We start from the raw sequence: 57671 nt of genomic DNA on the forward strand, positions 1-57671 counted from the left end.
TTACAACTTGGAGGGGCTAGAGAAACATCTGAGCTTCACGAGCAAAGACGGCGAGGAAATGAACAAAGGTCAGCGTTTGATGGATCGAATTCGTCCATTTGTAGATGTTGTATCAGTTCGTGGGGAGAATCAACGGGGTAAACGTTGATTCGGATCTGCTTGAACTAAGAATAAAAGTGTTCAGCAAAAAGCCCGGTTTTCGCAATGCGAAAGCCAGGCTTTTTTGGATCTTGCGTGTGACTGTCGTGTTCTATTCGGTTAGGAATTTGAAGATGACCATACCGAAAAAGATCACTGTCATTAGGCCACCCATGCCAGCTACACCCGCAATCAGATCAAATAGATCGTTACGGGGTTCTTCGTTGACATGTTCACGCGGGTCACTGATCCGCACATTTGCATCCATGTGATTGCCTCCTTTGGGGATAAACAGCTAAGGCTGAAACCCGGAGTAATTTTAGTATACTTGGAAAAGAAAGCGTTTGTAAAGATTTTGCATTTACACCTTAAATCAATAATTATGAAGATTTGATGTTCGATAGATGAACATTGTTCCGTTCATTTCACAAGTCAAGAGTACATGTGTTATACTGGAAGTGTCGTTCACGACGTTACAGGTTATAATAACCGTAAGCATATATAAGGAGGACAATTATCATGGCTATTGTTAACGTATCCGATCAATCCTTTAACACTGAAGTCGAAGGAGAAGGAACGGTTCTTGTTGATTTCTGGGCGCCTTGGTGCGGTCCTTGTAAAATGCTCGCTCCAATCCTGGAAGAGCTGTCCACTGAAGTTGGCGATGCAGTGAAAATTGCAAAAGTCAATGTGGATGAAAATCCGGAATCTGCTTCTCGCTTTGGCGTAATGAGCATTCCAACATTGATCTTCTTCAAAGACGGTCAACCGGTTGATAAAGTGGTTGGTCTGAACTCCAAAGATGCACTCAAAGGAATTATTGAGAAACACCAATAAGACATTAGGCTTAACGTTCGCCTCCGGTTTATATGCCGGGGGCGTTTTGCGTCGAATGCTATCATATAGGACAATATAAAGTATACTATTCATTATGAGTGCGTGTTCAAAAAGGGTGGTTTTCAGTACCAAGAAGATGGGATGAAGATAGAAATGGAGTAGCGGAGCGTAGGCAAGACTACGTGAGCAACCACATGTTTCCGAAGGAAACAAGCTGCGTAAGCATCCACTTATTTCGGCTGAATTCCATATTCGACGCTGATCATGCCGTTAGGCATGCTTCGTAATCAAAAGCGGACTTTTTAAACAACCTCTATAAAAGGTACTTTTCGGGGAAGGAGGATTCACAGAGTAATGGACGGATTTATGACGGATTTACAAGAGCAAGAAAAAGCACTAGAGCAGATACGTCACAAGCTGGCGTTGTTGCCGGATATGTCTGGCTGTTATCTGATGAAGAACAGAGAAGGTACGATTATTTATGTAGGTAAAGCGAAGGTTCTGAAGAACCGGGTTAAGTCTTATTTTATGGGTAGTCATAATGGTAAAACGCAGCGCCTTGTATCTGAAATTCGCGATTTTGAATACATCGTAACTGGCAGTAATATGGAAGCACTTATTCTAGAGTGTAATCTCATCAAGAAGCATATGCCGCGATATAACGTATTGCTTAAAGATGATAAGACCTTTCCTTACCTCAAAATTACGAATGAAAAGCATCCACGGCTTGAAGTAACACGACGGGTGCTCAAAGATAAAGCCAAATATTTTGGGCCGTATCCCAACTCGTACGCGGCACATCAAACGAAAAAACTATTGGATCGGATGTATCCATTACGTAAATGCGGAGTGATGCCGAAGGAGGTCTGTCTCTATTTTCACATGGGTCAATGTCTTGCACCTTGTGTGGAGGAAGTTGGCAAAGAGCAGTATGATCAGATCTCGCAGGAGATTGGTTCCTTCCTAAGCGGTGGGCATGAAGAGATTAAGAAGGATCTACAGCGCAAAATGCAGGAGGCAGCTGAGGATCTGTATTTTGAACGGGCTAAAGAGTTGCGTGATCAGGTTATTGCCATTGATGCAATTATGGAAAAACAGAAGATCACCATGGCGGACGCCAGAGACCGTGATGTATTTGGTTTTGCTATTGATAAAGGCTGGATGTGTGTCCAGATTTTATATATGCGTCAGGGTAAGATGATCGAACGTCACGTATCCACTTTTCCGTTTTATGGTGAAGCGTACGGTGATTTCATGTCCTACGTGACTCAGTATTACAGCGATAACCCGGCATTACCGCAAGAGATTTTATTGCCTGACATGCCTAAAGACCTGGAAGTGGCTGACAATGTTCAGAGCGAGGCTGACTCCGAAGCGGTGAGCTCTGCGGCAGTAACCACGGAGATGACAGAGGAGAGCACACAGTGGCAGGTGAACACCGATGAACCTCTTGTGGCAGAAACGTCAGCAACCTATGAAACTAATCTGGAGCCAGCACAGAATCAGTCAGTGCTAGAAGAGTCAACGGATTCTACGGAAGGTTCCGAGCATAACGAATTGGAGTCAAATTCCGCAACGCGAGAATTGCAGCCCGCAGGTTTGGAAGAGCCAGCTCAGGCAGCTGCTGCGTTACAAGAATGGCTCGAGATTAAGGTTCACATTCCGCAACGCGGATTGAAACGGCAGATGATTACGATGGCTGTGGACAATGCACGCGTGGCGTTAGAAGAGAAATTCAGATTAATCGAACGTAACGAAGAGCGGACATCCAAAGCTTCAGAAGGTCTAGGTCGCTGGATCGGGCTGGATCAGTTACGCCGAATCGAAGCGTTTGATAACTCGAACATTCAAGGAACCAATCCGGTTTCCGCTATGATTGTGTTTACAGATGGCAAACCGGATAAGAAGGAATACCGTAAGTACAAGGTTCGTTCGGTTGAAGGTCCCGATGATTATGAGACGATGAGAGAGGTTATTCGTCGTAGATACGAACGGGTATTGAAAGAGAACCTGACTCAGCCTGATCTAATCGTAGTGGACGGAGGTAAAGGACAGATCTCTGCTGCAGTGGATGTGCTGGAGAACGAATTAGGGTTATTCATTCCTGTATGCGGTCTGGTGAAGGATGCCAAACACAAAACATCACAACTGATGATTGGCAATCCACCGGAGGTTATTTCATTACCGCGAGATAGCCAAGAATTTTATTTGCTGCAACGTATTCAAGAAGAGGTTCACCGATTCGCCATCTCGTTCCACCGAGAGCAACGTGGCAAATCAATGGTAACTTCACGTCTGGATTCCATTCCGGGCATTGGAGAGAAAAGACGTAAGCTTTTACTCAAGCACTTCGGCTCTTTACGTAAAATAAAAGAGGCCAGCGTCGAAGACTTCCGGCCTCTATCTATTGGTGATAAGCTGGCACAACAGATTATTGCAGCACTTCGTGATGAGGAGTCGTGACATACGGCTTCTCTTTTTTGTTTGGATTACATTTATAGATGATATAACCCACGATTGCAGGAAGTACAATCCAGAAGATACCTGCCGAAACATTGAATGCATCGCCCATGAAGACAAGGCTTAGACCCATCAAGAGGCTGTTGAATATCACATGGCTGAAGACAACCGCGATAAAGCCATGACGTAGCATAATGAAACTGAACAGGAGTCCGATAACAGTTAATTCAATTGGACGTGTAATAACCGGATAGATCGGATACAAGGTATGTCCCAACGCCCAGATAATGGTCGGAATGAGACAAGCGATAAAGGTGTTGCGCACGATCTTCTGCATCATGCGGATACCGAATAAACGATAGACGGTCTCTTCTCCGATCCCTGCCATCCAAGCCATGATTGGGAAGAGCCATGCATAGCTCATATTGTATGTGGATTGATCAGCAGATGTGGTTGACCAGGTTCCAATACTCCGCTCTAAGATAAAGAAGAGAATGGACTGCACGCCAAGCAAGATCAGGGCCCAGAGATAACCTGTATACATACTGTGAAGTACATATTTACCATATCCCGGTTCTTTGGCACGAGGCCAAGGGTTCAGCCCGATTTTTCTCCACATTCCATCACCCGCAACGAGCGATAGATAGATCGTGGCACTCATGACGAGTGTGATTCCAATCTGAAAGAACATGAGGAAGCTGAGCATGAAGCTGTTTAATCCTTGAGATTTTAAGAGTGGCAGCATGTTCAACGTACCAATGACGGAAGCTGCAAAGTAAATCAAGGATAAGATAATGCCTCTCTTAAATGAAGTGTGTGCTCTTGTTAGAATACTGTAGATGATCGCCAGTACGCCGAGTATAAACGTCAAAAATGCATAACCACCATACGTCATGTAGTTAGCCTGACGCGTCTGATCTTTTACATACTCGGTATGGGACTCAGGAACAGAGAACACAGCTTCAAAGGAACGAACCGCGCCACTTTCAAACGTAAAGTTTAACTCTAGATTGGAATCCCCGATTTGTTTATCTAAGTCCGTATATTTAAGTCCACCATCTCCGTCCTGTGTGTCTAACTGGAGCTTGGGAATTTCATATCCGAATTCGGTGAGTATACCTGATGCAAGACGTTCTTTCTGTTCTAAAGATATATTTCCTTCAGCCACACGAATGGTCGCATTGCGTTTCTGTTGATCTTCTTCAACATTAGCCGAAGCGTAGAGGGAAGAAGGAAGCTCGCGGGTAAATCCGACCACTTTGCCAGTCTTCATATGTACGTCGACATTTAAGTAACCGCCTCGATCGTTATCTACCAAACGTACGCGGTATACATCATAAGGGTAGGTAGTCTCCCATTGCTTATTGTAAGCATCTAATTGCTTCGTTTTGGTCATATAACCGTATATATCCGAATGGGTCTGGTACGTTACCAGAGGCTCTTCCTCACTGCTAGGAAGGGTATAATCGGCTACGGAAGCTGCAAATGACCTTGCTGACTGAGTTGCTTGTTCCTTGCTTATAACGGGTGTGGACGTGATGTCTGTCGTTTGAGATGAGGTAGCTGGAAAAATCTGAAAAACGAAAAACAGAATCAGGCCGATCGCCGCAAGCAACCCTAAACGCTTAAAGTTCGCTTTGAGTTCTAAAGGCTGCCCTAAGGGATTCATTTCGTATATTTCCTCCTTTGTTAATATGGATATTAAAGTAAAGATATCACAGCCGAAGCCTTGAACGCCAATAAGGAAACAAGAAGCTGTGTAAATCATTGAAAATGAATGAAAATGATCGAAATAATCAGATCAATCCATCCCGATATCTGAGTTTTTCCCTTTTTGGCGAAATTCGATGCTATTTACTCAAAAATCGTTTTGTTTGCAAACGTCCGAGCGATTATAATTTTTGAAGCAAATGTGTAACAATCCGCATGTCTGCAACGTATTAAGGGAACGAATACAATATAGTTCAACATCTATGTATACGTTAAATCCATACGAATCATACCGTTTAGGTTGAAACTCCACATGGTGGAGTTGTTTTCATTTTAGTAGAGGTGGATGATCCATAAGTGAAATTAAATGTTCAATGGTTGCACCTATCCCCGCCTCGAATTCTGGTGCTCGGCTTCGCCGGGATCATTCTGCTAGGAACATTACTGTTGATGCTTCCAGTATCGAGTCAGAGCGGGGAAAGCCTTCCTTTTATTGATGCACTATTCACCGCAACATCAGCCGTATGTGTGACTGGGCTGGTAGTTGTAGACACAGGCACTCATTTCTCCGTGCTTGGGCAAGTCATTATAGCTTTGTTGATCCAGATCGGTGGACTCGGCTTCATGACGATGGCTACACTCGTGGCAATTGCATTTAAACGTAGAATTTCTTTGCGAGAACGGCTCATTTTACAAGAAGCAATGAACCAGAACACGATGGAAGGTATTGTACGGCTTATTCGCAAAGTCGTGGCGTATTCCCTCATTATTGAAGTGGTATGTGGCACATTATTCGCGATTCGTTGGTCATTTGATATGCCGCTGGGTCAAGCCATGTATTACGGATACTGGCATGCGATATCGATGTTTAATAACGCAGGCTTTGATATGTTTGGTGATTTTCGCAGTTTGACGAGTTATGTCTATGATCCGTTGGTGAACTTTACGGCAATGTTCCTGATTATTTCAGGGGGAATTGGCTTTGTGGTATTGTCCGACCTGATTGATTACCACAAAACACGTAAGATCTCGTTGCACTCCAAGGTTGTACTGTTAACGACGGGTCTACTTATTATATTGGGAGCTTTAGTGATCTTTGTCTTCGAATTCAACAATCCGCGAACACTTGGTGGGCTGAATTGGGGTGGCAAAATTCTCGGTTCGTTCTTTCAATCGGTCACACCTCGAACAGCTGGTGCTAATACGGTGGATATTGCCGGCTTGAGGCAGGCTACGCAATTTTTCATGATTATATTAATGTTTATTGGGGCATCCCCTGGTTCAACAGGGGGCGGAATTAAGACAACTACGTTCATGATTATGATCGGTGCGGTGATTGCCATGATGCGTGGTCGGGAGGATATCGTCTTCTTTAGATACAGGCTAGTGCAGGAGCGGATCTTCAAAGCACTTACGATCACACTGCTTGCGCTGCTGCTCATTATAACGGTAACGATGATACTGAGCACCACAGAGGATAGTAGTTTCTTAATGATTTTATTTGAGACGACATCGGCCTTTGGCACCGTAGGTTTATCCATGGGACTTACACTGAAGCTGACCACATTTGGCAAGTTATTAATTTGTTTTACCATGTTTGCAGGTCGACTCGGGCCGATTACGCTAGCGTATGCACTTGGACAGAAAAAGGGTAAGGAGTTATACAGGTACCCGGAAGGCAAAATGATTATTGGATAAGGGGTTCGTGAAGAACGATGAAAAAACAGCAGTTTGCAGTGATTGGGCTTGGACGGTTTGGCTCCAGCTTGGCACAGGAATTAATGGAACTTGGTTATGAGGTTCTCGGTATTGACAAAAACGAAGAGGTTGTCGAAGATATCAGTGAATTGGTCACGCATGCCGTTGTAGCTGATGCAACAGATGAGGAAGTGCTGCGCTCCCTCGGAATCCGGAATTTCGACTGTGGTATCGTAGCCATTGGGGACGATATTCAGACAAGTATCCTGACTGCGATTTTGTTAAAAGAACTGGGTGTAAAAACGGTGGTGGCAAAAGCTATTTCTGTTCTTCATGGCCGTGCGCTGGATAAACTCGGCATCGACCGTGTCGTGTATCCTGAACGGGATATGGGAGTGCGGGTTGCCCATCAGCTGGTTACACCGAATCTGCTGGATTACATCGAGCTATCCAATAACTACAGCATTGTTGAAATGAAAGTTCCTGACTGCCTGCATAATAAGACGCTGTCCTCACTGAATGCGCGTGTGCGCTTTGGATGCAGCATTGTAGCGTTGCAGAAGGAGGCAGGCGTTATCATCGCTCCTACGGCGCTAGACTCCCTCCACACTGGGGACATTATGGTTATTATCGGTACCAACGACAATATCGAGCGCTTTGAAGAAGAGGTAATTAGCCAGGAGGATTAGGATTACCCCATGGCTGTGACTAACACATTGATGTGACGAAGGATACAAATGATTGAAATGTAACTATAGCGATTGCCTTGGTCGTTGGAGATGTTAAAAGAATGATTCGGTTTGGTAAATGGCTTTCGTGATTAGGTGAAATAGGATACATGGAAACTAAGGCGTCGTTGTTCTCTTAGAGGATAGCGGCGTCTTTGCTGTAAACAGCGCAGCCGTTTCTTTTACCCACTGTCTGGATGTCTTGCTGAGATCTTCCTTGTGTCCATAGATCATGCTCGTGGTTCGCCTAGTCTGCTGCAACTCAGGTAGATAAACAGATACCAGGTCGTTGTCCGCAAGCAGTTGGGGACGAAGATATGATTTGGGTAGAAGAGCAGCCGCTTTGCATGTAGGTAATAGACGCACGATCGCTTCGAAGGAATCGATCTCCATGCGAATATCAGGCATAACAGCACAGCGATGGAACAGATCGTCTGTTAGTTTACGATACCATGTACCTTTAGAGAAGGTGATCATCGGTAGCTCGTGTAAGTTCTCCATCTCTGCTTCACGCCCAGACAACGGATGAGTTAGCGGCACAACAAGCTCTAGATGGTCGTCAAAGAGCGGAATGCAGTTTAATCCTGTTTCATTAATGGAAGAAGCAACAATACCAACATCGGCTTTTTTATCACGGACAAAAGAGACAATCTCATGGGTTTTACCTGTTAACAGCTTAAGCTCTGCGTTTGGATGTTTCTCCATAAATGCATTGACCAGAGGGGGTAACGTCGTTTGAAGTGTAGTTAGGCTGGCTCCTAGAGTGATGGTGCTCTGTTCCTCGTCTTTGTACTGGGCAAGCATGTTTAGAAACTTCTGTTGTTGCTGTTTCTGCTCAACGGCAAAAGTATAGGCGAGCTGCCCCACGCTAGTTAATTCAAGCCGTTTACCCCGACGATGAAAGAGAGCTACTCCGAGTTCGTCCTCTAATTTAGCAATTTTACGAGATAAGGCAGGCTGTGATAGGTTCAACAGCTTGGATGCACGGTTTAGACTCGATTGTTCCACGACCGCTGCAAAGGCGTTTAAGTCCTCAAACATAGACGCTAACCTCGCTTCCATTTCAGATGTCTTTACGTCTGATTTCTTGTGCTTATTGAAGGTAAGATCTGTCTTTGCGATTAAGCGTGATGCGTATCCTTGAAAAAAGATTTTCGATGATGTATATGATACTCGTCCAATGTTTCAATGCTTATACCTATAGGTTATAACAATTAATAATTATATTGCAATTCCCTTATAAGAAAAAAAAGAGTAACATGAATTGTGACACAAGTTGTTCACACCTGACGAAAACGGAACAATTTGTCGAACCTTTCCCACAGGAAAGGTTTGTGTGTGATAGTGAACTAATTTATGAAAACGTTGTATTTAGCGAAAGGGGATCGACATTTTATGAAAGGGTTTTACTCCAGAAAGCTGCACTCCTTGCTCGGCGTCATTCCGCTCAGTTTGTTTTTTCTTGAGCATTTGGTGACAAACTTCACAGCAGTTGAAGGCGGCACAGAAGGGTTTTACAAAGCTGTTGCATTTCTGAATGGCTTGCCTCTTGTTATTGTTATTGAGGCTACACTCATTTGGCTGCCGTTGTTCTTTCACGGTGTTTACGGTCTTTATATTGCCTATCAGGCCAAACCTAACGTGGGTAGGTACGGCAATGAACGTAACTGGCGCTACACGTTGCAGCGGATCAGTGGTGTCATTACGTTTGTATTCGTTATCTGGCACGTATGGGAGACGCGTGTACAAATTGCGCTGGGTAACGTAACACATGAAGAGATCGGCGGCGTCATTCATGATGCTGTGACGAACCCGATAACCTTTGCTATATATATGATCAGCGTGGTTGCGGCGTCATATCACTTTGCCAATGGCCTGTGGTCTTTCCTCGTTAGTTGGGGGATTACAGTTGGTCCGCGTGCGCAGCGTGTATCCTCTTACGTATGCATGAGCTTGTTCGGTATTGTTTCTATCATGTTTATTGCTTCATTATTTGCTTTCCGTAGCATTGATTTCCAAGTTGCAACTTCAATGATTGACGCAGTTAAATCAGTTCTGATTTAAGCATTTAGCTATAAATGCTGACTTATAAAGGAGTGAACAACAATGGCATCATCTAATGTAATTATTGTGGGCGGCGGTCTCGCAGGTTTGATGGCGGCGATCAAATCGGCTGAAGCCGGAGTTCATGTTCATTTATTTTCACTAGTACCCGTTAAAAGATCTCACTCCGTGTGTGCCCAGGGCGGCATCAACGGTGCGGTAAATACCAAAGGTGAGGGAGATTCTCCTTGGGTACACTTTGACGATACGGTATACGGCGGTGACTTCCTGGCGAACCAGCCTCCAGTTAAGGCGATGTGTGAAGCAGCGCCAGGCATTATCCACTTGATGGACAGAATGGGCGTTATGTTTAACCGGACACCGGAAGGTTTGCTAGATTTCCGTCGTTTCGGAGGTACGAAGCATCACCGTACAGCATTCGCAGGAGCAACAACAGGACAACAGTTGCTGTATGCTCTAGACGAGCAGGTGCGTCGCTGGGAAGCAGCGGGGCTAGTTACGAAGTATGAAAACTGGGAATTCCTACAGGCTGTTATCGATGATGAAGGTGTGTGCCGAGGCATTGTAGCACAAGACCTGAAAACGATGAAGGTTCAGACCTTCCCGGCCGAAGCAGTTATTCTTGCGAGCGGTGGCCCAGGCATCATTTTCGGAAAAACAACCAACTCCGTAATTAACACAGGTACAGCGGCAAGTGCCGTGTATCAACAAGGCGTAAATTACGCAAACGGTGAGTTCATTCAGATTCACCCAACGGCTATTCCGGGTGATGACAAGCTCCGTCTTATGTCAGAATCTGCACGTGGTGAAGGTGGGCGGATCTGGACATACAAAGACGGTAAGCCATGGTACTTCCTTGAAGAGAAGTATCCATCCTATGGTAACCTTGTACCGCGTGACATCGCGACTCGTGAGATCTTCAGCGTCTGCGTAGATATGGGTCTGGGAGTCAACGGCGAGAACATGGTATACCTCGATCTGTCTCATAAAGATCCCAAAGAGCTGGATGTGAAGCTCGGCGGAATTATCGAGATCTATGAGAAGTTCATGGGTGACGATCCACGTAAAATCCCAATGAAAATCTTCCCGGCAGTCCACTATTCCATGGGCGGTATGTGGGTAGATTACAACCAAATGACTAATATTCCGGGACTGTTTGCAGCCGGTGAGTGTGAGTATCAATACCACGGAGCGAACCGACTTGGTGCGAACTCTCTGGTATCGGCCATTTACGGTGGTATGGTTGCTGGGCCAAAAGCGGCAGAATATATCAAAGGACTTAAAAAATCGTCTGCCGATATTTCTTCCTCCGTCTTCGATAACTATACGAAACAACAAACGGATAAATACGAAGGCATCATGAAGATGCAAGGTAATGAGAATGCTTACGTTATTCATAAAGAGCTTGGCGAGTGGATGACAGCCAACATGACGGTTGTGCGTTACAATGACAAGCTTGAAGCAACCATTGGCAAGATCAAGGAATTGAAACAGCGTTATAGCAAAATCAATATGTATGACACTTCAGGTTGGAACAACCCTGGTGCGGCATTTACCCGCCAATTGTGGAACATGCTTGAATTGGCTGAAGCCATGACGCTGGGCGCATTGCTGCGTAACGAAAGCCGCGGCGCGCATTACAAACCTGAGTTCACGGAACGTAACGATGAGGAATTCCTCAAAACGACCATCGCAAGCTGGTCGAAGGAAGGTCCACAAATCTCGTACGAGCCGGTAGACGTGTCCCTGATCCCACCACGGATCCGTGACTACTCCAAAGATTAATAAGTAAAGTTAACACCTTAACGGAGAAGACAGAAGAATACTGAAGAAGCGAAGCGCTCGCCTTTATCCCCGGATTTTAACCCTGTTAAGGTGAATCAAGAAATCTGGGGATAACAGCGATCGGAAGGATCTTCTGTTGGCGGAGTGGCTACGTGTAACATGTTGGTCTTATAACGATAGCAATACAATCATCGTCACCAAGGAGGGGACTACGATATGGCGGAACCAGCAACAGCGAACAAAACCGTCAAGTTTATCATCACACGTCAGGATAGCCCAGAATCAGCTTCGTATAACGAAGAGTTCGAACTTCCGTACCGTCCCAATATGAATGTGATCAGCGCCCTGATGGAGATTCAGCGGAACCCTGTCAATACAGAGGGCAAGTCGATTGCTCCAGTATGTTGGGAATCGAACTGTCTGGAAGAGGTTTGTGGAGCATGCTCCATGGTGATCAACGGTAAACCGCGTCAAGCGTGTGCTGCATTGATCGATAAGTTGGAGCAACCGGTTCGTATCGAACCAATGAAAACATTCCCGGTGGTGCGTGACCTCGTCATTGACCGTAACCGGATGTTTAACGCCCTGAAACGGGTAAAAGCATGGATTCCAATTGACGGTACCTATGACCTTGGTCCAGGTCCGCGTATGCCAGAGAAGAAGCGTCAATGGGCATATGAATTATCCAAATGTATGACATGCGGTGTTTGTTTGGAAGCTTGTCCTAACGTGAATGAAAAGACAGACTTTATCGGACCAGCAGCACTTTCACAAGTGCGTCTGTTCAATGCTCACCCAACAGGTGAGATGAACGCCGAGGATCGTCTGGAAGCGTTGATGGAGGATGGAGGAATCGAGGGCTGCGGTAACTCGCAGAACTGTGTGCAATCCTGTCCTAAGGGCATTCCATTGACAACTTCTATTGCGGAAATGAACAAACAAACAACGAAGCATATGTTCAAACGTTGGTTGGGTGTATAATCGCAACTAATTCAGCTTTCAACCGAATATGAATAGATAAGAAGTCGTGTTCTCCGATCTTGGTTGTTTGGGGACATGGCTTCTTTTTGTAATGGGGCGAAGGAACCGAGCTTATGATGCAGAATATGCTATAATGAGGGGATGGATTGCGTGCGGAAGGAGGAGAGGGAACATGGCAAGGGTGCCGTATAAGAGCAATAAGGAAACGCCAATGAGGCGTGGAGTCGATAAGAATGAGACAGAGCAGCCCCTTTTTCCTGGTCAGGAAAAGGATCATGATCCCTCCCGGCGAAGTACAAAGTTACGGACAATTCTAATGACAGCTATCGCAACTGTGTTTACAGGTGGGTATGCGCTATGGGAGCCGCGACGTGTGGAAGTAAAGCAGGTGCAATTGAATCTCCCTAAACTTCCCAGTGCCTTTGATGGGTTGCGACTAATCCAGTTTAGTGATGCTCATATCGGGTTCCATACTGGCGTGAAGCAGATCGAGAAGCTGGCGGTTATGATTCAAGAACAGCAGCCGGATCTGATATGTTTTACGGGAGATATTGTGGAGCGAGATGCAGAACCTATGCGGGAGTGTATTCCGGCTCTGTCTTCCATGCATGCTAAGTTTGGGAAGTTTGCAATATTCGGTAATCATGATTACCGGGGAAAGCAGCAAGAAGAAGTGGAGAAGATGTTTGAGCAGGCTGGCTTCACCTTACTTCGGAATGCTCATGTAGTTATCCAACATCATGGGGATCAAATAGCTATCGTAGGATTAGATGATGCATTAACGGGCAAGCCTAATTTGGCTACAGCTACGGAAGGTCTGGATAAAGACATCTGGAAAGTGTTACTCATGCATGAACCCGACTATGCGGATAGAGCAGCTTCAAATGGTTTTGGGTTGCAGTTGTCTGGGCACAGCCACGGCGGTCAGGTTCGTTTTCCGTGGATTGGGGCATTATCTGCTCCTCGTGGTGCACAAAAATTTGTGCAGGGATTGTATTATGTCGGTTGGACAAAAATGCCGGTGTATGTGAATCGAGGGTTCGGAATGACCCATCTCCCCATTCGATTTTTGTGCAGACCCGAAGTCACTGTATTTCATTTGCAGAGTCATCAAACATAATAGACTACATGAATATGCAAGTTATGAATGGAGGTTAGCCAGGATGGAACGAATTGCGATTGTATCCGATATTCACGGCAATATGACGGCATGGGAAGCAGTATTGAACGATATTCGGAGTCGCGGGCTGAAGCGAATCTTTTGTCTTGGCGACCTCGTAGGCAAAGGGCCTGATCCAGTTCAGGTGGTTGATCAGGTGAGAGAAACATGTGAACAAGTCGTTCGGGGTAACTGGGATGAGCTGGTTGCCGTGAATCGGGATAATGAGAACTTTACTTGGCAAGCAGACAAGCTTGGGCAGGAACGACTGGACTATTTAGCGAATCTTCCATTTAGCCATCAATTCGAGTTAAGTGGTCGTACGATTCGATTGGTACACGCTTCACCACAAAGCGTATATCACCGCGTACAACCATGGGATGAAATGGACAAACGTATAGCGATGTTTGATGCCCCGGCGAATGAGCCTGAACTCGGACAGGCGGATATCGTAGGTTATGGCGACGTACACAATGCGTATCTACAGCACTTGAATGGAAAAGTTCTGTTTAATGTAGGGAGTGTGGGCAACCCACTGGATATTCCTCAGGCATCGTATTGTATTCTTGAGGGAGCGAGCAACGGAGATATAAACCAAGCCATTAATATTCAATTTGTCCGTGTTCCCTATGATATTGAGCAGGAAGTTCAAGTTGCACAACAAGCAGGGGTGCCAGCACTTGAGTTATACATTCGAGAGATTCGAACAGGTGTTTATCGTGGTTTACAGGAGAAAAGCATGACAGAGGAATAACAGCTTATCGCGTGTTGGCATAATAACGTAAGACGTGTAGGATCAACACGATATGTAGTCGTCCTTTTTGAATTGGATAATGCAAATATTATACTTCCGGATCATCTCCAGAGCATGCTTGTCTTACCGGACTCAAACCCGATAGGCAAAAGGAGCGATTGTCATGCTGACCCGAAAAATGCTAAGTCAGGGATTGCCTGTACTATGGACAGAACGCCTTGTGCTTCGATCGTTACGTCAGAATGATTTTGGCACATTGTCGGAATTGTTCTCCGATCCACAGATTATCCGCTATGTGAACAGGGGGAACCAGCCAACACCGGTTCGTGCCCGGCGATTATTGAATCAGATTCGTAGTAGTAGTGCGAAGCTTGAATCGCTACATTACGGGATATGTTGGAAAGGCAGAGAACCGCTCATTGGTATCATTTCGTTTCAGCATTGGAATGAACAGCAGGGTACAGCGCAGATTGGGTACATCGTGAGCAGATCTTGTTGGGGCTTAGGGATAGCTACGGAGGCGCTGCGACGGATGATTGAATTTGGTTTTAAGGAGCTAGACTTGTCGAAAGTGGAAGCGCGTTGTTACGAAGCTAATGTATCATCCGAGCGTGTATTACACAAAAGTGGTATGTCTTATGAACGGACGTTGCCTTCTTTTGGTTCAGTGGAGAATGGCGCCACCAGTGAAAGTGATACGTTGATGGACGTTAAAGTATACAGCATGTACAGAGAGCAACAGGTTCAAGTCATTATGGAGGATAACTTCCAGACCGTGGTCTTCGACAAGCCTCAGGTGACATAGAATAAGATAATTGAAACATCTCATTTGTACTTCAAATAATTTGTTACACAAATGAAATATAGCTGCAATTGAACTCTAACAGACAGCGGGTAAACTTATCTCATGACCCCCTTTTTGATAAATATATTATGCTGTTGGAACCCGTGCGAACGGGTTCATTTTTTTTGCTCTCATATAAAATCGATCACGACAAAATATAGAACCCCACTATGGAATGAGCTTCCATGTGGGGTTCTTGGCATGCTGTAAGCGGACTGTGTCATTATAAAGGAACAATTTGCATCTGTTTTTGTTTGAAATATACCCATTCTGTAAATCCAATCTCCAGCAAGCGAGTACGCACTTCTTCCAGCTCGTCCCCTACACGCTGAGGTTTGTGAGCATCTGATCCAAACGTTACTTTCACACCGTAGTGCTGGGCACGTTCGAGAATGGCATCTGAAGGGTACCAGCCTCCGCTAAGCTTTGTTTTGCCTGACGTATTAATCTCAATCGCTACGTTCGAAGCAGCAATCACCTGTAATGTCTCATCAATCGCCTCATCCGCGATAATATCGGAGAAGGAAGGGTAGTTGCCCTTCATTGCATCGATGTGACCTAAGATCTGAAACATTCCACTTTGAGCAGACTCCCGAATCAAGGAATAATAACTCTTTTTCACTTCCACTTTGCGAGCGTCGCTAAGTCCCTTCCACCGCGTCTTATTGAAGATGCTGACATCCTCGGTATGATGAACAGATCCAATAATATAGTCAAAAGGGTACTGCCCAAGCGTGTCGCGATACAGCTCCGCATGGATAGGGAAATAATCGGATTCAATGCCGAGTAATACGTCGATCTTTCCCGCATATTCTTGTTTCAGTGACAGGACTTCTTCGACATAGTTACGTAATTCCGATTTTGCCATTGCAATGCGCGGAAACGCCTGCTCCTCTTCACTGCCAAAGTACGGCGTATGGTCGGAGATACCGATAGCTTGAAGTCCTGCCTCAATACCTGCATCAATATAATCACGAATGTTACCGTCTGCATGTCCACAACGAAAATGATGTGTATGAAGATCAAATTTCATTAGAAATCCTTCCTTTCTCATAGCTCATTTGTCATTCAGAACTGATGAACTGCGTCTCAGGCATACCTTTTAGATCACTTAGAAATTGCTGCATGGCAGAGTTGAGATACCGGCTGGATTTGTAAATGACGCCGACGGGATGACTGACCTCTAGTTCACTTAGTGGGATCATTCGCAGCGTACCTTGCCGTAGCTCATGTGCGACAGATTGCTTAGATATCACAGCCGCTCCCAGATTGATCTCAACCATACGTTTAACTTCTTCACTACTGGATAACTCCATGACGATATTGGGTTGAATATCATACTTTTTGAACACAGCTTCTGTAAAACGTCGCCCCACAGTATCTGGGGACAATAGAATCAGCGGGGTGTTACGCAATACGTCCACGGCAGCGTGCTTTTGCTTTGCCAGGGGATGGGCAGGAGAAACGACGAGTTCAAACGTATCGTAATACAACACGGCGGTATTCAGATTCGGATTACGTTCCGTAAGATAACCGATACCAATGTCGACCAAACCATTTTCGACCTGAGTATAAATTTGTGAGGACGGTAGGGACTGAATGCTCGTTTTGATTAGAGGGAACTGATCCTGAAAGTAGGACAATACCCTTGGTAAAATTTGAATGGCGATGGATGTCGTTGTAGCGAGTACAATCCTTCCCTGCGGTGTTTCATCCAGATCGGATAGCTTCTGTTTCAATTCATCCACAATATCCAGCATGCGCTCAGCATGCTCCAGAAATACTTGGCCACGGTCAGTGAGTGTGACAGGTTGATTACGATCTACAAGAACGGTGTTGAATTCATCCTCCAGACTTTTGATCTGGGCAGAGACGGCAGGCTGAGTGAGATTCAGTAATTCTCCCGCTTTGCGGAAACTCATCGTTTTGGATATCGTAATCAGCGTCTCCAGTTGGCTGATATTCATGTATTTCCTCCTAGCGGGCAAAGTATCGACTACATATCAAGCTTGTGAGTGGAATCCGTAACGTTTCATAGTTCCGTTATCTTAAATTATAGGTGATTCAAGGGAACAGGGCAATAAATCTAACATCACGAAGTTTTCAGAACATAGGAATTTATAAAATGAGTTGTTCAAATAAGAAAAGCGACTGACTAAGCGTCAGCCGCCTGAAGATCATTCCGATATCAAGGTCACGATCTGTTAAGTGGTAAACCTATGTTACTTGCGTTCCATAACGGCAAAATAATTGTCTTCATCATCGGCAAAGTTAAATACTCTTCCAAAAGGCAAATCCACTAATTCGCCAACGGTAATCTCTTTATCTTTGAAATCCTGATAGAGCTGATCGATGTTCGGGGTGAAAAACATAAGAGAAGGTGTGCCTAGATTAACGCCGGGCGACATTTTGGCAACGACCTGCTTGTCTTGAAGAACAAGGCTCGTTTCAGCATCCGGGGTTGCGGCAATTTCATACCATTTCATTTCCGGGCTGAGGCTCTCTTCTGCGATGACATGGAAACCTGCCTTTTCTGTCCAAAACTGTAGAGCCTGTTCCTGGTTGTTGACATACAGCATGATTTGACCGACTTGGTTAATCATTCAATGATTCACTCCCTAGTAAATGATGGCATGGCTCATGAGGTACTTATTTATAAGAACCTCGCTATAGACCGACGATCTGGAGAACAAAAAACAACCTGAGAAAGGGTTAAAATCTCTCCTATTCTTCTATACCATAGCAGGCGGTAGAAGTCATGTTTTTTTCATGATGAAAGGCTTCTGATCTGATCTTCCCGAAAATAATGCTTAAGCACTTATTTTCGATTTATAACATTTTATTTTTTAGTCTTTTCAATAAAACAGTAAAATAGTCCTAAATCCCTTTGCATGGGCTTAGTAAGCAAAAAATTACCTGAATAATATCCAAAAAACCCTGTTGTTTCGCTAAAATTAGCTATAAACATTTGCCACATAGATGACGATAAATTATAGTACACATTCATTGATGAATTCATGATGTATTCTTGTACGTGATAAAGTATAATAAATTTATAGAATATGGGACTTTTGGTGTGTGACCAATAACCCAGTGCGAGGGGGACATAAACAGTGAAAGCGGAAGTGATTAATCCTTTCCTGGAATCAGCACGCAACGTATTTGAACAGCTCATCCAGGTTTCGCCTTCCACCGGAAGTCTTGGCGTGAAAAATGTAGAGTACATTGCTGACCATGTCTGGATCGTCATTGGAATGACCGGACAAATGAGCGGAAATATTGTATTTGGCATTCAAGAGTCGGTTGCTTTGAAAATTGTTTCAGCCATGATGGGCGGTTTTGTTATCACGGAAATGGACGATATGAGTAAAAGTGCAATCTCCGAGCTTGGTAATATGATCAGTGGTAACGCAAGTACCATTTTGTCCAATCAAGGTGTGGTTGTGGATATTACACCTCCACAGGTCATGAAATCGGAACATTTGACTGCATTTAGTGCAACGAAAGCATTGAGCATTCCATTGTTGATGGATGGCATTGGTGAGATGGATATTCAGGTGATGATCTCGTAGAATAGAATCATAGGCCTCAAGGGGCAATATGTGTTCACTACGGGAGGACATCAGATATGCTGAAAGATCAGGTTGTATTCATTACTGGCGCGTCGAGTGGGATTGGCGCACTCTGTGCTCAGATGCTGATAGAAGAAGGAGCCATTCCTATCTTGGCTGCCCGTTCGCGGGACAAGCTTGAAGAGATTGGTGCTTCGCTGAATGGGCAACATGAACTACTTACGCTGGATGTCACCAATGACGAGCAGGTACAGGCAGCGATAAGTAACATGTTAGAGAAGTATGGACGAATCGATATATTGTTGAACAATGCTGGATATGGAAAGTTTGCTGCAATGACGGATATGACCGTGCAGGAATTCGATGAAATGATGGACGTGAATTACATGGGCATTGTTCGTTGCACGAAGGCTGTGTTGCCGCACATGCTGAAGCGTGGCACAGGACAGATTGTGAATGTAGCCTCCATGGCTGGCAAAATCGGAACGGCAAAGTCAGCTTCCTATACAGCAACCAAACATGCTGTACTCGGGTTCAGTAATGCTCTACGTCAGGAGTTGCGTAAAACGGGAGTAAAGGTGACCACCATTAATCCTGGGCCGATTGATACACCGTTCTTCCATCGTGCAGATCCATCTGGCAATTATGTCAACAATGTACGCTGGATGATGTTGAAACCTGAGGATGTTGCAAGACATATGGTTCAGGCGATGAAAAAGCGTAAAGAAGAAGTGAATTTGCCTCGAATGGCATCTGCCGGGATATGGCTGTATCAGTTGTTCCCACGTCTTGCGGATCGCTTGTCGCATGGTTTCATGAATCAGAAGTGAGCGACGGATACGATACATCGAGTGACAGCGTGTTCAAGTATAATATAGTAATGGACATCACGGTTGAATTATGGGAAGCTCCGCCGAGGAGCTTTTCTTTTTTTTTGGTTAAGATTTGGTTCATAGCTGCTTTTCGCATATAATGAAAGTTAATGTGATGAGAGGCTTATCCCACGGAAAAATAAAAGAATAAAATTAAAGGATGGACATACATGACGAATACATTTGCTTCAATTGGCGTAGCAGAGGATCTTGAGAAAGTACTTGCCGGACATGGCATTAATGAACCTTCTCCTGTGCAGGCGCAGACCATACCAGTGATCTTGGAAGGGCGAGATGTCGTAGCTAAATCCCAGACGGGAACAGGCAAAACACTTGCTTATTTGTTGCCTCTTCTGCAAACGATCAAAAGTGATGTAAAGGGCACACAGAAACTTATTATCGCCCCTACACAAGAATTGGCTATGCAGATTGTACGTGAAGCACAGCGTTATGGAGAAGAACGTAAAATTGGTGTTCTAGGCTTAATTGGAGGCGCAGCGGTGAAACGTCAGATTGAGAAGCTGCGTGAGCATCCAGCACTTGTTGTGGGAACACCGGGACGGCTGAAAGAATTGATTACATTGAAAAAATTGAAAATGCATAACGTCTCCACAATTGTCATTGATGAGGCAGACCAAGTATTCCAGCTTGGTGGTGTGAGTGACGTTGATTTTGTTCTACGCAGTGCACTCCGCGATCGTCAGCTTATATTCTTATCAGCAACGATTGATGAACATACGGCTGGTCTTGCCAAGCGAGAGATGAAGGAGCCTGTTCATATCGGAATTGAACCAGAGCGTGCAACCGCAGCAGGGCTTGAGCATTTTTATTTTGTCGAGGAAACACGGAACAAAATTGATATGCTGCGTCGTCTCGTAAGACAGTACAATCCGGATCGTGCTATTGTCTTCGTGAATGCTACGGAAGATATCGGTGAAGTTGAAGCCAAAATGAATCATTTGGGTCTATCCGCAGCCGCGCTGTATGGGGATGCTGATAAGGTTACACGGAGCAATGTCTTGTCCGCGTTCCGTAACGGTAAAATCCAATTGTTGATTGCGAGTGAGGTTGCCGCGAGAGGATTGGATATCGAAGGATTGCCAATGGTTATCAATTATGATCCTGCGTTTGATTCAGAATATTATGTTCACCGCGCAGGTCGTACTGGACGCATGGGACGAAGTGGTATTGTGCTGTCCATTGTAGATGAAACACAGATCTTTATTATGCGTAAATTTGCACGTGAGCTGGGGATTGAGCTTACAGAGCGTGTGTTGTTCGGTGGTAAAGTGTTAGAAGCAGATCCACGTCCTGACACGCGACCAGAAGGGCATTCCTTCAGTCGGAAGCCAGGCTCCGCAAAAGGTCGCAAACCGGGACAGGCAACACGTAATGGTGGTGCAAGAGCAGTGATATCGAATCAACGTGATGCTGGTAACAAACCAGCCGGTAATACAGGAAGAACGGATCGCAACCAGGATCGCAAGAACAAGGGAGCGCCAAAATGGAGCAAGGGGAACACACCGCGTTCCGAAGAATAAAACCTGACGAAAGAGGTGCAGGGATTCATGAGTAATGTTCAATCCCCGGTATTGGAAATCAGCGGGTTAAGTGGAGGATATAGTGCCAAGCGGCCTGTCCTCCACGGCATTGATCTGAAAGTTGGACGCGGAGAAATGGTCGGACTGATCGGATTAAATGGCGCTGGTAAAAGTACAACGATGAAACATATCTTAGGTTTGATGACCCCACAACAGGGTGAAGTCCGCGTAATGGGTAAGACGAGGGAAGAGGATGCTCAGATCTACCAATCCGCGATGGCTTTTGTTCCAGAGTCACCTGAATTGTACGACGAGATGACAGTCATGGAGCACTTGGAATTCACAGCAAGAGCGTATGGCGTCTCGGAAGCCGATTTCAAGCAACGTACGGAAAAACTGCTAGATTTATTCCGTATGCGGGAGAAAAGTACAAGTCTGTCCACTCACTTGTCCAAAGGAATGCGGCAGAAGGTTATGATTATGTGTGCATTTGTAGCAGGGCCACCATTGTATATCATTGATGAACCTTTCTTGGGGCTCGATCCACTTGGCATTCGTTCATTGCTGGATTTCATGCTGGAGATGAAAGCATCCGGATCATCCATCCTGCTCAGCTCGCATATTCTCTCGACCATAGAGAACTATTGTGATCGGTTCATTGTTCTGCATCGTGGACAGGTCATCGCTCATGGAACTCTGGAGGAGCTGCGTTCTCAATACGGAGAGTCGAATACAACGCTTGAGCATATGTTCTATTCCCTCGTACAAGGCAGGGATTGAGTATGGATCTGAGGCTGTTATGGAAGCAAAGACGCACGGGCTTTTGGAATAAAATTCTGCCTTATCTGGGATATGTCATTCAGAGCGGGGTAGCAATGGTATTTCTATTTCTTATCATTGCCTTCTCCGCTTGGTACACCTCATTTGTACAGAACATACCTACGGGCTTTCCGATTCGCTGGATTACATTGCTTCTGCTTACCCCTTTGGTGTTATATAGCGGATATCGTACATATCTTCATCCAGCAGATATCGTATTTTTACGTCCCCAGGAACATCGGATGCATGAATATTTGAAGAACAGCTTTGCCCGTGGCATAATCTACAAAACGTTGGGTATGCTGCTCATCTTCTTTACGCTGTGGCCACTCTATGTAAGGGCAGATCAGGACGCTAAACCTTTCACCTGGTTTCTCCTGCTCTTACTCGTGTGGAAGGGACTATCAAGCTACGGTGCATGGCAAGAGCTACGTATGGTTCAGGTGGGGGCATCCAGGGCATTTCGTTTGCTTCGCTGGGCAACCGCCATTCTTGCTGTGGCCGCTTGGGTATGGCAGCCACCTGCGCGTAGTATTTGGTTTTTGCTGTTGCTGGCGGCGGTCTATCTAGTAGCTCTGCGCATACCTGTGAAGCATCGGGTGGCTTGGGAACGTCTGATTCAGGTTGAGCAAGGTCAAGCTGGTCGAGTGATGCGGACGTTGGGGTGGTTCGTAGACGTACCTTCCTCAGGACAAAAGGTCAGCTCGAGACGCTGGCTTAGCAAATGGGGAAGTGGACTTGCGTGGAGTGCAGGCAAAGCGTACCGCTACCTTATTACGAAGACGTTCATTCGCACAGAAGTATTCTCCATTGTTGTACGTTTAATTGTGCTCGGCATGCTGTTGTCTTGGTGGACGGCAGGTACTTATTTTGGTATCGGCGCATACCTAGTGTTCCTATTGCTGGTTGGTGTGCAGTTGGGGGCACTTCGTCGTAGTCACGCTGAATCATTCTGGATTATGATCTATCCGATCTCGGGTGAGAGCCGGCGTTCACAAGTGCTGGGCTTCATCTCGAATCTGCATGCGTTGTCTGCTCTGCTGATGTGGTTGCCGATGCTATCGAGTGGGATCGGTGGAATCACGATAGCGGGAGCAGGGTTGATTTTGGGCGTGCTGGTCATTGTGTTGATGCGACGTTCGCAAAGTAAGAAGTGGTTGAAGGAAGAAGAAGAGGAGTAGACTGCTCTCTTATGCAATCCTGACTTTGACGAGCGATAATGATGTGTAAGGTTCAATGTCAGTAGTTAGAATGCGTAGTCGTATTGCCTACGGCATTTACTAGGTGATTTGCTTGCAACGTATAGTATGTATTAAAGTAAGCCTCTTGCGGTGGTTGCCGTAAGGGGCTTTTTTGCATGCTTACGATACCTATCGTGTATACCTACCTTATTTTTTGAATACCGCGATGTCTTAAATGGATGTATGTCCAGTACGGTTACGAAGAAAAAGCCCGTAAAGGTAGGGGGTTCTGACATCCCTACGCAGTGCGGGCGGCTACAATTACAGATCAACATGGACAATGTCGCATATTGATCGTACATAAACTGTGGTGTGAGAGGTCGGCTACCCACGAATGGATAGCCGCCTACTGACGACGTGTTGTCTGACATATCCCTATGCCTCTAACAACACGGACAGATCGTGTGTAAGGTTGAATTCATCGTGCAGAATGAATACAACGGATCGGGACTAGTAGAGGAACGACTTAGTGATGATTACAAGCAGGATGAACAATACAAGAATCGCACCTGTGTTTGTAAATCCTCCGAATCCGTATCCATAACCGCCTCTTGTTTCTTCAACTCCAGACATGGTCATTCCCCTTTCAGTTCGTTGTTGGCACGCCCTTGCGTACACCGTATATTATGTGCCTTGGGTGTTGGCTGATTGGGCCTTTGCCCTGTATTCCTGAGGAAATAACCATTTTGGGCGGTGTATGCTAAGAAGATAACCGATAATATTGAGTAAAAGCGGTAGGGACGGTAGGGGATCTAAAGGTTCGATCTGCTATCAATCTTTACACAGATAACATGCCAAATAACCCTCTAAATGATGAATACATCACCAAGAGGGGTGGCTTGTAGGAAGGTTAGGTTCATCATGAACCTAACCTATTTATATTAGTCACATCACAATAACATACTAAGTTAAGTGGCTTGTAATTCCTGAACTCCACGGTAAATGGTATCGAAGAGATCTTCCAAGTTGGATTCTTCAATACAGGAGAACGCGATTCGCAGATCAGTCTCACCCAGCGCAATTGTTCCGACGCCGTATTGTTGTAACAAATGGGTACGGAGTGCCTCAGCGCTGACTTCTTTCAGCTTCAGACACATGAAGTAACCGGAGTTGAACGGATAATACTCCCATACATCTCCATACTTGCCGCTATCAAGAAGAGCCTTCACCTTGTTGGCACGGCCTTTCATAATCTCAAACTTCTCCTGCTTCTGAGCTTCGAACTCTGGTGCTTTCAATGCATCGAGTACAAATGTCTGAGAAGGGTGCGGCCCACTGGAGATGGTCGCTCGGATAATACCGAGAGTCTTTTGTTCCATGGCATGCAGCACAGCAGCATCTTCGTGGGCATACGTGATGAAGCCTACGCGGAAGCCCCATACGAATTCCTCTTTTGTTGCGCCATCGATTTTGATAGTCAGCACGCGAGGGTGGATGCCTGCCAGTTTGCCAAACAAGGACTCGTGAATCGAATTTTCAAAGAAAAGTCCGAAATAAGCATCATCTGTTACAACGACTACATTGACACCTGCTTCAGCTGCTTGATGAATCGTATTCACAATCGCATCTGCTTCTTCTGGACCTGGCGTGTAACCTGTTGGATTGTTCGGGAAGTTGAGTAATACGATTGCTTTGCCCTTGTCTTTCTGAGCAAGCAACGCTTCGAGCAACCCCGCACTGTTGAAGTTTAACTGATCATCAAACAGTGGATAATGAACCAACTGAGCATGACGGCGAATTCCGAAAGTCAGCTCATAATTTTCCCAGTTTTTATCTGGATATATAACAGCGTCGCCTTCATCTGCGAACAAATCGGCTACAATACTGAGTCCATGAGTTAATGCATTCGTTACAATTGGGTTGCCGAAAGACTTACCTGCCAATGAAGGGGTCTCTTTCAACATCTTTTCTTTCCAAACACTCCGCAATTCAGGCTTGCCTGCAGGAGGAGCATATGGGTATAGGTCCTTTGGTTGGAATGCGGACAGCTTCTCCTGAATCACCGGTAGATGCATAGGCACTCCGCCTTCTAGGGCGATACCAATCGTGGCATTATAGGTTTTGGCCAGACTTGCTGCTTCAGCAGACTGACTCAAGATACCTTCTTTCGGGAAATAAATTTCTTTGCCGAGCTGCGACAGCATCGAGTAGACGTGACTGCTGCCTGCCTGAATACTTTCGTTCAACTGTTCAGCCAGTGGATTCATTCTTTTCATCCTTCCAAGTCTTTGGGATTCAACTGCCTAACATTATAACACCTTGACATCCCCCCGTCACGGAAATTACGCATAATGACAGTTATAACACTTTACCGCGTTGTTGTGGTTTGAAAATAGGGGTTTATTACTGATGAAAAGGGCAGTATTTTCGCATCATTTCAGCGGTCTCTGTATCCCTTCCTTCGTTTCGAGCTTTCAGTTTACTACTGAGATCCTCGAACTCTTCAGACGAGAGATTTTGACCGAATTTGAACTTGGCGGTTAGTCGCTCTGGCGTAATTTGCACAACGGCTACAGCTTTCAGCTGCCCAGTGTAACGTGAGTCCGCTGCATCGATAGGGACATAGCCACCTTGTGGTTGGAGCTTCTCCATAAATCGTTGTAGAACCCTACCTTTTATCTCTAAGTCTTTTACCGGCTCTGCTTGACCAAACGCCATGACGCTCTTGAAAAAGGAGGTTGCCGGACAAGCCAGCTCTGGATCAGTAAAATAGGAAGGAATCAGCGAAAACTCCTCGGCAACTGTAAAACTAACCGAAGTATTCTGCTTAATCTGTTTCATTTTCTCTCCAGCAAGGCTGCCATGAAAATAAAAACAGCCGTCCATATAAACAAAATTCAGTGGCGTCACTCGAGGCTGTCCATCCGGGCTGATTGTTCCCAGAAAACCAAAGGAGCATTGGTCTAGAAAGGTAATGATCTCTTGTTCTTCTTCTACTGTAAATTCTTTTCGTCTCATCGTTGTTCCCCCTGAATTGGTTTTTTAATCGAAAAGGTTGCTTTATCCTAACAATAGAGCGTACATTGACATATAAATAGATCCAATTTACATTCGAATTTATAGTCCAATTTTAGTAAAGCTTAGAGATACAAAGGAGACGTATAATGGAACTCTGGTTACCGATGGATACATATGAGCAGCAGCACCGATACAAATATGTCGCACTATACCATGCATTGCGGGATGCTATACATGCAGGCACGTTGACCGGAGGAACAAGACTGCCCTCCACGCGTGAACTCGCGGTTCAGTACAGTATGTCACGCGGTTCTGTAGCACAGGTGTATGATATGTTGCTTGCAGATGGTTACGTTGAGGCTTATCGGGGGAAAGGCACATTTGTGACAGACACATTAACGACAGCGACAAAAAAGGGTACGGAAGCCAAAATTGTCCTGTCTGCATGGGGAGAGCGAGTGGCAGCATTGGATACTCAAAAGGGAGATACGCCTGCCCTGGCACACGGGAAATCCATCATTAACTTTCAGGTGCAGCGCATGCCAGCAGAGCATTTCCCGGAGTCAGAGTGGAAGAGTGCGTTGGCGGCTGTTCATCGCAGCGATTGGCGTGAACATAGCAGTGCCGCAGGAGACCTAGAGCTGCGAGAAGCGATTGCCTCTCATCTTAGATGGACACGGGGCATAGATGCGGATGCCTCTCAGATCGTATTATTCAGCGGTTCCATGCAGGGGATTGTACTGCTAGCGCAGTTACTGATCTCGGAGGGGGAAGCAGCCGTATTAGAAAACCCAGGATACCAAGGCATAGCTCACGCTGTGAAATCATGCGGTGGCGTGATTATTCCAGCGGACATTGATGCTCAAGGTATTATTCCTCAGGATTGGCGAGCACAGGTGTTATTCGTGACACCTACCAGACAATTTCCAACAGGCGCTGTTCTTGGCCTGGAACGGCGAAAGGCATTACTGACGTGGGCAAGTGAACGAAATGCCGTCATTATTGAGGATGATTACGATAGTGAGTTTCGATGGGGTGGAAGACCGATCGAACCACTCAAAGTGCTTGATCGGGAACAACGTGTGGTCTACGTAGGCTCCTTCTCACAAACGATGGTGGCTTCGTTCCGGCTTGGTTATGCAGTGCTGCCTCCAGCGCTCGTAGATCCCCTTCTTGCGGCTAAAGCGTTGTATGAACCTGTGCCACCTGGGCTGCTCGAACAGCGTGCACTTGCGAAATTGATGATGCGAGGAGGATATTTGCGCCATTTACGACGCTTGACCCGGTTGTATGGGGAGCGACATGCCTTTTTTGTTCGTGAGATGCAGCAGCAATTGCCCCAAGCATTTACCATGCAGCCAGGAGATGCAGGACTGCATATCTATGCTTCTTGGAATGATGATCGGGAGCGTTATATTCGGTTCAAAACGTTAGCTCAGGAGGATGGGGTATTATTCCGTGATACGGCACGTTATCAGCTCACACCAGGTCATCCTGCAGTCTGTTTTGGCTTCGCACATTTGGAGGAGGATGAGATTACGGAGGGTATTAACCGAATGCGGGTCGCTTGGGAGAAGAGTACATTTTCGTTTCGATGAATTCCGCTGTATAATAGAATAAGACATTTTGCTCCCATAGGGGCAGAGAATATATATATGAGCATATTGCATCATTTCAACGAGGATTTGCGTACACGGATCGGGTAACCTGAGATGAACAATTCGTAAGCCTATGCTCCAAACGATAGGAATGGGTACGATGCAATAGCTAGAGATTAACATTCAAGGGGGAGTGGCGACATGCTGCAGGCATCGCCGTCATCATTTGTTATTTTGCCCGCTGTCGCCAAAATAGTCTGCGAACCGGGATGGAAGTGGCAGAAGCGGGAAAAACCGATGCAGAATTATGATTTATTTTATGTGTGGAGCGGTGAGGGGACTGTTGTGCTGAATGACCAGCCTTACGAGGTGGGTAAAGGCAGTTGTTTCCTATTTAGACCAGGAGACCATACAAGTGCTACACATAATAGACAGAAACCGCTTGTACTGACGTATATCCATTTTGATGTGGATGTGGATGTGACGGATGTGCCTCAGTCCTATCGTGAAGTCCAGGAGACGGTGGAGTTTGAACATTTGTTGGCACGGTATGTAAGACTGTTCCTGTCTGACGTATACGGTCGCACCGAAGAGAGTCGGTTGATCTTGAAGCAGTTGATGATTCATCTATTGCGTGCGGATACGGAAGCACCTGTCGAGAAAAAGGTGAGTAACCAGCTATCGGATGTGATTCAGGAAGTGGCGAATTATGTTCGTCAGCATCCGGGGATCACGCATCGAGTGGAGGATTTGGCTGCACGTGCGGGGCTGTCTCCACGTTATTTCTCGATTAAGTTTAAAGAGTTAGTTGGCTCTTCCGTACAATCGTATATCATTCGTATGCGTATTGAACGTGCAGAGCACCTGCTCGTGCATACTGGCATGAATGTCACCGAAGTGGCGGATGCTTTAGGTTATCGGGATATCTTCTTTTTCAGTCGTCAGTTCAAGCAGTATACAGGCAAAAGTCCTTCCGAGATTCGTTAGGGCGTGTTTGAAACTCCGAAGAACGCAAATTTTGCCGGATTTTTGTTCCAAGCAAGGAAGTTTTTCGTAGGCGTGCCGGGGCACGTCAAGGGAAGGTGACGCAGCAGGGGGCGAAAGGGTAAAAGATGCACTTCAGTGAGTTTTCAGATACGTCCTAGGTCTTCATGCCAGGATGCAGCATAACGTTTCAAGTCTGGGAGTCAGGGGTAAGTAAAAAGCATTCCAGATGAACAAACGAAGGGGGGACTTAGGATGAACGGAAAACGGCGGATCCGCAACCGGGGATGCTCTACAAAAGGATGCCTTATTTTCCGGAACCGTCTGCGTCGATTTAAACCCGCAGATGAGTTGCAGGATGTATGGTTTTGAGGCGATATCAGTCGATCAATGAATTACGGAGTGAGGCTTCGTAATGCTTGTATACATGCAGTGAAATGGCTGTATCATGCTAGCATGATACATAGACTAATCTAAAAAGGATGGCGGAGACCCTGATTACAGGTGTTCCGCCATCCTTTTTAATTGTGCATGAGAGTTGCCGCCTGTCTTATGAGTATCAGTGAATTGGTTTCAAACGGCCGAGCAATGTTCCCATTTTGACGGAATCTCCTGGCTGTAAGCCAGGAGTAGGTTTGAATGTACCACTTTGCGTTAGGAGAACCACCGTAGAGCCGAATTCAAAATAGGCTAAATCATCACCCTGTGCCCATGTGCTGGTGTCTGCATCAGCATACTGAATGCTGCTCACATTCATCGCACCGACCTTAACTACAGCGACTTCTCCATAATCATGGGCGATGTACGTAATTAGCCGTTCGTTGCGACTCAGCACGGCTCTCATATGTGTCAGACCAAAATCATTCACGGGGTAAACTTTCCCCTTGATATGTTCGCTCTCAATCCTGCGTCCGCTAACAGGTGCATGAATGCGGTGATAGTCGCGAGGGCTGAGGTACAGGACGAAGGCATAACCATGTTTGTATTTCTCCAGATGTGGTGAGTGATTCAACAATTCAGCAAGTGTATAGTTTTGTCCCTTAACATTCAGGAGTGTTCCTGCGGATATTGGACCCGCTGCCGTAATTTTGGCATCTACTGGACTAATTAGCGCATGTTCCGAAAGGTCTAATGGGCGCATGCCTGGTTTTAATTTGCGAGTAAAAAAATCATTCAGTGAACGGTATTCCTTCCAGTCTTTCTCTGCTTCCTGAACAGGGATGTCGTAGGTCCGGACAAAATAAGGAATAAATGCCTTGCTTCCTCTGCTCTTGGAGAAGGCTCCCACAGTTCGCGAGATCCATTTGCGAGAAGAAAGCTCAGTCATTAACCGTAACAGCGTTTTTGCCATGAATATCCCCCTTAGGGTTAGTGCGAACATCAAGGCCGGTAGGACCCGGCCGTTCTGCATAATATTGACACAGAATGCCTCCGAAATCAATACGGGTACTTACGGTACGTCTGTGGTTGTCTAGGGATACGCGAATTCTGCTCCAGTAGAAGACGCCCATATGCCATCGGTTCGTGGTAACTTGCCCTCCATTGTTCCACCAGACCGGCTTTACGGAAACCGTAACGCTGATCCCGTCCATTACATTCAATAAAATAAATCTGTCCGTCGCGGGCGATGCCTAAATCAAGACCTAGATCCGCAAGATGAGGTAGGCTTGCCGCCAGCGTTTTGGCGATACGCAGCGAGACTAAGCGGATTCTGGATTCCAGTTGTGCGAGCTCGTAGCTATTCACATCAGAGCCTAACACCTCACCCAGCGTCATGACCTTACCGCCTTGAGCGATATTAGTGACAAAGGTATGTGTCGGAGCGGCTTTGGCGAATAGTCCAGTTACTCCCCATAAACCATCCATTCCACGTTGTACGGAAACACGCAGATCCACCGGTCTTCCCTCATATCGGATGAGAGGAATACGTTCTTCAATAAGGTGTGCATAGCGGAAAATTCGGCGCAGGATCGCTGAGGGTAGCTGCCCCTTCGTTAGTCGAAAGGTAGCCCAGCCTTTGCGAGAAGCTCTCGTTTCACGGGTTAATTTCCAATGCCCTTCTTGCTTGAATATTCGGATAATGCCATGCCCAATACTTCCGCTACATGGCTTAATGATCAGATCATTATACTGCTCCATCATATCCGTTAACGACTCAGGTGTGGCTCTCACAGCATGAGGCAGATGCTCTCTCAGTAAAGGTTCCTGACGGAGCATGTCGTGAATGTGATCCTTACGGTAACGATTACGAACGTTATATACCTGAATACCTTGCAAAAGTAAGGTAGTAACTTGATGCTGTTCCGCTCGGCGGAGCTGAAGCGCACGGTTGTGAATGACTGTGGGTAAGGGCATTTTTTGGCGGACGTATCCGTCTTCTTTTTTCACATAGGCTATACAGGTTTTTGTGTTGAAATCGATATCCTCGAGCCGCAAAAAACAAAGGATCAATCCGTGGCTGGCTGCTGCCTGCTCATAATTCGTGAGTGATTCCTGACCGGTTCTTCCGGCGGGTATCCCTCGGTACATGCGTGAATCGAACATAATGCCGATCGTCTCTTGTGGCATGACCGCTCCTCCTTCAAAGTTATCAAGGCACTGGTTCGTCCGTTCATGGCATACCCGTACTTATACGATATCGTATGACAGTTTTGCTCGGAGGGCATGGACAGCCGCCTTTTTCGATGTAACCGTACGCAGCCTATTTCACTTCATGGGGTTCATCTGATCCGTTCTTACTTGTACATGATGGCTCGGTATGGATAAAAGTCCGGATTAGAAGTGGCAGATGCCTAGATTGAAGCATATGATGCCGGAGACGAACGTGAGAGGAAGGAGCAAGCTGCATGAGTAAAAGAGGCAAAAAGAAGGTTCTTACGCCGAAACTGCGGCATGTGAGCCCGAAGTTTAAGGAATTGGAACTGACGGATCGCCGTATCGGCTCGATAAAATCGGATCCGTTCTTGCACAAGGAAGAACGGCTGGAGACATCTGTACCGGCTCCTAGAGCCATTCAAAATCAGACACCTGTAGAAACCTCGCCAGTATCAGCGGATCAAGCTGCAGATGGAACAAACGCGAAAGAAGTTAAGCCAGGAGTGGAAGCAAAAGCAGAAGCAGAAGCGAAATCAGAAGTAAAAGCAGAAGCAGTACAACCTGAGCCACAAGCAGTACAACCTGAACCCAAAGTGGCAAAGGAACCGGAGATACCAGCACCCGTAGAAGAAACCAAGCAAATTCAAGTTAGCAGTGTAGCGCCTAGTGTTCTAGAAGAATCGAAGGAAACGACAAGTCAGGATCGCCGATATATTTTGAATCAGAATCAGATGCCAGGCTCAACGGGGGCATACATCTATACGGATGACCTAAGTGAGTATGCGGTAACAGAGAGTAGACTTGCACCGTTCTCGGTAGATGCATCCAAATTGAAACCTGGAGCTGTTGGCAGCGAGGCGTTACAAGATTATGCAGTGACCAGTATTCATATCGCAGATGGTGCGATTGTATCTGCTAAACTTGCCGAGGCATCCGTATCAGAGGAACATTTAATTGATGGCTCGGTATCTGGTTACAAAATACGTAATGCTTCTGTTGGCGGAGAGAAAATAAGAGATGGCAGTATCACATCGCAAAAGCTGGGCAACCAGGTCATTGATGCGGCCAAAATTGCGGATGGTTCGATTGGCACTAGGCATCTTAGTCGTATGCTCGTCACGGAGGAGTTAATCAAAAACCAAGCCGTTACTGGAGATAAAATTGCCATCAGCGGTGTAGATACTCGCCACCTGACAGGCGGAGCGGTGCATACATCCAAGTTAGCGGACGAAGCAGTGACAACAGCTAAAATTCGTGAGGGAGCGGTCACTAGCAGCAAGATCGAAGAACAATCGGTGGAATCTCGTCATATTCAGTCAGGTGCAATCAAGCAGACTCATCTGGCTGAAGGGGCAATCAATCGTTCCCAGCTCGCGGCAGGTAGTATTGGAAGTGAGCAGATTGAAGACGGTGCAATTGAAGCAAGACATCTGGCTGAAGGCTCGCTGAGCGGAAGACATCTGGTGGATGGCGCCATTGGATCCAATCAGCTTCGGACTGCTGCTGTAGGTAGGGAACAGATCGGTACGGGCGAAGTGACCAATGAACATCTGGTGGATGGTGCCGTGACCAGCAGTAAATTGGCAGATCAATCTGTAGGGACAGCCAAACTGCTGGAACAGTCCATTACAGCTTCTAAGATTGCGGATCAGAGTATCGTTGCTTCCAAAATTGCCGATGAGGCAGTGCATGGGAAGCATATCGCCAAAGGCTCTATTCGTGCAGAGCATATTGCCAACCGGGGGATCTCACCTGTGCATGTGGATAATGCAGCGATCCATTCCATCCATATTGCGAGTGGAAGTATTGAGGCTACGCATTTAGCCACAGACAGTGTGTCTGCGGATGCGATTGCACCCGGGGCTGTCTCCACATCGCATCTGACGGAGTCTGCGGTAGGTACGTATGAGCTGCAGGATGGAGCGGTAACCGACGCAAAGCTTGCGGATGAAAGTATAACGGAAGAAAAATTAGGCTCGGCATCGATCAGCAGCAGAGCCATTGCTCCAGGAAGTGTGTCATCATCTCATCTTGCTCACGGCGGAGTGACGGGTGCTCATCTTGCGCCAGGTAGCGTGGGTTCCGATGCTCTTCGACCATATGCAGTGAAAGCGGAGCATTTAACCGAGCACGCCGTAGGTGTACCTCATCTACAGCCAGGAAGTGTGCAAACGGATGCCATATCTCGTGGTGCGGTTACTACAGATAAATTGGCTCCAGGAAGCGTGACTTCCAGCCAGATTGCTGGAGGCAGCATCTTCCCACCACATCTCACAGATCATTCGGTTACTTCACCAAAATTATCACCTGAGAGCGTTGCTACAGATAAATTAGCAGATTTGGCTGTGACCTCAGCTAAGCTCGCAGATGGTAGCGTCACATCCAGTAAAATCATGGCTGAGAGTATTACGGCTAAGCATATTCCGGCGGGAACGATTCGTGGTTATCATCTGAAGCAGCACTCGGTATCACTGGAGCATCTGGCAGATGAGATCCGGTCACCAGAATTATTTGCAGATGGAAGTATTACAGGCAATAAATTACGTCCAGGTTCAGTCAATGCAGAACATCTGGTTGCAGATTCCGTATCTTCGGACACATTACAACATGATTCAGTGAGCAGTGAGCATCTGCAGCCATCCGCAGTAACATCCATTCATCTGGCTGAAGGCAGCATCAAGTCGGATCATCTGAGCAATCAGATCGTTCATTCACATCATCTGAAGGCAGATAGTGTTCATGGGGAACATATCAACGAGCAGGCCATTACATCCCATCATATCCTACCCGGATCCGTTCAGACGGATCATCTGGCACCGTTATCGGTAACAGAAGCGCACCTGCAACCAGGCTTGATTAGTGGTTTGCACCTCAAGGCCGATTCAATTAGCACCGTTCAGCTTCAGCAAGACGCAGTACAATCACGCCATATTCATGATGGAGCTATTTTTGCCCATCATATCCATGAACGGAGTATTGGCACAGCTCATCTGGAAGAAGAATCGGTCAGCACGATTATTTTGCAAGAGGAATCCGTGACTCGCTCTAAGCTGGCAAGTGGCAGTGTGGATGGCAGCAAATTGGCGCCAGGAGCCGTATCTGGTGTGCATTTGTTGGGAGAGAGCGTACATTCGGCTCATATTCAGGACGAAGCCATTCGAGCAGATCATATTCAAGCACAAAGTATTAATGCAGACCACATTCAGAGTGGTGCGGTTCAAGGAGACCACATCCAAGCACAAAGCATCWAYGCAGGACACATTCAGARCGGAGCYGTTCAAGAAGAGCACATCCAAGAGCAGAGTATCCGTGCGGATCACATTCAAGAACAGAGCATTCGCGCGTCACATCTGGAAGTGGGAAGTGTAACAACCGAGGCTTTGGAGAGCGGATCCGTGACGTTGGATAAACTTGCTGAGGGCAGTGTGGATAGCAGTAAATTGGCGCCGGGAGCAGTGTCGGGTGAGCATCTGACGGAAGAGAGTGTTCAATCAGCTCACATTCAGGATGGAGCTATCCAAGTAGGTCATATCCAAACGGACAGCATCAACGGAGATCACATTCAGAGTGGTGCGGTTCAAGGAGACAGAGCGGAGCCGTCCAAGGAGACCACATCCAAGCGCAAAGCATTAATGCAGCTCACATTCAGAGTGGTGCCGTTCAAGGAGACCACATTCAAGAACAGAGCATTCGCGCGTCACATCTGGAAGTGGGAAGTGTAACAACGGAGGCTTTGGAGAGCGGAGCCGTGACGTTGGATAAACTTGCTGAGGGCAGTGTGGATGGCAGCAAATTGGCGCCAGGAGCGGTGTCGGGTGTGCATTTGTTGGGAGAGAGCGTACAATCAGCTCACATTCAGGATGGAGCTATCCAAGTAGGTCATATCCAAACGGACAGCATCAACGGAGATCACATTCAGAGTGGTGCGGTTCAAGGAGAATTCAGAACGGAGCCGTTCAAGGAGATCACATTCAAGCACAAGGCATCAACGCAGCTCACATTCAAGACGGAGCTATCACGGTAGATAAACTTGCGGGTGGTGCCATTGACGGAAGTAAGCTCCGTGAGCAGAGCATCACATCCCATCATTTAAATGTAGGGATTGTGAATACTGCACATTTAAGCGAGGATATTTGGACTGCGATTCGTCAGGTAAGTGGAGAGACGCTAGAGCAGTTTGAAGCCAGCAAACGGCAGGAAGCTCCTGCAATTGTAGAAGAAGATCACCTGAATCAGCCCAACTCGATCAATCAACCCGACCACTCAGAACATCTGGATCTTGTTAACCAGCTCAATGTACTGAACGAATCGGATCAACAAACCCAATTTACGTTAGTCGATCAACAACAGCAACTTACACGATTGGAAGAACAAACCGTCGCACATGCCGAGGCGATCCAATTACTTCAGACATCTGTCCAGGAGTGGAAAGAACAGCCTGTTACAGAATCAAAGACTGATCTATCGACAGGCGAATGGATTCAGACAGAAGGAGAACTTTCCGGTGTAACCGAGACGGATAGCGGCAATCATACGTTCCAGCTCAATGAACAGTCTGTTCAACAAGCGCATTTGTGTGACAACATCGTGGGTAGCGAGCAGTTACAGGCAGGAGCGGTTCAGCCTCAACATTTGTCCTTCCAACCTGTACGTAGTGTTAGCCGCCAACTGGTTGTGCAACAATTCGGTATGGAAGCATTTATCCTGCCAGAGAATGAAGAATGCGTAGAGGTGACGGTTGCATTCGAAGAGTCATTTGCATCAGAGCATTACGTTATTGTTGCGATGAGCAATGACCGTGGGTTCCAGGTATCCCTGCTGTCTCAGAGCGAGGATGAGGCGGTGCTGGAGGTATCGCGTGCGGTAGGCTGCAAGCATACGTATGGTTTGTTATCATGGATCGCTGCCGGACCTTCCGTATAAGAGGTTGTTCATAACGTCCGCTGTTGAACACGTACTATATATATTTCTACATGTTAACAAGCAAAAGCGGTTCCCGGATTTGTCCAGGACACCGCTTTTGTTCATCATTAGGGTCGATCCGTTCGGACAGTGAGGGGTATCAGAACGTTCACCACAGTTAGAGATTAATTACAGTCCTACAGCCTGATATGCTTTGGTAATCGCTGTTGCTTCAGCAGAATTGGCACCGTACAGATCTTTGGCTGCTTGAATCGTTGCTGTTTTGGCAGCGGCAAACTTGGACGTTGGTGTCAAATAATTCACAAGCGTGCTATAGAAAATTTTCACTGCTTTATCACGTCCGATTCCAGTTACCGTTACACCATTATGTGTACCACCTTGCGCTGCGAGATAATAAGCTTTATTGATAATTCCGCTATTAATATGAACACCACCATTATCCTGTGAACCGATGTAACGATCGCTGTACTTATCAGGTTGTCCATACAAGGTAGGATTGGAGAGGGAACGCAATGCGTCACCCGGAATGTTAGGAGTATAGATGGCATCACCAAGCAACCAGTTTTTACTTTCGATGGTGTTCCCCATGATATCAGCGAAAGCTTCATTTAATGCACCAGGTTCATTACGGTATTCGAGATTAGCTGTGTATTCAATGACACCATGAGTCAATTCATGTCCTACCACATCGAGATCACCAGATAGGGAAGTGAAGGTTGTACCGTCCCCATCACCAAAGACAATTTGCACACCGTTCCAGAACGCGTTGTTATAGTTGGAACCATAATGTACGGTAGATCTGATCTGCAATCCATTGCCATCGAGTCCATTACGATTGAATTTATTTTTGTAGAAATCATAGGTGGCAGCAGCATAGGCATGCGCATCAACTGCTGCGCGGTCTGTCCAGATATTGTCTGAATCGGTGAGCAAAGTACCCGGTAGAGAGGAACGATTGTTGGCTGTATACGTCTGAATGCCTTTTCCACGCGTGGTATCTTTTAATTGATACGTACTTCCCGATTGCGTTGTGGTAAGGGTCTTCGTATCACCAAGGACGCCTGTACCTGTTCCAGTGGCAAAGTTAATGAGATCAAATTGGGATACGATGCTGCCATCAACGGCATTGATGAAGTATTTTGTCCGCAACGGGGCAGGTTCAAGTACATTGACTTCGGTAATATACACGAGGTAGGTTTGCCCATCCTCTTCATGGTGGTAGATGTTCAATTCAGCTTGAGGGTCTTTTTGGGCTTCGCCCAGTTCACCAATACGGGAAGTGGCTTCTTCTGAGGCAATGCGGATGGCATCTTCGGCACTAATCTCAGCTACACCATCGTTCGGGATGGATTGTTCTTCAACTGGAGGAAGTTCACCAAGCGCGGAGGAAACGGCTCCTGTTTTGTCCAAATGAATCGTTTGCTCTGCACCGTAGACCGGAATGCCCTTGATGTATTGTTTCAATCGGAAGTGTCTTATGCCGGAAGTGTCCGTGGATCTTTTAATAATTTTGAGCTGAGATGTTACATCCGAATTCAGGAATTGCTCTTGTTGCCCAAGGTAATTGAAGATGGCTTCGTCGGAGCCGTTGTTCAAAGGAATCCCCTCCTCAGATACGTAGGGCACTTGCAATGGAATGGATTGATCTGACAACGGAGCTGCTCCTGCAGAAGATACGGAAGCGAGCAAAAGTGCTCCTCCAAGAATTGTTGGCATAACTTTGGCAAATTTCATAGTAAACGCTCCATTCATTCAATTTTTTGGGGAATCATATCATGCCATTCTTGGGTGGAGTTCCGACTGCGACGTGGGCAGCGCGGAGCGTGGGGCTAATCCTGAAGCGTGGAATGTTATACAGACGGTTATAGGTCAATCGTTCGGATAGCTTGTCTCATGCCGGATTAGCAAGGTCCAAGTATCTGATCCGGTCGCTTGTTTCATAACGTCTAATACCGTTCCTCTTATGGATGCCAAGGGGTGTTGTCAACTTGCGAAGCAGAAGAAGTCTTACGGAGCCGGGGTGTTCGTACCAGGTTCGCGTAACCGGGAAGTAGGGGTATATCGTGAACAGCATCCCTCCTCTCAAGTGATGTAAGTAAGGAATGAAAAACATGACACAATTGTCCTAAGGTTAATTAATAGTAGCAAGAAAGTTGCTTGAGAACTTTTGTTCTGTAAAAGGATTATTTTGTAAGTTTAAGGCTTGAACGTATAGTATCACAATGTAAAAGTTTGGAAAAGAAGAAATTTTAGATTTTGCCCAAATTATGTCTAAAGTAGGGGATAAGCAACCTTTTACCGATATTTTGACGGAATTTGTCTGGAAGGAGCGGAGGGAAAGCGGATTTTGCTGGGAGAACTGCCCGCCAATCAAGGACAAACGCCGTTTCCACTTCTCCACGAATACATAGAATAACGTGTACTCCCTTGCATGCTGATGATTTTCATTGGGAGGTGATATGGTTGCAAAACCGCCGTAGTATCGCTCGGACGGGTACCAAACCAAGTTCCAAACGAAATAGGACACAGCAGCAGAAACAGCGATTGAAACCGATGCGTAAAAAAGGTACAAAGACCTATAGGTATGTCATTCCAGTTACGGAGCGATCAGAGCATAGCCCTTTACTTTCGGTAATTATTCCAGCAATGAACGAAGAGAGAACGATAGGTAAAGTGGTTCGTTTGGCTCGGCGTATATGCCGGGATTCGGAAGTAATTGTAGTGGTCAACGGCTCTACAGACGGTACGGCAAGAGTTGCAAGAGCGGCAGGTGCTCGTGTAATCCACTATACAGAGGCTCTAGGTCATGACGGCGGTCGTCAAGCGGGCGCGACGGTGGCTCGTGGCAACATATTATTATTCACCGATGCAGACATTCCGATCTCTCCAGAGCACTTAGCGCCTTATGTGCGAGCGATTATGGATGGAACAGACGTTGCCCTGAACGACTATAACGGCCCGATTACACGAATCCCTATACATCCGGTGGTAGAAGCCAAACATGTTCTGAACAGTATGTTAACGAGACCGGATCTGGAAGGAGCCTCGATGACAGCCATTCCACATGCGATAAGTCGTAAGGCTCTGGAGGTTATAGGTGCTGAAAGTCTAGAGATTCCTCCACTGGCACATGCCAAAGCAGTAGTCGGTGGGTTGCAGGTGCGCGCAGTGCACCATGTGCCTGTAGGCAGAATGAATGCAGTTCGATCACGCAAACGAAAAAGTACCGATCTATTAAGCCAAGTGATCTTAACGGATCATCTAACGGCCATCAAATGGATGACAGATACCCTTGGTTCCCGTGGAGGACATTCCGATCTGGAGCGGGTACGTAGCCTGGCGAGGTGAGCATGTTGTAATCATTCACGGACGGTTTCCAGGTGGTACGCTATAGAGCATAAGGTGTATTCACCTTGATCCTTGCTGATAGCGGAACGGAGAATACCCTTGCTCTAAAGTTATCGTATTCGGAAGCTTGTAGGCTGAATGCTGCAATATGCTGGAGGTGACAAAATGAAAGCCCGTATCGTTGGCGTTCGCCATCAGCGAACACGAAAGAGAGGTATGCGAGGAAGACGAGGGCAAGTGTTGAAGAAACAAATCACGAAGCTGGAAACGAATCGAGCAGTGTTCCAGCAGTCATGGAAATACGGTGAAGAAGCGGGGCGGCATAGCTCGGGTGATATCGATTCTATGGAGCAACAGGCACATCTTGCTTGGCACACATGCTGGCCTACTCTATCTAAGCAGATGGGTGATTACGAGGATGTAATGCAGGCAGGAAAGGCATTTATGCAGGGGTATGCCCATTCGTCTGGACGCTCATTGAATATCGTTCCTATGCATCTTCACCGTAGCGCGGCTGCTGTAGTCAGTGCCTGTAACGAAGAGGCCACGTTGGCTCAAGTCATTGTCCAACTGAAACGACTTCCCCTGACAGAGATCGTTGTTGTATTAAACGGAACAACCGATCATAGTCTGGAGCGGGTGCTTGCTCATTCAAGAGTGACCCTTGTCTATGAGCCGAATCGCGCAGGTCATGATGTTGGCCGTGCACTGGGTGCTAAGGTAACGACAGCAGAATCCGTTTTGTTTGTCGATGGAGATATGGTCATCGCGGCAGAGCAACTGGCACCTTTTCTGTATGCGGTTGATCGCGGAGACGATGTGGCGCTTAACGATCTGTCCTCCTTATTGCCTGCATTTGCACGACAAGATGAGGTCACTCGAATGAAGGCATACCTCAATCGGACACTGGGGAGAGCTGATCTTCAATCGAATTCTCTAACGGCTGTGCCCCATGCATTATCTCGGCGTATGATCCAAGCAGTAAATCCAGAGTCTCTTGTTGTTCCACCTAAAGCACAGGCTCTCGCCATTCAACATGGATTAAGAGTAACGGCACCTAGTCAGGTCGACGTCATTCGATCCAATCGTCTTCGTTCCACCAATGTAGGTAGCGGCAATCCAGTTGCTAAGCTCATTATTGGAGATCATCTTGAAGCGATAGCCGAGTGGCTGAACTTGGCGGGGCAAGAGGTGCTAGCACCTACGTTATCCCGAAGCGAAGTGGCTTACAGGAGGAACACCTGATGACATGTACGAGTATTATAATTCCAACCTATAACGGATTAGATTTATTGCAATCCTGCATTGCGTCGATCCGTCAATATACAGGTGCTCACACCCCTTACGAGATTGTTGTTGTGGATAATGGTTCAACGGATGGCACGGCCGCTTATTGTGCCAAGGAACATCTAAGATTTGTCCGGTTGCCTGAAAATCGTGGATTTCCTGCTGCCTGCAATGCAGGGCTGCGTGTAGCTATCGGAGATGAGCTTCTCCTCTTGAATAATGACGTTACGGTGACCTCCTGCTGGCTCGAAAATTTACGAACTGCCCTCTATAGTGATGAGCAGGTTGGAATTACAGGCCCTGTCACTAATTACGCCAGCGGCATTCAGCAGGTCAAGGTGGATTTTCACAGCATAGAGCATTTTCAGGAGCTGGCGAGAGCCAACAATGTAACGGATCCACAGAAGTGGATAGAGGTTAAACGGATCGTTGGGTTATGTATGCTAATTCGGAGACGAGTACTCGATTCGATTGGCTTGCTTGACGAGGCGTATTCGCCGGGACATTATGAGGATGATGATTATTGTTATCGCGCCCGGATGAAGGGTTTTCGCTTGCGGGTATGCGGTGATGTTCTAGTTCATCATCAAGGTAGTGCAAGTTTTCTGAAGACGGATCCGGATACATGGAAACAGCTACTAGAGCGTAATCGCTCGATTTTCATTAACAAATGGCAGGTCGATCCTCTTGAATATATTGAGACATCCGATGAAGGAGGCAACGTGAAATGAAAGGTGTTATTCTTGCTGGCGGAACAGGAACAAGATTGTACCCTCTGACGCGGCTGATCAACAAGCATCTGCTTCCAGTCGGTAAACATCCGATGATTGTGTATGGAATCGACAGGCTCCGTCAGGCGGGGATTGAAGATATTTTGATCGTGATGGGTAAACAGTCGGCTGGTCTATATACCGATTTCTTAGGTGGCGGGGCGGAGCTGGGTGTTCGTTTGACTTATCGTATCCAAGAGAAAGCAGGCGGCATTGCAGAAGCTTTGGACTTGGCGAGATCTTTTATTTTACCGGGAGAACGATTTGTTGTGCTGCTGGGTGACAATCTGTTCAGCGATGATCTGAAACCGTATGTTGATCGATATGTACAACAACCTGAAGGAACAGCCCGTGTGTTGCTGAAGAAGGTGGATGACGCCAGACGATATGGCGTACCGGAATTTGATCCCCAGCACCCAGAACGTATTACGCATATTGAAGAAAAACCGAGTCATCCAAAGACATCCTATTGTGTCACTGGAATTTATATGTACGATGATCATGTGTTCAACCTCATTGGTAACATTGCGCCTTCTGCGCGTGGTGAGCTGGAAATCACTGATGTGAATAATCATTATGCCGCCGCAGGTGGGCTTGAGTACGATATATTGCAAAAATATTGGAGCGATGCGGGTACGTTTGAATCACTACAGGAAGCGTCGGTTCGAATGAAAGGTCAACTGCCGTAAAATGATGCTTCTGATGCTGCTGTGCGGTGCCCTATGGGAGAGCGGATGATCCTGCGCCGGAGCTTTGCGCAGTGGCACTCCTAACGAAGATCAGGGGAGGAAATGCCGTGAAAGTAGCCAAACGCAACAGGCTGGCTGGAGCCTGGGTAACCGGCAAGTCCAGGGGTACCCATCCGGCAGCATTTCAGGGTCAAGGACATCGAATAGGCACAGGAAATAGCATATCTACTCGCCCACGTGTGGGGATGAGCAACGCTACGGGGCGAACGACAGTCAACCGATCAGTGGAGACGCTGTTTCATGCGCAGTCGAGTGCTTCTCTCCACCATGGCGAACCTCGCGAACAGCGTTCGACTGGAGAAGTCACGGTAAGGAGCAGAGCCGTAAAGAAGCCCAAGCGCAAGGCTGGCGCGAGCGCTCGTTCTGGTGCCCCGACCAAAGTGCGGGGCACCAGCTCTGCGCTGCCAGGTCGCAGACGGGCTGCGCGCAAGCCCGCAGGCGGGCGAGCTGCTGCACGCTCGCGCCCTGGCTCACGGGCAAGCGCAGGGCGCAAGCCCGGAGCAGCGCCAAGCGGGCGAGCCATCGCCGCCCGCAGCACCCAGCGCACGGCTTCGCGCCGTGCGCCCACGCCAGCACCGCAAGCGACACCTCCGCAGGGTGTCGCCGCCGCGGGGCGGGAAGGCGCTGCCCCAGGTATGGGCAGCGCACAGGGCTTGCCGCCAGCGCAGCACGCAGTGCAGGCGGCGGCCGTGCCCGGCGGCTATGCCGAGGGCTACCGCGACGGTGTGTTCGCGGGTGGGGAGGCGCTGGTGGCGCAGCACATCCCGCCGGATCATATTCTGCCTGCCGTTGCGGCGGCAGATCTGATCGCAGCGGGATTCCGCCAGTACGCGCCCAGCCTGGCAAGGCTGTCCAGCCCCCATGAGGTGGCTGAACAGCTTGTGGGCGCATTGAATGCCCAGCGCCCGTTTTCCGTCGTTCGCCTAGGCGATGGCGAACTGTTGGCTCTGGCAGCCGATACGGTGCTGCCCGGCGAGGAGGTGCAGGAACTGGCACCGTTTCTGCCTTATGCAGGGGTGCCGCGTTCTACACCTGAGATTCGGGCTTCGCTCGCCGAAGCCATTCAAGGTGCAGATTGTGTCGGAGTTCCGATCTCGCGGGCGCCGACATTCCAAGGGTTACTTTTTCCTGTCTTACAGCACTTTGGGATCGATTGGTCACGTCTGAAGCTGACCAGCTCCACCATCAATTACGGATTGCATCAGTCAGGTCTATTACTGCCTATCCTACATGGGCGACGTGTACTGTTAATCGGCAGCAAGGCTCATGAGCTAGGGGGACTGCTTCAAACTCATGGCGTACATGTTGCGGGGGTTATCGGTTCTGTCGCGGGATATTCAGATATTCCGAGAGTGATGCAGCAGGCAGCAGAGGTCGCTTTTGACATTGCGCTCGTCGCAGCCGGGATTCCGGCCGTTATATTGTGTCGCCGAATTGCAGGGGAACTTGGCAAGGTTGCATTGGATTTTGGACATTTAGCAGACAAATTGGTTACGGGAGAGCTTCATCTCTAATGGATGCCGAGGGCAGCGCTGGATTGACTGCACTCGGCTCTCATTGAAGAGAAATGGAGGGGAAAGTATGAGGAGCAATAGTCATACATCTAGCGGTTCAGGGAAAAGTGCTGTCGGAATGACCGCATCTACGCGCAGTCTGGAATCGGAACGTGTTACTCTACACTCGGTAAACAAACGTGTAAGGCAAAAGTCTAAGCGCAGAGGTACCGGGCGACGAGCCGCCCAAGGTGCGAAATTATATAAGCAGGGTTATCGCAGAGGATACGATCAAGGATTAGCGCAGGGGCAGAGCTCGTTCGGTCTAGTTTTTGAAGGAGTAAGCATCATTATCCCTACTTACAATCAACGTGATTATGTACTGAAATGTATTGCGAGCATTGAAAAGCATACACCAGCTCCCTACGAGATTATCGTCGTAGATAATGCTTCCAAAGATGGTACAGCACAAGCCTTGCTTCGCATTGGTGGTGTGGTTAGAGTTGCTGCATTGGATGTGAACCGTGGATTTGCTGGTGGGGTAAACTATGGCTTGATGATGGCAAGAGGCAGACATATCGTAGTGCTGAACAATGATACCTTGGTCACACCTGGCTGGCTTGATAACATGATGACATGTCTGGATAGTGATCCGAAGATTGGTGTGGTTGGGCCTGTAACGAACTACATCGGTGGTGATCAGCAGATCGAGGTTCCTTATCGTGAAGTGGAGGATATGTGGTCATTTGCGAGTAAACATAATCGGCCGGATGCGAAGAAGCATCGGTTAACGGATCGTCTGGTTGGGTTCTGTTGGCTGTTCACGCGGGAATTGTGGGAGCGTGTCGGTTATCTGGATGAAGGCTATGCCGTTGGCAATTTCGAGGACGATGATTGGATCATTCGTGTGAAGCTGGCGGGATATGAACTTGCGGTAGCTGGGGATGCATTCATCCATCATTTTGGAAGTGTGAGCATGAAGGCGTTAGGTGAGCAGGATTACGTGGTCGTAAATCAAGACAACGAGCAATTTTTCTCGAAGAAATGGGGAGATCCTCATGCGCTTGTTGCAGAAACGAACAAACTTGCGCTTCGTGAAATGCTTCCAGCCGGCTTGCAGAGCAAGAAGCAAATGGATTCAAGGCAGCGTATATCCACTCAGGGAAGCGCTGACCTTGCATTATCATTTAGACGTAGCAGCGAATTCTATCCAGAGGGTTCGTTCATATCGGATGCCAAAGGAGAGGTCTATACCGTAGTTGGTGGACATCGCCGCAAATTAAATATCCCTGTCCCACGCGGTATTTCTCCCGTTCAGATTGCCAAACCTGAATTGCTCAGCATTCCTTCGGGAGAGGCAGTTGAATCAACAAACGAAATACAGGCGTGGCCGCTGGAAGCTCATCAGCTGCGGAGCTCATCCATGGAGGGCTCAGGAAATCTTTGGCCGAATGGAACGATTGTTGCAGCAGCAGATGCACCTGAGACCTGTTACCAGATTAGCGGTGGCAAACGTAGAAGGTTTGTAACGACCTATGCATTCGAGCGTTGGGGTGTACATTCTGCACATATTGTGCACGTGCCTGCAGAACAATTACGTTTGATCGAAGAAGGCTGGCCGATTATTGCCCCGCCGCAGCTCTTGAACGAAGATTTGTAATGATTCGAGTAGCGATTGTGGGTTGTTGGTTCGCTTGATGTGGGGTGAAGTGTTGTGCGCACGGCTATCGAATTATGCCGCCTTCATTCCACATTCAATGATTACATACAGTAACTACTCGCGCGCGATGAAGACAGCCCGCTGCAGCTGGGAAGGTGCATTCTTGTATGAGCAGGCTAATCCGTAATGACGGGTTAGTCTTTTTTTATGCTTGTATTCGTAAGATTACTACGCTCAACAGACCGTTCAAATGTATGCAAGCTTGTGGATCTAATCCCCGTAGGAATCAGAATCTGTCCTGTTCCCGAGAACGGGTGAAGCCGTCTTATATATGCCGATAAGGTAGCCCTTCTTTTGCAAAAGAGCCAAAAATTAAATTTTTAAATTTAATCTTTCTATCCGGTTATAGGTTTATTCTATTAGCAGATGGATTGACGCCTGATAGGTGCGGGAGTACATTTATAGCCATAATTCTTATTTAACAGATAGGAATTGATGGTCTGGGATACTGATTTCCTGATCATAACCTTGAATCCAATCAGGAGGTATGTCGATGTCTTCTTCATCCAAAAAAGTCGTGCTCTGGAGCAAAACAGGTTGTCATTTCTGCGGGGAGGTCAAGGCATTTTTGACCGAGCGGAATCAGCCTTTTGAGAACATTGAAGTACAAGGCAACGACGTATTGAGAGATGTATTGGAAGCCAAGTATGGGATCCGTCATGTACCTGTTATTGAGGTAGGCAGAGACGGAAAGTATGAAGCCTTGCTAGAGGCAGATTTGGAAAAACTGGCAGAGCTTCTTGAACGCCACGACGAAGCGGCAGCCGTTTAAGAGGTTGTTCAAAAAGTCCGCTTTTGATTACGAAGGATGCGCGAGCGGCATCTCAGCATCGAAAATGGGATTCAGCCGAAATAAGTGGATGCTTACGAAGTTTGTTTCCTCCGGAAACAATGTAGTTGCTCACGTAGTTTTGCCTACGCTCCGCTACTCCATTTCTATCTTCATCCCCTTTTCTCGTTACTGAAAACCGACCTTTTTGAACACGCACTTTAAGTTGGATCGTAATAGATCCTTTTGTAAAAGCAAACTTTCCCGGCTGCGATGGGCTGTCATCACGGCATAGAGTAGTCGGGAGAGTTAATTTTGATCCATACATGGCTAAGGTAAAGTGTTCCTTTGGATTATCCAATGCACATATAGAAAAGTTCTATAAGAAACACAGTTGACCCATTAGCAGGGCAGTGATAAGATTTGTGAAATTAAAACAAACCAAACTCATAGGAATAGTTAACTTTCATTGTTTTCTCATACGGATGAATAGTCGGAAAGCCTGGGAGAACAGTGTTTGGGACGGTTGCTCTGCGAACGTGGGTCAATATCAATAACTTCTAGATTAACGAATATAAGTGGTTATCCCATCATTTAATCAGAGAGAGGCGGAAGCGGATATGACGGCAAAACGCAGTTTGAAATTTGGAGCAATCGTACACGGTGTTGGAGGTAGCATGACGACTTGGAGACATCCAGATGTGCAGGCGGATGCAAGTGTGAGCTTTGATTTTTATAAACGCCAAACACTAAAAGCAGAAGAAGGCAAGTTCGATCTGGTATTCATCGCAGACGGTCTGTACATTACTGAGAAATCCATTCCCCATTTTCTAAATCGCTTTGAGCCAATTAGCATTCTGTCTGCGCTCGCTGCAATTACGTCCAAAATTGGTCTAGTTGGAACCCTATCGACTTCATATAGTGATCCTTTCACGGTTGCTAGACAGTTCGGTTCTCTGGATCTCATCAGTGATGGCCGTGCTGGATGGAATGTTGTAACTTCCCCGCTGGAAGGCTCCGCCAAAAACTATAGTAAAAGCAATCATCCAACCCATCCCGAGCGTTACCGGATTGCTACAGAGTATTTGCAGGTGACTAAAGGGCTGTGGGATTCATGGGAAGATGATGCATTTGTAAGGGATAAAGAAAGTGGCGTATTCTTCGACTCATCCAAGCTGCATACGCTCAATCATGAGGGCGAGTTCTTCTCCGTTCAAGGTCCACTCAATATTGCCCGTTCACGTCAAGGTCAGCCTGTCATTTTCCAAGCAGGTTCTTCCGAAGACGGCAAGACACTAGCCGCACAAGAGGCGGATGCAGTCTTCACTGGGCATGATACGATTGAAGAGGCTCAAGCATTCTATAAGGATGTCAAAACTCGTGCTGCTTCCTATGGTCGCAAACCAGAAGATATCGTGATCCTTCCTGGAATTAATCCCATTGTGGGACGTACTGAGGAAGAAGCGGAGCGTAAATATGAGGAAATTGCAAATCTAGTTACGATTGAGAAAGCACTTGATTACTTAGGTCGTTTCTTCGAGCATCATGACTTCTCCCAATATCCACTTGATGAGCCATTCCCTGAGCTGCACGGTATTGGAAGCAACAGTTTCCGCAGCGGCACAGATAAAATTAAGCAGAATGCCAAAGAGCAAGGGCTTACCTTGCGCGAAGTAGCCCTGCGAGCAGCGACACCTAAAAGTAAGTTTATTGGCACACCTGAACAGGTGGCAGACAAAGTTCAAGAATGGTTCGAAGCCGAAGCGGCAGATGGATTTATTATCGCTTCTGAGCTACCAAGCGGACTGTCTGATTTCGTAGAACTCGTTGTCCCAATTCTGCAAGAGCGTGGCCTCTACCGTACTGAATATGAGCATGATACATTGCGCGGTAATTTAGGCGTGCAGATTCCAGCTAATCGGTACACTGTAGCCCGCCAACAAGCCGAACCACAACCTAATTAGGGTAATGATATTGATTTTTCAACGACTTAAAACCAAGTTATCTTATAGGTTATATTGATTAATGATTCAATGACACCTGTATACACAGAGGGGGAAGCGATATGAGCAGGTCTATTCGATGGATGAAATATATGGCTTTGGCAGCAGCACTAATACTGGTATTATCCGGATGCGGAGCTGGCAGCACATCAGACGGAGCTGCTCAAGCTTCGGGTGGCGAGCAGTCTGCACCTGCAGAAGGCGGCAATCTGACGTATGCACTGGCTACATCTCCTGATACGCTTGATCCTCATCGAAGCGGGTTAGCGGTAACGGTACGTGCAATTCGGACGATCTATGACAACCTGGTGGTTCAACTGCCAGACGGCTCCATTAAGCCTTGGTTAGCCAAAGAGTGGAGCGTATCGGACGACGGCACAAGTTACACGTTCAAGCTACGGGATGACGTGAAATTCCATGACGGCACGCCGTTTAATGCGGAAGCGGTCAAGTATAATTTGGATCGCGTTATCGATCCAGCTACCAAAGCTGCCAATTCTCTAGCTCTCATTAGACCGTATAGCTCCTCCGAGGTCATTGATGAATACACAATTAAAGTTAATTTGGCACAGCCATCACAGGCATTCCTTGGTAACCTAAGTCAAGCATTGCTCGGCATTGTGTCTCCAACTGCTGCGAAGAAATATGGAGATCAATTGGGGAAAAACCCGGTAGGTACCGGGCCGTACACGTTTGTAAAATGGGATGAAAATGCAGATATCGTTGTTGCCAAAAATAAAGATTATGCCTGGGCCCCTGAGACCGTAGAGAATCAGGCTGCACCTCACCTAGATACGATTACCTTCAAAATTGTACCTGAAGAAGCGACGCGCATCGGAAGTGTACAAAGTGGTCAGGTGCTCGCGGCCGAGACGGTTCCACCGCAAAACATTGCGGCACTGAAGGGTGATCCGAATCAACAGCTGTTGCAGGCGAATACCGTGGGGCTGCCTTACACCCTCTTTTTCAATCTACGCAAAGCACCTTGGGATAATGTGAAAGTTCGTCAGGCCGTTCAATCTGCCGTGGATGTGGAGACCATTGTCAAAACGCTGTACCTAGGCAACTACGAACGTGCTTGGTCTGCGCTATCTCCAGGGATTTTGGGATACGATTCTTCGTTAGAAGGCAGCATTAATCCGGATATCAACAAGGCGAATCAATTGCTGGATGAAGAGGGATGGGTTAAAGGAACGGACGGTATCCGTGCTAAGGATGGGAAGAAGCTGACACTTCGTTATGTGGATGGTTCGCCTAACCGGGAAAAACGCAATGATATCGCTGCGATTATTCAACAACAGTTGAAACAGGTGGGCATTGCTGTTGAGGTAGAGATTACAAAAGATATTGCCACGGTCATATATCAGAACTGGGATTATGATCTATACGGTAATAGTCAGGTGAATTCCGATCCTAATGCCTTGTATGCCTTCTATCATACGAGTGCAGAAGGAGAACGGCCAACGTTGTCTGGCCTGGCAGACCCTGAAATTGACAAACTGCTGGAGCAGGGAGCGGTTGAGACCGATCCGGACAAACGGGTGGAAATCTACCATCAGGTTCAGCAATATTTGATTGATCAGGCAGTCATTTTGCCTATATACGTCTTCCCTTATACTGTCGCTGCATCCAAGACCGTTCAAGGGGTGAAGTTTGATGCACTGGGATATCCATTGTTCAACGATGTAACCATTCAGCCATAACATGTTCAGCATTATACGTACTCAGGAAGGAGACGACCCGGTATGGTTCAAACGGTACTGACACGGCTAGCAACATCACTTTTCGTTATTTTCGGAGCCTCGGTGCTGGTGTACTGCATCATGTATCTTCTGCCGGGTGATCCGGTCCTGCTGATGTTAGACCCATCCTCTGCTACACCGGAAATGATCCAGAACTTGCGGGTTCAGCTAGGTCTGGATCAGCCATTTTACGTCCAGTTTGCACATTATTTTGGAGATATGCTCCGTGGGGATTTTGGTAAATCGATGATCAATTCCGACCCGGTGCTGCCTAAAATCTTGGAGCATTTCCCTGCAACACTTGCTCTGACGGCGCTTAGTTCTCTAATCGCAATCACAATTGGCATTACTCTAGGTGTATTGTCAGCCATTCATCGTAATGGAGTGATCGACTTTGTTGCTCGCCTTGTAGGATTATTCGGGATTTCGATGCCTACCTTCTGGACGGGAATTCTGCTCATCCTTTTGTTCTCCGTACAGCTTGGATGGTTTCCGGCGATGGGTTCAGATGGATTCAGTTCACTAGTGCTGCCAGCGGCAACACTAGGTTTAGTCGGTGCGGGGTTTATCGTGCGAATGGTACGTAACAGTATGCTGGAAGTGATCAATGAACCGTTTATCGTGGCATTGCGAGCCAAGGGGCTCTCGGAACGGGTCATCATGTATGGTCATGCACTACGAAATGCATTGATCCCGGCGGTAACGGTTATCGGTATGCTTATTGGTGATTTACTTGCAGGCACCGTTGTCGTTGAGACGGTCTTCTCGAGACAAGGAATTGGCCGAATTATTGCAGATGCCCTTATGTCTAAAGACTTGCCCGTGGTGCAAGGTGTCGTATTCTTTACAGCAATCATCTATGTAGTGTTGAACTTGCTCGTGGACATATCGTATGCGTACATCGATCCAAGAGTAAGACGTGCAGTGCGAGCTTAATCGGAAGGAGGAGTCTTCATGAGCATGAAACCATTGGTTGGTGACAAAAAAGCATGGTTGGGGCGTCGGGGACGTATTCGCATATGGAATCGCCATTCATGGCAGGCACGCTTCTCGCTAGCTATCTCGCGATCATTCTTCTATGCTGCATTACTGATTGTGGTATTTACGATTGCTTGTGCCATTGTACCGGGCTGGATTGCACCTTATTCACCAACGGAGATGTTGACCGATGCCATCCTTCAGGCTCCCTCTATAGCTCACTTGTTCGGAACGGATTATTTCGGCAGAGATATTTTTAGTGTGGTTGTGTATGGTAGCCGAGATTCGTTGCTGATTGGTTTCGCTTCTGTTCTCGTAGGCGGTCTTGCAGGTAGCGCGCTCGGAATTATATCCGGTTATATCGGCGGTATTGTAGATTCAATCATCATGCGTGCAGTGGATATATTAATGGCTGTACCTGGTGTGCTGCTTGCTTTGTCTGTGGCAGCTGCTCTGGGGCCAGGACTGCTTAACATTGCTTTGGCGGTTGCGGTAGCCTCTATTCCGGGGTATGCACGGGTTATGCGTGGGCAGGTCATGTCGGTCAAAGGACTTCCTTTTATCACCGCAACACGCTCCCTTGGTGGTTCTAATACACGTATTTTCTGGCGTCATGTGCTTCCGCATTCCTTATCACCGTTGTTGGTTATGGCAACGCTTGGGGTGGGAACGTCCATTTTGACCGGATCTGGGCTTAGCTTTCTAGGCCTCGGGGTATTGAAGGAAATCCCTGATTGGGGAGCGTTACTCTCCCAAGGGCGAGGTTATTTGACGGTGGCTTGGTGGATCTGTACTTTCCCAGGGCTGGCTATTACGTTGTTTGTACTGGCGGTTAATCTGATTGGAGACGATATCCGTGATCGACTTGATCCGAAAGTGAACGGGGCGGCATAGACACTAACGTTAGTCTATCTTTTTGATACCAAAGACTGCAGGAAATTGAACATGCATTATGTATAAGTGCGTGTTCAAAAAGGTCGGTTTGGACTTTTTGAACAACATCCATAAGGAGGAATTCATCATGTCACATGTCGTTATTATTGCAGGTTCTCCGTCCAAACGCTCACGTCTGACGGGGCTAATTGATTACAGTGTAAGCCAGCTAAGCGAGGCAGGCATTACGGTTGAAGTTATTCATGTGGCAGACCTACCTGCGGAAGACTTGGTGCAGGCGCGATTCGATAGCACGTTCATTCGGGATGCTCTAGCGGTAGTTGAAGCGGCAGACGCAGTGATTGTGGCTACTCCGGTCTACAAGGCTGCATACTCAGGCGTATTGAAGTTGTTCTTGGATCTCATTCCCCAAGAAGGACTACGAGGCAAAGTGTCGCTTCCATTAGTGATTGGTGGGTCTATTGCACATCTGCTTGCGATTGATTATGCGTTGAAGCCTGTACTGACAGCTCTTGGAGGTAGGCATATTCTTGGTGGAGTGTATGCAGTCGATCAAGGTATCGAACGGTTGGATGGAGATAAGTATGTATTATCGGCTGAGATTACAACGCGTTTGGATCGGTCACTCGAAGAATTAAGATTGACACTGGAAAAGGATGGTATTACGATAGCCTAAAACCAAGTAATTAGATCGGTAAAATAAAATAAATTTTGAAGTCAACTGATTGGAGCAAAGCGTCAGTGACGTGGATACGGAGGCACTTATGAATATTGAAAATATTGAAGCATTTGTATACATCAATCACTATGGAAGCTTCAATAAGGCTGCCGAAGTACTCTTTTTGTCCCAGCCTTCCGTGACCGCACGTATCCAGTCACTCGAACGTGAACTCGAATGCAAGTTGTTTGACCGATTGGGCAAGCAGATTGTGCTAACGGAGGAGGGGCGTAAATTTCTCCCTTATGCACAGCAGGTGCTGCAAGTGATCCAGAAGGGCAGACAGAAAATCCAGCAACGCCGTACTACACCTGATGCGCTGCGTCTGGGAAGCACCGTTTCTGTCTCGAATTATGTCATACCCGATTTCCTACCCAAGATTAAGGAAGCCTACCCGGAAGTCAGCATTAAACTAACGACGGCTCCGACCGACCAGTTGGTCGCCAAGTTATTGAATCAAGAAATTGATCTTGCTTTTGTACGTAAGGTCATGCATCCGGCGATTCGGACAGTTGCTTTTTATGAAGATCCGATCCAGTTGTATGTCTACAAAGGGCATCCGTTTATTGAACGTGGGCATGTCAGTATGGAGGCAATTCGAGAGGAGAGGTTGGTCTTCTTCGAATGCGGATCATTGGACTGGCTACGTATTCACAGAGCTTTTGACTCACTGGAACACCCGCCGGATATTACATATCATGTAGATCATTCGGAAACGGCGAAGAAACTTGTTATGCAAGGCGCAGGCATTGCCTTTTTGCCTGCGCTTACGGTGAAGAAGGAAGTGGAAGAGCAACAACTATTCCCTATTCAGGTACACGAGGTTGCTGGGGTTTCCTTACAAATTAGTGTAGTTACGTTAAAAGAAGAACATTCTCCGTTTGCAGAACCTTTTGGGGAACTGTTGCGGCAGCTATAGCATTTTGGATATTCGTACTGCGGATCGTACGTTTGAACTCGAATGATTAATTTAGGGGGAACTTCACATGGGCATTCGTATTGGGATATTGGATCAGACTCCAATCTATGAAGGGGAAAAGCCGGCGGATGCATTTCGGCATACGATTGAGCTTGCTCAGCGGGCGGAGGCGCTTGGATTTCATCGTTTCTGGGTATCAGAGCACCATGATTCAGAGCATGTGGCAGGCTCTTCACCGGAAGTGCTCATTGCCCATCTGATTGCTCATACCAAGCGGATTCGCTTGGGCTCCGGAGGTGTGATGCTTCAGCATTACAGCCCTTACAAAGTGGCCGAGAATTTCAATATTTTAACGGCACTCGGAGAGGGAAGAATTGATCTAGGTATTGGTCGTGCACCAGGAGGGCTGCCCCGCTCAACCCAAGCGCTACAACAGGGCATCCAAGATGCAGCCTCGCTTAAAGAGAAGATCGCTCAAGTAAGAAAGTTTATTCATAACGAGCCTGAACAAGATCCGTCCCATCCTTTAGCTGGATTGAAAGCTTCACCTGTATCCGAAATTCCAGCCGAGTTGTATGTACTCGGGGCAAGTCCTGACAGTGCTGGTATGGCAGCAGAGCTTGGATTACCCTATGTGTTCTCCCTGTTTATTAATAGTAATCAAGAGGTGGCTCAAGAAGCCTTCCGAATCTATCGTGAACAATTCGACCGTTCTACGGGGCGTGAGCCATATACGGCGCTTGCTCTATCGTTAATTGTGGCAGAGAGTGAGCAAGAAGCCGAGGAGCTGATTGGTGAGCATAGACCGATCAAGATTTTTCTGGAAAGTGGTAAGACGCTGACGGTACTTTCAGAGGAACAGGTAGCTGAATTTGCTAAACAAACGAACGAATCCTATCGAACCGAAGTGTTGGAACCAAGCGTGACCCGAGGTACAAAGGAATTTGTGGGTAAAGCGCTACGTGATTTCCAGCAAAAATTTGCTGTGGATGAGCTGATCGTAACGACGGCTACACGTGATTTTTCGAAACGAATCCGTTCGTTTGAATTGTTGCGGGAAGCTCTGGAGGAGCAAGGACTATTGGAAGATGTCGAAACCGCAAATGTTGCGGAGTCAGTGATATAGCTTATAGCTAGGGCGAGTTTTTAGACATGTCCTAATCTATTACAAATCCGTACACGATCATGGAGAGAGGGAGCGATGACATGAGTGATCTGAAACTGTCTGAACAGCGTATAGGGCATGAATTACAGCAAGTGGAGCCAGAGCCTCATCTCGATCACAAGCCAGTAGCTCCTACAGAACAGGACGAAACATTGGCTGCTCGCTTGATCGAAATCCGGCGTCAGCTTCACCGTAATCCGGAGTTATCCGGAGAGGAATTCGAAACGACCGCAGCCATTCGAGGCTGGTTGGAAGAAGAGGGGATAACCGTTGCGACGGATTATAAATTGCGTACTGGATTGATCGCAGAGATCGGTGAGGGAGATGGCCCAATCGTTGCTCTGCGTGCGGACATTGATGCTCTGCCTTTACAAGAAGAGACGAAACTTGAATATGCATCCCAAGTTGATGGCAAAGCTCATGCCTGCGGTCACGATGCGCATACGGCTATTCTTATCGGTGCTGCACGGCTGCTCAAGCAGCGTGAAGCCCAGCTTCGGGGTAAGGTGAGACTTGTATTCCAGCCCTCTGAAGAGAAGGCAACAGGTGCAAGACAAGTCATTCAGAGTGGTGCGCTCAGCGACGTTGGTGCCATATTTGGTTTGCATAACAAACCGGATCTGCAGGTAGGTACATTAGGCATTCGCGAGGGCGCACTTATGGCGTCAGCAGATGGGTTTGTTGTCAAGGTGGAGGGTGTAGGAACTCACGCGGCAGTGCCAGAGGCGGGCATCGATCCAATCGTCGTTGCTTCACACATCGTCACGGCACTGCAAGCAATCGTAAGTCGAAATGTTGGTGCGCAGGAAAGTGCCGTAGTCAGTGTAACTAAAATTCATAGTGGAACTGCATGGAATGTGATTCCTGATGAAGCGATTCTGGATGGAACGGTGCGTACTTTTGATGAGAAGGTACGGGCGCGGATTCGGGAACGCTTTAATCAGGTCGTCTCAGGTGTAGCGGCGGCTTATGGAACACGTGCATCGGTACGCTGGATACAAGGTCCACCGGCAGTTGTGAATGATGCCTCGTTAGCGGCTGAAGCAGAACGGGTGGCTAGCCAAGTCGGGTTGAAAAGTGTTAGACCATTGCCGTCTCCGGCAGGTGAAGATTTTGCCTTTTATCAAAAAGAAGTTCCGGGTCTATTTCTCTTCCTCGGCACATCCGGACGCCATGAATGGCACCACCCGGCATTCGATCTCGATGAAAGAGCACTCCCGCTTGGAGCACATCTCCTAGCAGCTCTTGCAGAACAGGCTCTTGAGAACCTACAGGCACAACAGCCAGTGGGTGGCTAATTGCTTGACTAAAGGAATAGCACGAAATGTTAGAAAACAGATGGCAATAGAGTAGCCGATAAAGAATAAATTTTAAAGAACAGCTACCAAAGAATAAATGTTAAAAGAACGACTTTGCAGGCATATTCACCTGTTCGAAGTAGGGAATCTGCCTGTTTACTGTACGTTTTCTTGCAAAAGGTCATGCCAAAAGGCTTTATGGACTAAGGGTTCCCATAAAGCCTTTTTGTGTTACTCGACCACCGCACCGCGTGATCCTTATGATTATTTCAAAATATTACTTCGAAATACAACTCCTTAGCTTGAAGCATTTGATTTCTTAATGATGACGTCCCCACTTGCATGCGCAGTGACCTGCCCATCCGCCTGCTCAATGAGCAAACGTCCATGACTGTCGACCCCTAGGCATTGCCCTTCAATCCATTCGCTGTTCTCACGGTCAACCATGAATTGAATTTCTTCTCCAAAGTTAAACATTCGTTCTTGATACAGCGGAATCAGTGGCTCGAATCCATCTGTAATCCAAGATTGGTGATAGTCCACTAGGCTCTGCACGAGCTGCTCTGCGAGTATCTCAGGACGAACTTCAGCGAATTCGGATAAACATATGGTGGAGTAAGGCACATGTTCTGGTCGATATGCCACATTGATACCGATTCCGATGTACATAGCGGAGTGATCGGCTTCAACGAGCGTACCGGATAGTTTAGCTCCGTTAATAAGGATATCATTAGGCCATTTGATCTGTAGCCGCTGATGGGCTGTAAGATACGGTTCAATGACATCCTGAATCGCAATTCCTGCCATCAATGCGATCGTTGGTCGAAGCGCCAGATTGGTGGATAGCGGCAAAACGGTAGTAAGTGCGAGATTTCCCGGAGGTGTCTGCCATGCCCGTCCGTATTGTCCTTTACCCGCAGTCTGATTCTGGGACATGACGGCGAAGCCTGGAGACTTACCGCTTTGGGTTAGTCGCTTCGCTTCTATATTGGTACTATCAATGGTGTCGTATTGTAATATGTCCATGGAAGATCCTCCAATCATGTCTGATGCAACGCACCTGAACTAACGATTGAATTATAACATGAACCTATCGCTGGGCAAGAGAATTCCCACAGTTCTGAATACTATGGATTGAAGTTGAGCGTTAGCCAGATACATCAATGCACAGGAAAATGGATTGTTTCATAACGGATAAAGCTCTTTTCTCTAAAATGGAAATATTTGTTGACGATCTGAAATGGCTATGCTATATTTTTCTCGTCCACTAATCGTAATAATTACGATTAATGTCGAATGAAGGAAAATAAGCTCACCTTTATATTCTGAGGATAAGAATAGGAGTAATCGCTGCGATGAAACAGGAGATCGAGTTTATCAAATTTAATCCGACCCAGAACATGACGATTCTGGTTCAGACGAATCATCCAGCCGAGAGCTACCCACGCATTGCATCCCAACTGATGTCGTATGAACATGTGTACGCTGAACAGGTGGGATTCATTGAGAGATCCATGCAACAGGGAGCCGTTGCACATTTACAGATGGCGGGAGGAG

Annotated in this window: 52 protein-coding genes (2 of these 52 only partly in view); 39 read left to right on the top strand and 13 right to left on the bottom strand. The window is 47.0% G+C overall.

Annotated elements, in window-relative coordinates:
* On the top strand, window positions 1–148 hold the final stretch of the coding sequence (gene dnaI / locus ASD24_RS26745; RefSeq protein ID WP_056702437.1) for a primosomal protein DnaI. 803 nt of this gene lie to the left of the window's left edge; 148 of the gene's 951 nt are visible here — the last part of the coding sequence; its start codon lies beyond the left edge, outside the window; it ends in the stop codon at window positions 146–148.
* 102 nt (window positions 149–250) lie between these two features.
* On the opposite strand, the gene ASD24_RS30490 is transcribed toward dnaI, so the two are convergent.
* The gene (locus ASD24_RS30490; protein ID WP_095292061.1) at window positions 251–406 is read right to left on the bottom strand and encodes a YqzM family protein; all 156 of its coding nucleotides are present in this window, start codon (window positions 404–406) and stop codon (window positions 251–253) included.
* Between the two features lie 251 nt (window positions 407–657).
* Here ASD24_RS30490 and trxA point away from each other — a divergent pair, with 251 nt between their 5' ends.
* Together trxA and uvrC are read left to right on the top strand one after the other, a co-directional pair.
* Window positions 658–975: a thioredoxin gene (gene trxA / locus ASD24_RS26750; RefSeq protein WP_056702439.1), complete on the top strand. Its 318-nt coding sequence runs from the start codon at window positions 658–660 to the stop codon at window positions 973–975.
* Between the two features lie 354 nt (window positions 976–1329).
* Window positions 1330–3438: an excinuclease ABC subunit UvrC gene (gene uvrC, locus ASD24_RS26755; RefSeq protein WP_056702441.1), complete on the top strand. Its 2109-nt coding sequence runs from the start codon at window positions 1330–1332 to the stop codon at window positions 3436–3438.
* Here the strand turns inward: uvrC and ASD24_RS26760 are convergent.
* Window positions 3407–5104 (bottom strand): CPBP family intramembrane glutamic endopeptidase, encoded by a 1698-nt coding sequence (locus ASD24_RS26760; RefSeq protein WP_056702444.1) that lies wholly within the window; start codon window positions 5102–5104, stop codon window positions 3407–3409. The genes uvrC and ASD24_RS26760 overlap by 32 nt on opposite strands.
* Before the next feature lie 398 nt (window positions 5105–5502).
* Here ASD24_RS26760 and ASD24_RS26765 point away from each other — a divergent pair, with 398 nt between their 5' ends.
* Window positions 5503–6843 carry a TrkH family potassium uptake protein gene (locus ASD24_RS26765; protein ID WP_056702447.1) on the top strand — a complete coding sequence of 447 codons (1341 nt, stop codon included), beginning with the start codon at window positions 5503–5505 and terminating at the stop codon, window positions 6841–6843.
* Window positions 6844–6860: 17 nt separating this feature from the next.
* Complete coding sequence (locus ASD24_RS26770) at window positions 6861–7532, top strand: potassium channel family protein (RefSeq protein WP_056702450.1); 672 nt, start codon at window positions 6861–6863, stop codon at window positions 7530–7532.
* Window positions 7533–7688: 156 nt separating this feature from the next.
* Here ASD24_RS26770 and ASD24_RS26775 read toward each other — a convergent pair whose 3' ends face one another.
* Window positions 7689–8612, bottom strand: coding sequence for a LysR family transcriptional regulator (locus ASD24_RS26775; protein WP_056702453.1), 924 nt, complete (start codon window positions 8610–8612; stop codon window positions 7689–7691).
* A gap of 354 nt (window positions 8613–8966) precedes the next feature.
* On the opposite strand from ASD24_RS26775, the gene ASD24_RS26780 reads away from it, so the two are divergent.
* The 6 genes from ASD24_RS26780 to ASD24_RS26805 all read left to right on the top strand — a co-directional run bounded on the left by ASD24_RS26780 (window position 8967) and on the right by ASD24_RS26805 (window position 15119).
* The gene (locus ASD24_RS26780) at window positions 8967–9635 is read left to right on the top strand and encodes a succinate dehydrogenase cytochrome b558 subunit (protein ID WP_056702455.1); all 669 of its coding nucleotides are present in this window, start codon (window positions 8967–8969) and stop codon (window positions 9633–9635) included.
* Window positions 9636–9677: 42 nt separating this feature from the next.
* A complete protein-coding gene (gene sdhA, locus ASD24_RS26785; protein WP_056702457.1) occupies window positions 9678–11420 on the top strand; it encodes a succinate dehydrogenase flavoprotein subunit in 1743 nt (580 codons plus the stop codon).
* A 216-nt stretch (window positions 11421–11636) separates the two neighbouring features.
* Entirely contained in the window at window positions 11637–12401 is a 765-nt protein-coding gene (gene sdhB, locus ASD24_RS26790) for a succinate dehydrogenase iron-sulfur subunit (protein WP_056702459.1), read from the top strand.
* A 172-nt stretch (window positions 12402–12573) separates the two neighbouring features.
* Window positions 12574–13521 carry a metallophosphoesterase gene (locus tag ASD24_RS26795; protein WP_056702462.1) on the top strand — a complete coding sequence of 316 codons (948 nt, stop codon included), beginning with the start codon at window positions 12574–12576 and terminating at the stop codon, window positions 13519–13521.
* A 43-nt stretch (window positions 13522–13564) separates the two neighbouring features.
* On the top strand, window positions 13565–14314 hold the full coding sequence (locus tag ASD24_RS26800; protein WP_056702467.1) for a metallophosphoesterase family protein: 750 nt from the start codon (window positions 13565–13567) through the stop codon (window positions 14312–14314).
* Between the two features lie 163 nt (window positions 14315–14477).
* Window positions 14478–15119 (top strand): GNAT family N-acetyltransferase, encoded by a 642-nt coding sequence (locus ASD24_RS26805; RefSeq protein ID WP_056702472.1) that lies wholly within the window; start codon window positions 14478–14480, stop codon window positions 15117–15119.
* A 262-nt stretch (window positions 15120–15381) separates the two neighbouring features.
* Here the strand turns inward: ASD24_RS26805 and ASD24_RS26810 are convergent, their stop codons facing one another.
* From ASD24_RS26810 to ASD24_RS26820, 3 genes are all read right to left on the bottom strand, one after another.
* Window positions 15382–16191, bottom strand: a complete 810-nt coding sequence (locus tag ASD24_RS26810; RefSeq protein WP_056702474.1) for a histidinol-phosphatase — start codon at window positions 16189–16191, stop codon at window positions 15382–15384.
* A 31-nt stretch (window positions 16192–16222) separates the two neighbouring features.
* The gene (locus tag ASD24_RS26815; RefSeq protein ID WP_056702477.1) at window positions 16223–17125 is read right to left on the bottom strand and encodes a LysR family transcriptional regulator; all 903 of its coding nucleotides are present in this window, start codon (window positions 17123–17125) and stop codon (window positions 16223–16225) included.
* 255 nt (window positions 17126–17380) lie between these two features.
* Entirely contained in the window at window positions 17381–17761 is a 381-nt protein-coding gene (locus ASD24_RS26820; protein WP_056702480.1) for a VOC family protein, read from the bottom strand.
* Window positions 17762–18271: 510 nt separating this feature from the next.
* Here ASD24_RS26820 and ASD24_RS26825 point away from each other — a divergent pair.
* The 5 genes from ASD24_RS26825 (at window position 18272) to ASD24_RS26845 (ending at window position 23143) form a co-directional block, all read left to right on the top strand.
* The gene (locus ASD24_RS26825) at window positions 18272–18730 is read left to right on the top strand and encodes a chemotaxis protein CheX (RefSeq protein ID WP_056702483.1); all 459 of its coding nucleotides are present in this window, start codon (window positions 18272–18274) and stop codon (window positions 18728–18730) included.
* A 56-nt stretch (window positions 18731–18786) separates the two neighbouring features.
* Window positions 18787–19560, top strand: coding sequence for an SDR family NAD(P)-dependent oxidoreductase (locus ASD24_RS26830; RefSeq protein WP_056702486.1), 774 nt, complete (start codon window positions 18787–18789; stop codon window positions 19558–19560).
* A 212-nt stretch (window positions 19561–19772) separates the two neighbouring features.
* Complete coding sequence (locus tag ASD24_RS26835; RefSeq protein WP_056702489.1) at window positions 19773–21143, top strand: DEAD/DEAH box helicase; 1371 nt, start codon at window positions 19773–19775, stop codon at window positions 21141–21143.
* A gap of 27 nt (window positions 21144–21170) precedes the next feature.
* Window positions 21171–21923, top strand: a complete 753-nt coding sequence (locus ASD24_RS26840; RefSeq protein WP_056702492.1) for an ABC transporter ATP-binding protein — start codon at window positions 21171–21173, stop codon at window positions 21921–21923.
* Window positions 21924–21925: 2 nt separating this feature from the next.
* Window positions 21926–23143: an ABC transporter permease gene (locus ASD24_RS26845; protein WP_056702495.1), complete on the top strand. Its 1218-nt coding sequence runs from the start codon at window positions 21926–21928 to the stop codon at window positions 23141–23143.
* Window positions 23144–23653: 510 nt separating this feature from the next.
* On the opposite strand, the gene ASD24_RS31215 is transcribed toward ASD24_RS26845, so the two are convergent.
* From ASD24_RS31215 to ASD24_RS26855, 3 genes are all read right to left on the bottom strand, one after another.
* The gene (locus tag ASD24_RS31215) at window positions 23654–23776 is read right to left on the bottom strand and encodes a YjcZ family sporulation protein (RefSeq protein ID WP_217363759.1); all 123 of its coding nucleotides are present in this window, start codon (window positions 23774–23776) and stop codon (window positions 23654–23656) included.
* Between the two features lie 335 nt (window positions 23777–24111).
* Window positions 24112–25410: an aminotransferase class I/II-fold pyridoxal phosphate-dependent enzyme gene (locus tag ASD24_RS26850; RefSeq protein WP_056702498.1), complete on the bottom strand. Its 1299-nt coding sequence runs from the start codon at window positions 25408–25410 to the stop codon at window positions 24112–24114.
* Window positions 25411–25546: 136 nt separating this feature from the next.
* A complete protein-coding gene (locus ASD24_RS26855) occupies window positions 25547–26161 on the bottom strand; it encodes a pyridoxamine 5'-phosphate oxidase family protein (protein ID WP_056702500.1) in 615 nt (204 codons plus the stop codon).
* 146 nt (window positions 26162–26307) lie between these two features.
* On the opposite strand from ASD24_RS26855, the gene pdxR reads away from it, so the two are divergent.
* Window positions 26308–27759, top strand: coding sequence for a MocR-like pyridoxine biosynthesis transcription factor PdxR (pdxR, locus tag ASD24_RS26860; RefSeq protein WP_056702504.1), 1452 nt, complete (start codon window positions 26308–26310; stop codon window positions 27757–27759).
* A gap of 201 nt (window positions 27760–27960) precedes the next feature.
* On the top strand, window positions 27961–28746 hold the full coding sequence (locus ASD24_RS26865; protein WP_056702506.1) for a helix-turn-helix domain-containing protein: 786 nt from the start codon (window positions 27961–27963) through the stop codon (window positions 28744–28746).
* Window positions 28747–29302: 556 nt separating this feature from the next.
* Here ASD24_RS26865 and asd read toward each other — a convergent pair.
* On the bottom strand, window positions 29303–30094 hold the full coding sequence (asd, locus tag ASD24_RS26870; RefSeq protein WP_056702509.1) for an archaetidylserine decarboxylase: 792 nt from the start codon (window positions 30092–30094) through the stop codon (window positions 29303–29305).
* A gap of 86 nt (window positions 30095–30180) precedes the next feature.
* The gene (locus tag ASD24_RS26875) at window positions 30181–31311 is read right to left on the bottom strand and encodes a YheC/YheD family endospore coat-associated protein (RefSeq protein WP_056702511.1); all 1131 of its coding nucleotides are present in this window, start codon (window positions 31309–31311) and stop codon (window positions 30181–30183) included.
* A 278-nt stretch (window positions 31312–31589) separates the two neighbouring features.
* Between ASD24_RS26875 and ASD24_RS26880 the strand changes: the two genes are divergently transcribed.
* The 3 genes from ASD24_RS26880 to ASD24_RS26890 all read left to right on the top strand — a co-directional run bounded on the left by ASD24_RS26880 (window position 31590) and on the right by ASD24_RS26890 (window position 36261).
* Complete coding sequence (locus ASD24_RS26880) at window positions 31590–35060, top strand: hypothetical protein (protein WP_056702514.1); 3471 nt, start codon at window positions 31590–31592, stop codon at window positions 35058–35060.
* Entirely contained in the window at window positions 35048–35362 is a 315-nt protein-coding gene (locus ASD24_RS26885; RefSeq protein ID WP_156395563.1) for a hypothetical protein, read from the top strand. Before ASD24_RS26880 ends, ASD24_RS26885 begins: the two co-directional genes overlap by 13 nt.
* 80 nt (window positions 35363–35442) lie before the next feature.
* The gene (locus ASD24_RS26890) at window positions 35443–36261 is read left to right on the top strand and encodes a WIAG-tail domain (protein WP_056702521.1); all 819 of its coding nucleotides are present in this window, start codon (window positions 35443–35445) and stop codon (window positions 36259–36261) included.
* A gap of 168 nt (window positions 36262–36429) precedes the next feature.
* On the opposite strand, the gene ASD24_RS26895 is transcribed toward ASD24_RS26890, so the two are convergent.
* Window positions 36430–37995 (bottom strand): M4 family metallopeptidase, encoded by a 1566-nt coding sequence (locus tag ASD24_RS26895; protein ID WP_056702523.1) that lies wholly within the window; start codon window positions 37993–37995, stop codon window positions 36430–36432.
* 229 nt (window positions 37996–38224) lie between these two features.
* Between ASD24_RS26895 and ASD24_RS31370 the strand changes: the two genes are divergently transcribed.
* The 17 genes from ASD24_RS31370 to ASD24_RS26970 all read left to right on the top strand — a co-directional run bounded on the left by ASD24_RS31370 (window position 38225) and on the right by ASD24_RS26970 (window position 56114).
* On the top strand, window positions 38225–38356 hold the full coding sequence (locus ASD24_RS31370) for a hypothetical protein (RefSeq protein WP_268795366.1): 132 nt from the start codon (window positions 38225–38227) through the stop codon (window positions 38354–38356).
* Window positions 38357–38528: 172 nt separating this feature from the next.
* Entirely contained in the window at window positions 38529–38672 is a 144-nt protein-coding gene (locus ASD24_RS31220; RefSeq protein ID WP_156395564.1) for a hypothetical protein, read from the top strand.
* A 43-nt stretch (window positions 38673–38715) separates the two neighbouring features.
* Complete coding sequence (locus ASD24_RS26900) at window positions 38716–39609, top strand: glycosyltransferase family 2 protein (RefSeq protein ID WP_397339108.1); 894 nt, start codon at window positions 38716–38718, stop codon at window positions 39607–39609.
* A gap of 165 nt (window positions 39610–39774) precedes the next feature.
* On the top strand, window positions 39775–40854 hold the full coding sequence (locus ASD24_RS26905; RefSeq protein ID WP_235540894.1) for a glycosyltransferase family 2 protein: 1080 nt from the start codon (window positions 39775–39777) through the stop codon (window positions 40852–40854).
* Window positions 40854–41627, top strand: a complete 774-nt coding sequence (locus tag ASD24_RS26910) for a glycosyltransferase family 2 protein (protein WP_056702529.1) — start codon at window positions 40854–40856, stop codon at window positions 41625–41627. Before ASD24_RS26905 ends, ASD24_RS26910 begins: the two co-directional genes overlap by 1 nt.
* Window positions 41624–42355, top strand: a complete 732-nt coding sequence (locus ASD24_RS26915; protein ID WP_056702532.1) for a sugar phosphate nucleotidyltransferase — start codon at window positions 41624–41626, stop codon at window positions 42353–42355. The genes ASD24_RS26910 and ASD24_RS26915 overlap by 4 nt, the downstream gene beginning before the upstream one ends.
* Window positions 42356–43164: 809 nt before the next feature.
* Window positions 43165–43929: a GT-D fold domain-containing protein gene (locus ASD24_RS26920; RefSeq protein ID WP_235540896.1), complete on the top strand. Its 765-nt coding sequence runs from the start codon at window positions 43165–43167 to the stop codon at window positions 43927–43929.
* 67 nt (window positions 43930–43996) lie between these two features.
* Window positions 43997–45568: a glycosyltransferase family 2 protein gene (locus ASD24_RS26925; protein ID WP_056702534.1), complete on the top strand. Its 1572-nt coding sequence runs from the start codon at window positions 43997–43999 to the stop codon at window positions 45566–45568.
* A gap of 553 nt (window positions 45569–46121) precedes the next feature.
* Window positions 46122–46400, top strand: coding sequence for a glutaredoxin family protein (locus ASD24_RS26930; protein WP_056702536.1), 279 nt, complete (start codon window positions 46122–46124; stop codon window positions 46398–46400).
* 617 nt (window positions 46401–47017) lie between these two features.
* Entirely contained in the window at window positions 47018–48361 is a 1344-nt protein-coding gene (locus ASD24_RS26935) for an LLM class flavin-dependent oxidoreductase (RefSeq protein ID WP_056702539.1), read from the top strand.
* 101 nt (window positions 48362–48462) lie between these two features.
* The gene (locus ASD24_RS26940; protein WP_056702542.1) at window positions 48463–50103 is read left to right on the top strand and encodes an ABC transporter substrate-binding protein; all 1641 of its coding nucleotides are present in this window, start codon (window positions 48463–48465) and stop codon (window positions 50101–50103) included.
* A 42-nt stretch (window positions 50104–50145) separates the two neighbouring features.
* Window positions 50146–51078 carry an ABC transporter permease gene (locus tag ASD24_RS26945; RefSeq protein WP_056702550.1) on the top strand — a complete coding sequence of 311 codons (933 nt, stop codon included), beginning with the start codon at window positions 50146–50148 and terminating at the stop codon, window positions 51076–51078.
* An 18-nt stretch (window positions 51079–51096) separates the two neighbouring features.
* Window positions 51097–52014: an ABC transporter permease gene (locus tag ASD24_RS26950; RefSeq protein WP_156395566.1), complete on the top strand. Its 918-nt coding sequence runs from the start codon at window positions 51097–51099 to the stop codon at window positions 52012–52014.
* A 127-nt stretch (window positions 52015–52141) separates the two neighbouring features.
* A complete protein-coding gene (ssuE, locus tag ASD24_RS26955; RefSeq protein ID WP_056702553.1) occupies window positions 52142–52690 on the top strand; it encodes an NADPH-dependent FMN reductase in 549 nt (182 codons plus the stop codon).
* A gap of 88 nt (window positions 52691–52778) precedes the next feature.
* Window positions 52779–53651, top strand: coding sequence for a LysR family transcriptional regulator (locus ASD24_RS26960; protein WP_056702555.1), 873 nt, complete (start codon window positions 52779–52781; stop codon window positions 53649–53651).
* Window positions 53652–53718: 67 nt separating this feature from the next.
* On the top strand, window positions 53719–54777 hold the full coding sequence (locus ASD24_RS26965; RefSeq protein ID WP_056702558.1) for an LLM class flavin-dependent oxidoreductase: 1059 nt from the start codon (window positions 53719–53721) through the stop codon (window positions 54775–54777).
* Between the two features lie 80 nt (window positions 54778–54857).
* Complete coding sequence (locus ASD24_RS26970) at window positions 54858–56114, top strand: amidohydrolase (protein ID WP_082560587.1); 1257 nt, start codon at window positions 54858–54860, stop codon at window positions 56112–56114.
* Window positions 56115–56411: 297 nt separating this feature from the next.
* Here ASD24_RS26970 and ASD24_RS26975 read toward each other — a convergent pair whose 3' ends face one another.
* The gene (locus ASD24_RS26975; RefSeq protein WP_056702561.1) at window positions 56412–57140 is read right to left on the bottom strand and encodes a biotin--[acetyl-CoA-carboxylase] ligase; all 729 of its coding nucleotides are present in this window, start codon (window positions 57138–57140) and stop codon (window positions 56412–56414) included.
* A gap of 329 nt (window positions 57141–57469) precedes the next feature.
* On the opposite strand from ASD24_RS26975, the gene ASD24_RS26980 reads away from it, so the two are divergent.
* Window positions 57470–57671, top strand: partial view of a hypothetical protein gene (locus tag ASD24_RS26980; protein WP_056702564.1) — the beginning only. The gene runs 665 nt beyond the window's last position; only the first 202 of its 867 coding nucleotides appear in the window; it begins with the start codon at window positions 57470–57472; the stop codon falls past the right edge of the window.

The sequence above is a fragment of the Paenibacillus sp. Root52 genome, from assembly GCF_001426865.1.
GTDB lineage: Bacteria > Bacillota > Bacilli > Paenibacillales > Paenibacillaceae > Paenibacillus.

Excerpts from the sequence above, each read along its gene's own strand:
- ASD24_RS30490 (WP_095292061.1), bottom strand. The coding sequence starts at position 406 with ATGGATGCAAATGTGCGGATCAGTGACCCGCGTGAACATGTCAACGAA.
- trxA (WP_056702439.1), top strand. The coding sequence starts at position 658 with ATGGCTATTGTTAACGTATCCGATCAATCCTTTAACACTGAAGTCGAA.
- uvrC (WP_056702441.1), top strand. The coding sequence starts at position 1,330 with ATGGACGGATTTATGACGGATTTACAAGAGCAAGAAAAAGCACTAGAG.
- ASD24_RS26760 (WP_056702444.1), bottom strand. The coding sequence starts at position 5,104 with ATGAATCCCTTAGGGCAGCCTTTAGAACTCAAAGCGAACTTTAAGCGT.
- ASD24_RS26770 (WP_056702450.1), top strand. The coding sequence starts at position 6,861 with ATGAAAAAACAGCAGTTTGCAGTGATTGGGCTTGGACGGTTTGGCTCC.
- ASD24_RS26775 (WP_056702453.1), bottom strand. The coding sequence starts at position 8,612 with ATGTTTGAGGACTTAAACGCCTTTGCAGCGGTCGTGGAACAATCGAGT.
- ASD24_RS26780 (WP_056702455.1), top strand. The coding sequence starts at position 8,967 with ATGAAAGGGTTTTACTCCAGAAAGCTGCACTCCTTGCTCGGCGTCATT.
- sdhA (WP_056702457.1), top strand. The coding sequence starts at position 9,678 with ATGGCATCATCTAATGTAATTATTGTGGGCGGCGGTCTCGCAGGTTTG.
- sdhB (WP_056702459.1), top strand. The coding sequence starts at position 11,637 with ATGGCGGAACCAGCAACAGCGAACAAAACCGTCAAGTTTATCATCACA.
- ASD24_RS26795 (WP_056702462.1), top strand. The coding sequence starts at position 12,574 with ATGGCAAGGGTGCCGTATAAGAGCAATAAGGAAACGCCAATGAGGCGT.
- ASD24_RS26800 (WP_056702467.1), top strand. The coding sequence starts at position 13,565 with ATGGAACGAATTGCGATTGTATCCGATATTCACGGCAATATGACGGCA.
- ASD24_RS26805 (WP_056702472.1), top strand. The coding sequence starts at position 14,478 with ATGCTGACCCGAAAAATGCTAAGTCAGGGATTGCCTGTACTATGGACA.
- ASD24_RS26810 (WP_056702474.1), bottom strand. The coding sequence starts at position 16,191 with ATGAAATTTGATCTTCATACACATCATTTTCGTTGTGGACATGCAGAC.
- ASD24_RS26815 (WP_056702477.1), bottom strand. The coding sequence starts at position 17,125 with ATGAATATCAGCCAACTGGAGACGCTGATTACGATATCCAAAACGATG.
- ASD24_RS26820 (WP_056702480.1), bottom strand. The coding sequence starts at position 17,761 with ATGATTAACCAAGTCGGTCAAATCATGCTGTATGTCAACAACCAGGAA.
- ASD24_RS26830 (WP_056702486.1), top strand. The coding sequence starts at position 18,787 with ATGCTGAAAGATCAGGTTGTATTCATTACTGGCGCGTCGAGTGGGATT.
- ASD24_RS26835 (WP_056702489.1), top strand. The coding sequence starts at position 19,773 with ATGACGAATACATTTGCTTCAATTGGCGTAGCAGAGGATCTTGAGAAA.
- ASD24_RS26840 (WP_056702492.1), top strand. The coding sequence starts at position 21,171 with ATGAGTAATGTTCAATCCCCGGTATTGGAAATCAGCGGGTTAAGTGGA.
- ASD24_RS26845 (WP_056702495.1), top strand. The coding sequence starts at position 21,926 with ATGGATCTGAGGCTGTTATGGAAGCAAAGACGCACGGGCTTTTGGAAT.
- ASD24_RS31215 (WP_217363759.1), bottom strand. The coding sequence starts at position 23,776 with ATGTCTGGAGTTGAAGAAACAAGAGGCGGTTATGGATACGGATTCGGA.
- ASD24_RS26850 (WP_056702498.1), bottom strand. The coding sequence starts at position 25,410 with ATGAATCCACTGGCTGAACAGTTGAACGAAAGTATTCAGGCAGGCAGC.
- ASD24_RS26855 (WP_056702500.1), bottom strand. The coding sequence starts at position 26,161 with ATGAGACGAAAAGAATTTACAGTAGAAGAAGAACAAGAGATCATTACC.
- pdxR (WP_056702504.1), top strand. The coding sequence starts at position 26,308 with ATGGAACTCTGGTTACCGATGGATACATATGAGCAGCAGCACCGATAC.
- ASD24_RS26865 (WP_056702506.1), top strand. The coding sequence starts at position 27,961 with ATGCTGCAGGCATCGCCGTCATCATTTGTTATTTTGCCCGCTGTCGCC.
- asd (WP_056702509.1), bottom strand. The coding sequence starts at position 30,094 with ATGGCAAAAACGCTGTTACGGTTAATGACTGAGCTTTCTTCTCGCAAA.
- ASD24_RS26875 (WP_056702511.1), bottom strand. The coding sequence starts at position 31,311 with ATGCCACAAGAGACGATCGGCATTATGTTCGATTCACGCATGTACCGA.
- ASD24_RS26895 (WP_056702523.1), bottom strand. The coding sequence starts at position 37,995 with ATGAAATTTGCCAAAGTTATGCCAACAATTCTTGGAGGAGCACTTTTG.
- ASD24_RS31370 (WP_268795366.1), top strand. The coding sequence starts at position 38,225 with ATGGATGCCAAGGGGTGTTGTCAACTTGCGAAGCAGAAGAAGTCTTAC.
- ASD24_RS31220 (WP_156395564.1), top strand. The coding sequence starts at position 38,529 with ATGTCTAAAGTAGGGGATAAGCAACCTTTTACCGATATTTTGACGGAA.
- ASD24_RS26905 (WP_235540894.1), top strand. The coding sequence starts at position 39,775 with ATGAAAGCCCGTATCGTTGGCGTTCGCCATCAGCGAACACGAAAGAGA.
- ASD24_RS26910 (WP_056702529.1), top strand. The coding sequence starts at position 40,854 with ATGACATGTACGAGTATTATAATTCCAACCTATAACGGATTAGATTTA.
- ASD24_RS26915 (WP_056702532.1), top strand. The coding sequence starts at position 41,624 with ATGAAAGGTGTTATTCTTGCTGGCGGAACAGGAACAAGATTGTACCCT.
- ASD24_RS26925 (WP_056702534.1), top strand. The coding sequence starts at position 43,997 with ATGAGGAGCAATAGTCATACATCTAGCGGTTCAGGGAAAAGTGCTGTC.
- ASD24_RS26930 (WP_056702536.1), top strand. The coding sequence starts at position 46,122 with ATGTCTTCTTCATCCAAAAAAGTCGTGCTCTGGAGCAAAACAGGTTGT.
- ASD24_RS26935 (WP_056702539.1), top strand. The coding sequence starts at position 47,018 with ATGACGGCAAAACGCAGTTTGAAATTTGGAGCAATCGTACACGGTGTT.
- ASD24_RS26940 (WP_056702542.1), top strand. The coding sequence starts at position 48,463 with ATGAGCAGGTCTATTCGATGGATGAAATATATGGCTTTGGCAGCAGCA.
- ASD24_RS26945 (WP_056702550.1), top strand. The coding sequence starts at position 50,146 with ATGGTTCAAACGGTACTGACACGGCTAGCAACATCACTTTTCGTTATT.
- ASD24_RS26950 (WP_156395566.1), top strand. The coding sequence starts at position 51,097 with ATGAGCATGAAACCATTGGTTGGTGACAAAAAAGCATGGTTGGGGCGT.
- ssuE (WP_056702553.1), top strand. The coding sequence starts at position 52,142 with ATGTCACATGTCGTTATTATTGCAGGTTCTCCGTCCAAACGCTCACGT.
- ASD24_RS26960 (WP_056702555.1), top strand. The coding sequence starts at position 52,779 with ATGAATATTGAAAATATTGAAGCATTTGTATACATCAATCACTATGGA.
- ASD24_RS26965 (WP_056702558.1), top strand. The coding sequence starts at position 53,719 with ATGGGCATTCGTATTGGGATATTGGATCAGACTCCAATCTATGAAGGG.
- ASD24_RS26970 (WP_082560587.1), top strand. The coding sequence starts at position 54,858 with ATGAGTGATCTGAAACTGTCTGAACAGCGTATAGGGCATGAATTACAG.
- ASD24_RS26975 (WP_056702561.1), bottom strand. The coding sequence starts at position 57,140 with ATGGACATATTACAATACGACACCATTGATAGTACCAATATAGAAGCG.